The following is a 57,428-nucleotide window of genomic DNA, read 5'->3' as shown; positions in this document are numbered from 1 at the left end:
TTAAATATCGTCCGACCGATGATTTTGACGCCCGTTGGCCGCTGGTCGCCGCCCAGTTGCAGTAATCCGCACCTTATATGCAGCCACAATGGCTGCATCTCCTTTTTGATTTTTCTGTCATAAAGCCCAGGACAATTAGTTGAATTGCCAGATGTTTTCTATCTGCACTCTCTCCTAACATCCGTAAATTGTTTCTTTTCATCGGATAAGGAGAAGGCTGATGGCGACATCACGGCGGGAATTGCTCAAACTGGGAGGTCTGGCAACCGCATCATTACTGGTAAGCCAAAAAAGTTTCGCGGCCTGGGCACCATCTGCACGTTATCCCGATCCACGCATTGTGGCAGTGGATGATAGCTTTCGCCGCTATATGCTTGCCAGCGCAAAAGTCGAGCAGATTGCTACCGGTTTTCGCTGGGCGGAAGGGCCTGTGTGGTTTGGCGATACGCGCATGTTGCTCTGGAGCGATATCCCCAACAACGCCATCATGCGCTGGGATGAAGCTACTGGTGAAACCAGCGTGTTCCGTCATCCGGCAAACTACGCTAACGGCCATGCCCGCGACCGACAGGGGCGACTGATCAGCTGCGAACATGATACCCGACGCATTACCCGCACCGAATACGATGGCACCATTACCGTACTGGCGGATAGTTTTGACGGCAAGCCGCTGAACTCACCAAACGATATCGTCGTGAAGTCAGACGGCAGCATCTGGTTTACCGACCCTCCTTTCGGCATCAGCGGATTCTACGAAGGGCATAAAGCCACGCCGCAGCTACCGCAAAACGTTTATCGGCTGGATCCTGAAAGCCGCAAACTGAGCGTCGTGCTGGGTGACGTGAAAGGGCCGAACGGCCTCTGTTTTTCCGCCGATGAGAAAACGCTATACGTCGTGGAGAGTCGCGCGACGCCAAATCGGTTAATTCTCGCGTGGGATGTGGTCAATAACGAGCTGAAAAATAAAAGAGTACATATTGACTGCGGTAACGGCACTGCCGACGGTATCGCCTGCGATATGGACGGTAATCTGTGGTGTGGTTGGGGGGCGGGCAGCGAGGAGCTTGATGGCGTGCGCGTCTTTGACCCTAAGGGGAAAAACATCGGCATCATTCAGTTGCCGGAACGCTGTGCTAACCTGTGCTTCGGCGGCGAGCAGCGCAATCGCCTGTTTATGGCCTCTAGCACCTCGATTTATTCGCTCTACGTCAATGCGCAAGGGGCCAAACTGGTTTGAAACCTACCCGGCAGGCATTGACCTGCCGGGTCGATTCTTATACTCCGTACGCTTCGCGGTAGGCGCGAACCGACGCCAGATGTTCAGCCATTTCCGGCTTCTCTTCCAGATAGCTGATCAGATCTTTCAGGGTCACAATAGAAATCACTTTGCAGCCGTAATCTCGTTCGACTTCCTGAATCGCGGAGATTTCGCCGCGTCCGCGCTCCTGGCGATCCAGAGAAATCAGTACACCGGCTAACTCCGCGCCGTTGGCCTGAATAATTTCCATCGATTCACGAATCGCAGTACCTGCGGTGATGACGTCATCCACCAGCATCACGCGGCCCTGTAGAGCGCTTCCCACCAGGTTGCCGCCTTCGCCGTGAGTCTTCGCCTCTTTACGATTAAAGCAGTACGGCAGATCGCGGTCGTGGTGTTCCGCCAACGCGACAGCTGTAGTCGTGGCGATTGGAATACCTTTGTACGCAGGGCCAAACAACAGATCAAAATCAATCCCGGAATCCACCAGCGCTTCGGCGTAAAAACGGCCTAACAATGCCAGATCGCGCCCGGTATTAAACAGGCCGGCGTTGAAGAAATAGGGGCTCTTACGCCCGGATTTCAGCGTAAATTCGCCAAACTTAAGGACCTGCTTGCTAAGCGCAAACTCAATAAACTGGCGCTGATACGGCTTCATGGATTCGCTCCTCATCATACTTTTCTACAGATATAAAAAAGGCGACTTCTCAGTCGCCTTAAAAACTAGTTTTCTAACGCCGCTTTCTGCGCCGTCACAATGGATTCGATACCCCCTCGGGCCAACGCCAGGAGGGTGAGGAGTTCTTCATGGGTGAACGGCTCGCCTTCCGCCGTACCCTGCACCTCAATGATGCGACCGTCTTCGGTCATCACCACGTTCATATCGGTTTCCGCCGCGGAATCTTCGACATATTCCAGATCGCAAAGCGCTTCGCCTTTGACGATACCAACGGAGACTGCCGCCACCATGCCTTTCATCGGGTTGGTTTTCAGCTTACCGGCTGCAACCAATTTGTTCAGCGCATCAGCCAGCGCAACGCAGGCTCCGGTGATAGAGGCGGTGCGGGTTCCACCGTCGGCCTGCAGCACATCGCAGTCCAGCGTAATAGTGAATTCACCCAGCGCTTTCAGGTCAACCGCAGCGCGCAGCGCACGCGCGATCAGGCGCTGGATTTCCATTGTACGCCCGCCCTGCTTACCTTTCGCAGCTTCACGCGCGTTACGGGTATGGGTCGCGCGCGGCAGCATGCCATATTCTGCGGTGATCCAACCCTGACCCTGGCCTTTCAGAAAGCGCGGAACACCTTCATCGATAGAGGCGGTACACAATACTTTGGTGTCACCGAATTCGACCAGCACGGAGCCTTCTGCGTGTTTCGTATAATTACGGGTAAAGCTTACTGGGCGCACTTGGTTAGCGCTACGATCTGCTGGACGCATGAGGTTCTCTCCGGCTTGAAACGAATGTGGCTGCGCATTATACGGATAATGCGTGCTTATTCCTATCCTGATAAGGACTCGAAAGCTATAATCCCCCCCACTCTCCTTTAAAAACAGGAACGTCTATGATCCGCAGTATGACCGCCTACGCCCGGCGTGAAATCAAGGGTGAATGGGGTAGCGCCGCGTGGGAACTGCGCTCGGTAAACCAACGATATCTGGAAACCTATTTCCGTCTGCCGGAGCAGTTTCGTAGCCTGGAGCCTGTTGTACGCGAGCGTATTCGCTCCCGTCTGACCCGCGGTAAAGTCGAATGTACCCTGCGTTTTGAGCAGGATCCGAGCGCCCAGGGCGAGTTGATTCTCAACGAAAAACTGGCAAAGCAGCTAGTTAACGCCGCTAACTGGGTAAAAATGCAGAGCGACGAAGGCGAAATCAACCCGGTCGACATCCTGCGCTGGCCTGGCGTTATGTCTGCTCATGAGCAGGATCTGGACGCCATTGCCGCTGAAATCCTGAACGCGCTGAATGGCGCACTGGATGACTTTATCGTCGCCCGCGAAACCGAAGGTCAGGCACTGAAGGCGCTTATCGAACAGCGGCTTGATGGCGTGACCGCCGAAGTGACCAAAGTGCGCGCCCATATGCCGGAAATCCTGCAATGGCAGCGTGAGCGTCTGGTCTCCAAGCTGGAAGACGCGGAAGTGCAGTTGGAAAACAATCGCCTCGAGCAAGAGCTGGTTCTGATGGCGCAGCGCATTGACGTCGCCGAAGAGCTGGATCGCCTGGAAGCGCACGTCAAAGAGACGTGGAACATCCTGAAGAAGAAAGAAGCGGTCGGCCGCCGTCTCGACTTTATGATGCAGGAGTTCAACCGCGAATCAAACACGCTGGCGTCTAAATCCATTAATGCCGAAGTGACGAAATCTGCAATCGAGTTGAAAGTACTGATTGAGCAAATGCGCGAGCAGATCCAGAACATCGAGTAATATCGGGTTCTACCAACATTAAGGGCCAACACTCCGGCCCTTTTTTATTTTCAGCACATCTCAGAAGAAATACTTTTTATCCAGCACCCGACAGGTTAAAAATGCCCCCGCCGCACACAGCAGCATGGGAGCCAGATAGCTGTGATCCATATGGGTAAACTCCATCACCAGTACTACCGCCGTTAGCGGCATCTGCATAGATGCGGCAAGAAATGCCGCTGCGCCGACAAGAGCAAAACTGCTGTAATCCCCTCCGGGAAATATCTGCTGCCAGAGCATGCATAGCAGCAGGCTGCTCAGACCGCCGACCGCCAGCCCCGGTGTCAGTAGCCCGCCCTCCGCGCCTCCGCGCAGCACCGCCAGGATGACGACCATTTTTAACACCAACAGTATCGCCGCCCCAGGGAAACCCAACTCATCGCTGAGAGCCAGCTGCATGGGCCCTTTACCATTTCCCGGAAGCTGGGGAAAATAGAGGCTCAGGACGGCAAGCAGGGAAAATGCCAGCAGGCAGAAAACCGGCATCTGCCAGTTTGTTCGAACGTGCGAGCGAGCGGTGCTGGTTGCTTTGCGAAAAAGCCAGGCCCCGGAACCAAGAATGGGCCCCGCGATAATCGCCCACCAGAGAAATGAATAAGGAAGCGCGTCGGAGATAAAATGGTATTGCGATTCATCACCCAGCCCCAACGTTGCCGTCCATGCAGCAATAGCCGACGTGATGATAGCCGCCAGCGCTTTTTCCCAGCTAAACGACAGCAGCATCACTTCAAGGCTAAACAACGCGCCCGCCAGAGGGACGTTATACACTGCCGCCAGGCCCGCTCCGGCACCACAGGCAATCAGCGTTCGGGTTTCATCCTCATAAAGCCCCATTTTACGCGCCACTATACCGGCCCCCAGCGCCCCCATTTCCCGCGGAGCAACCTCGCGTCCCAAGGGAGATCCCAGCGCAACGGTGACTATCTGCAACAGTGCATGGAGAGTCGTCGTCCCAGTAGGCATTGGCACAGAAGGTTTAGCGACAGCCGCCGCGATAGAAATCCGCTTCTGACCATAGCGCGCAAGCAGCCACCAGCCGAATCCTGCTATCGCACCACCTGCCACTATTGCCGTGATACGACGAGGCCAGGGCGAATCCGTTACACCCTGTAAAAATGACTCCGATCCGACGATCCGTTCAAGGCTATAGCCAAAAGCCAGGTGCTGAATCGCATGTAAAATCATCGCCAGAACCATACCTGATAGACCGGCCAGCACTCCCGTTAAAACAACGGCAATCAGGCGGGTCAGATAATTTTTATTGTCAGCGGCTGTGGTCATTTTCTCAGGCCTTGAATAAGGAAAATAAAAGCATAAAGGTCGAGAGTTAAATATTAGGTATTCATAGCGTATCCAATATAGATACAGAATGACGCCTTAATCATTATTTTTTCTAATCCATATAATTTTAAAAATAACCAACAAACCCTATTTAAAAGGTAATAAAAACAACATATGCATTACTTTTTCCTGGCCAAACTCATTCACCTTAGAAAATCTCAATCGTGATCTCCCGCACAAATCGCTAACCTTTCGCCATCATTGTGGGGGAACTATGCTGCTTCATATTCTTTATTTAATTGGTATTACGGCGGAAGCGATGACCGGCGCGCTGGCTGCCGGGCGCCGCCGTATGGATACGTTCGGCGTTATTATCATCGCAACCGCGACGGCCCTGGGCGGCGGTTCAGTGCGCGATATTCTGCTCGGCCACTACCCACTGGGCTGGGTGCAACATCCTGAATACGTCATTATTGTCGCAGTCGCCGCGGTCCTGACTACCATCGCCGCACCGGTCATGCCGCATCTGCGTCGCCTGTTTTTGGTACTGGATGCTCTGGGCCTAGTAGTGTTCTCAATCATCGGCGCTCAGATCGCGCTGGATATGGGCGAGGGCCCGGTGATCGCCTCCATTGCCGCAGTGATAACCGGCGTCTTCGGCGGCGTACTGCGCGATATGTTCTGCAAGCGCATCCCACTGGTGTTTCAGAAAGAGCTGTACGCTGGGGTCTCGTTCGCCGCCGCCGTTCTTTATATTGCCCTACAGCACTACGTCAGCAGCCACGATGTGGTGGTTATTTCCACCCTGCTGTTCGGCTTTACCGCCCGCATGCTGGCACTGCGCTGGAAGCTGGGCCTCCCGGTCTTTCATTACAACCATAGCGCACATTGATTCTTTCAGAACCCCGCAATTCGTTGCCCGCTGAGCCACTTCGCCAGCGCGGCAACATCCGGGTTATGTAAAAAAGCCACTAGCTGCCGCGCCCTTTCTGCCCCAATTCCTGGTAAACGTCGCCACTGCTCTTCGTTTCGATCCCGTAACTGCTGCCAGTCGTCCTTCGCCATTTCTGAAAACGCTGTTTTTGGGATGGGTATCCCCATAGCCTGTACCCAGCGCAAAAAGGGCTGCTCACGCGCCAGATTAAACTGGTGCCACAACTGCTGCCCGCGCTGTGCAGATATTCCCGGGATCGTTTGCAGTTGCTCTGGCGTAAACGCCAGCCATGAAAAGAGATGAGCCATGCGTCGGGCATCGTGTACAGTGCGCCACAATGTCTCTCCAGCGCCGTCAATATCAAGGATCGATCGGGATGATAGCCAGACCAGCCGTGAGAGAAACTGCTCTGCGCACTCAGGAGTGGCGAAAAAACAGCTTAATGAATTGAAACGAGCCGCTGGAGGCTGGGGTTTATTACGCTGGGCGGTACGCCAGACTACCGAATCGATGCGCGGTATACCCTGACCGGCGAGGCTGATTTGTAGCTGATCGCCAATGCCGATGTCCAGATTTTGCCAGCGGGATACCGAGCCAACGCTCACCCGCTGCACGCGCTTGTCATCCAGCTGCTGCGGCGTGAGCTGCGCGACCACGGCGATTTTACCGCTGCGCCCGATGCTGAAGCTGATACCGCGAACCTCCATAACCCGTGACGCGGGCGGATATTTCCACGCAATCACCCAATCACCCTGCCCCGGCACCCAGAAACGCCCGGCTGACTCTTGCCCCTGGCGCACCACAACGCCATCAGTAGCAAAAGGCAACGGTGAAGTGAACCAACGTTGACGCCACTGCCCAACCTGCTGAGCATTAGCCACAGAATGCGAAAAAAGTGCGCTATGAAGAAAGCCGCTCTGGCGCAACAACGCATGGCGCTGATTCATATCTGCCGGGCCATCAGGCCATGCCCAGATAAACACTCCCAGTTTATCAAGCTCGGTCGCAACGTCCTGTCGCATCATCATGCCCGCGACTTTTGCCCGCGCGTTCATACCTCCCATCTGCTTTTGCACATGCCCCGCGTTATGCAGGAACAGCTCGCCCTGTAACACGCTGTTAGCGAGTTCAGTGCCAACAACCTTAGGTATGGAAGGGATCTGTAATACCCTGGCCGTCCAGTCCTCTCCCGCCAACCCGTTTCCCCGACTGATTGCCTGCGTCAAACGCCCTTGCCGATAAACCAGCGTAACCGCTACGCCATCCACTTTGGGCTGCACCCAGAGGTCGGTTTTGCCACGCATCCAGCGGGCAACGCTGGCTTCATCCGCCAGTTTACGCACGCCAGTGTGAGCAACCGGATGCCAGGTATCGCCCTTTAATGACGAAAGTTCATCGTGAGCGGGGGTTTCACTGACAAAGCAGCGTTGCCAGTAGGACAGTCGCGCCGCAAGCTGGTCGTACACCTCATCGCTGACCACGCTCTTACCTTGATGCCAGTAAGCGTTTTTCCACTCGTTCATCTGCTGACTGAGACGTTTAATTTCCTGTTCAGCCCTGGTCTGTGACCATGTTGGACAGGCTGCCTGCCCGTATCCCACCAACATCCATAACACCAGCGCCCAAATTCCCTTATGCATGGCGATGCCCTCCTGTTTTCTCGCCACGCATTGTGCCGTAGGTTTATTTTCGTCAGCGATAAGGGATTTTTAACCCTGCGAGCAGGCATCCTGGTTTTCTACGTTATTTCTGCAACGCCCAGAGAAATCAGGGAAACAGCAAGCAAAATGAAAGAAACAGCGCAAAAAGTGTGACAGAGACTGCGTCACGCAGCGGCGGCGTGTATAATAGGCTCGTATGTAAGCTTTATTTCGACCACCACATACAAAAGACACTCATGGCTCAAGGCACGCTTTATATTGTTTCCGCCCCTAGCGGCGCGGGTAAATCCAGCCTGATTCAGGCTTTATTAAAAACCCAACCGTTGTACGACTCTCAGGTTTCTGTTTCGCATACCACGCGCGCTCCGCGCCCGGGTGAAGTGCACGGTGAACACTATTTCTTTGTTAATCACGACGAATTCAGGACGATGATTGGCAGAGATGCTTTTCTTGAACATGCAGAAGTCTTTGGCAACTATTACGGCACCTCGCGCGAAACTATCGAGCAGGTACTGGCGACTGGCGTCGACGTCTTCCTCGATATCGACTGGCAGGGAGCGCAGCAAATCCGCAAAAGAATGCCTGGCGCGCGCAGTATTTTTATTCTGCCGCCGTCAAAAGATGAGCTTGACCGTCGCCTGCGTGGCCGTGGTCAGGACAGCGAAGAGGTTATCGCGAAACGTATGGCGCAGGCAGTTGCAGAAATGAGCCATTACGCGGAATATGATTACCTTATTGTGAATGATGATTTTGATACCGCCTTAAGCGATTTGAAAATCATTATTCGCGCCGAACGTCTGCGCATGAGCCGCCAAAAGCAGCGACATGGCGCTTTAATCACCAAACTGTTGGCAGACTGAACCCACATTCAGTATCATGCCCAGTCATTTCTTCACCTGTGGAGCATTTTAAGTATGGCACGCGTAACTGTTCAGGACGCTGTAGAGAAAATTGGTAACCGTTTTGACCTGGTACTGGTCGCCGCGCGTCGCGCTCGTCAGATGCAGACAGGCGGAAAGGATCCGCTGGTACCGGAAGAAAACGATAAAACTACCGTTATCGCACTGCGCGAAATCGAAGAAGGTCTGATCAACAACAAGATCCTCGACGTTCGTGAGCGCCAGGAACAGCAAGAGCAGGAAGCCGCTGAATTACAAGCCGTTACCGCTATTGCTGAAGGTCGTCGTTAATCACACAGCGGGTCGCCCTTGTATCTGTTTGAAAGCCTGAATCAGCTGATTCAAAACTACCTGCCCGAAGAGCAAATTAAGCGTCTTCGGCAGGCTTATCTCGTTGCACGTGACGCTCACGAGGGCCAAACACGTTCAAGCGGTGAACCCTACATCACGCACCCGGTTGCGGTAGCCTGTATTCTGGCCGAGATGAAACTCGACCATGAAACGCTGATGGCCGCCCTGCTGCACGACGTGATTGAAGATACCCCCGCCACCTACCAGGACATGGAGCAGCTTTTTGGTAAAAGCGTTGCTGAACTGGTAGAGGGGGTGTCGAAGCTTGATAAGCTTAAGTTTCGCGATAAGAAAGAGGCTCAGGCCGAAAACTTTCGCAAAATGATTATGGCGATGGTGCAGGACATCCGCGTCATCCTCATCAAGCTTGCTGACCGCACCCACAACATGCGTACCCTGGGCTCATTACGCCCGGACAAACGTCGCCGCATCGCCCGCGAAACGCTGGAAATCTACAGCCCACTGGCGCACCGTTTAGGTATTCATCACATCAAAACTGAGCTTGAAGAGCTGGGCTTTGAAGCGTTGTATCCTAACCGCTACCGCGTCATTAAAGAGGTCGTAAAAGCGGCGCGCGGCAACCGTAAAGAGATGATTCAAAAGATCCTCTCCGAAATCGAAGGGCGTTTGCAGGAAGCGGGAATTCCCTGTCGCGTAAGCGGTCGCGAAAAACACCTGTACTCCATCTACTGCAAGATGGTGCTCAAAGAGCAACGTTTTCACTCGATTATGGATATCTACGCCTTTCGCGTGATCGTCCATGATTCTGACACCTGCTACCGCGTGCTTGGCCAGATGCACAGCCTTTACAAGCCGCGTCCTGGGCGCGTCAAAGACTACATTGCCATTCCAAAGGCGAACGGCTATCAATCTTTGCACACCTCGATGATCGGCCCGCATGGCGTCCCGGTTGAGGTACAAATTCGTACCGAAGACATGGACCAGATGGCGGAAATGGGGGTTGCGGCGCACTGGGCTTATAAAGAGCACGGCGGCGAGAGCAGCACCACGGCGCAAATCCGCGCCCAGCGCTGGATGCAGAGCCTGCTGGAACTCCAGCAGAGCGCCGGTAGCTCATTTGAATTCATTGAGAGCGTGAAATCCGATCTGTTCCCGGATGAGATTTACGTTTTCACCCCGGAAGGTCGTATTGTCGAACTGCCCGCTGGCGCCACGCCGGTGGATTTCGCCTACGCGGTGCATACCGATATCGGCCATGCCTGCGTCGGCGCACGCGTCGACCGCCAGCCGTATCCGTTGTCGCAGTCGCTTTCCAGCGGCCAGACGGTGGAAATTATTACCGCGCCGGGCGCACGACCAAACGCCGCGTGGCTGAACTTTGTTGTCAGCTCGAAAGCGCGCGCCAAAATTCGTCAGTTGCTGAAGAACCTCAAGCGCGACGACTCCGTAAGTCTCGGACGCCGCCTGCTCAACCACGCCCTTGGCGGTAGCCGTAAACTGGCTGAAATTCCACCGGAAAGCATTCAGCGTGAGCTTGAGCGCATGAAGCTGGCAACGCTTGACGATCTGCTGGCCGAAATCGGCCTCGGTAACGCCATGAGCGTGGTGGTGGCCAAAAACCTGCAACAGGGTGATACCACCTCGGTACCCGCGCAGCTGACATCATCCGGCCACAACCATCTGCCGATTAAAGGCGCCGATGGCGTGCTGATTACGTTCGCCAAATGCTGTCGTCCGATTCCCGGCGACCCAATCATTGCGCACGTCAGCCCTGGCAAAGGCCTGGTTATCCACCATGAATCCTGTCGTAACATTCGCGGTTATCAAAAAGAGCCGGAGAAATTTATGGCGGTCGAGTGGGATAAAGAGACCGCGCAGGAATTTATCACCGAAATCAAGGTGGATATGTTTAACCACCAGGGTGCGCTGGCTAACCTGACGGCGGCGATCAACACCGCTTCATCCAATATTCAAAGTCTGAATACGGAAGAAAAAGATGGTCGTGTGTACAGCGCCTTTATCCGCCTCACCGCGCGCGATCGCGTGCATCTGGCGAATATCATGCGCAAAATTCGCGTCATGCCGGATGTGATTAAAGTCACCCGTAACCGAAATTAGTCTTATGAATGCACAGCGTTATGCGCGTATCTGCGAGATGCTCGCCAGGCGTCAACCTGACCTGACGGTCTGCATGGAGCAGGTCCACAAGCCTCATAACGTTTCTGCGGTGATTCGTACCGCAGACGCCGTTGGCGTACATGAAGTGCACGCCATCTGGCCCGGCAGCCGTATGCGCACCATGGCCTCGGCGGCGGCAGGCAGCAACAGTTGGGTACAGGTTAAAACGCACAGCACCATTGGCGATGCAGTTACGCATTTGAAAGACCAGGGGATGCAAATCCTGGCAACGCATCTCTCCAGTAAAGCCGTTGATTTTCGTGAAATCGACTATACCCGCCCCACCTGTATTCTGATGGGTCAGGAAAAAACCGGTATTACTCAGGAAGCATTAGACCTGGCGGATCAGGACATCATCATTCCCATGATTGGCATGGTGCAATCGTTGAACGTCTCTGTCGCCTCCGCACTGATTTTGTATGAAGCTCAGCGTCAGCGGCAAAATGCCGGCATGTATCAACGCGAAAACAGTATGCTGCCGGAAGAAGACCAGCAGCGACTGCTGTTTGAAGGCGGATATCCGGTGCTGGCGCGGGTCGCGAAGCGCAAAGGTCTACCTTATCCTCACGTCAACGAGCAGGGTGAAGTCGAAGCCGATGCCACATGGTGGTCCACGATGCAGGCCGCAGGATAAAATATATGCAAGGTCGCCTGTTAGATGCCATCCCCCTCAATACCCTAACCGGCGTTGGCGCGGCACAGAGCAGTCGACTGTCGAAAATCGGCCTGCATACGGTGCAGGACCTCCTCCTGCATCTGCCGCTACGCTACGAAGACCGCACCCACCTGTACCAAATCGGCGAACTGCTGCCTGGCGTGTACGCGACCGTTGAAGGCGAAGTCCTCAACTGCAACATCACTTTCGGCGGACGCCGGATGATGACCTGCCAGATTAGCGACGGCTCTGGTATCCTCACCATGCGCTTTTTCAACTTCAGCGCGGCGATGAAAAATAGCCTGACAACCGGGCGTCGCGTGCTGGCTTACGGCGAGGCGAAACGCGGTAAATACGGCGCCGAGATGATCCATCCTGAATACCGCGTGCAGGGCGATATGAGCACGCCTGATTTACAGGAAACGCTGACCCCGGTTTATCCCACCACTGAAGGCATCAAGCAGGCCACGCTGCGCAAGCTGACCGATCAGGCGCTCGAACTGCTTGAGACCTGCGCCATCACCGAACTGCTGCCACCTGAGCTGGCACAGGGGATGATGAGCCTGCCGGAAGCACTGCGCACGCTGCATCGTCCGCCGCCGTCACTGCAGCTTAGTGAGCTGGAAAGCGGCAAGCACCCGGCACAGCAGCGCTTAATTCTGGAAGAGCTGCTGGCGCATAATCTCAGCATGCTGGCGCTACGGGCGGGAGCCCAGCGTTATCACGCTCTGGCACTCAGCGCGAACGACACGCTAAAAGACAAACTACTGGCATCTCTGCCCTTTACGCCTACCGGCGCACAGGCGCGCGTGACGGCGGAAATCGAGCGCGATATGGCGCTGGACGTGCCGATGATGCGTCTGGTGCAAGGTGATGTGGGTTCTGGTAAAACCCTGGTTGCCGCACTTGCCGCGTTGCGGGCGATCGCCCACGGTAAGCAGGTCGCGCTGATGGCGCCCACCGAACTACTGGCTGAACAGCACGCCAATAACTTCCGCAACTGGTTCGAACCGCTGGGCATTGAAGTTGGCTGGCTGGCCGGGAAACAAAAAGGCAAAGCGCGTCTGGCGCAGCAAGAGGCTATCGCCAGCGGACAGGTGCAGATGATCGTCGGTACCCACGCTATCTTTCAGGAACAGGTGCAGTTTAACGGCCTCGCGCTGGTGATTATTGATGAGCAGCACCGCTTTGGCGTTCACCAACGCCTGGCGCTGTGGGAGAAAGGCCAGCAGCAGGGTTTCCATCCGCATCAACTGATTATGACAGCCACCCCCATTCCGCGTACCCTGGCGATGACCGCTTATGCCGATCTCGATACCTCGGTTATCGACGAACTGCCGCCGGGCCGTACACCGGTTACCACGGTAGCCATTCCCGATACCCGACGCAGCGATATTATCGATCGCGTGCGTAACGCTTGTACCCACGAAGGCCGTCAGGCCTATTGGGTCTGCACGCTGATTGAAGAGTCGGACCTGCTGGAAGCCCAAGCGGCGGAAGCTACCTGGGAAGAGCTGAAGCTCGCGCTGCCGGAGCTGAATATCGGCCTGGTGCACGGGCGCATGAAATCCGCCGATAAACAAGCAGTGATGAGCGCATTTAAGCAAGGTGAGCTACATCTGCTGGTCGCCACCACGGTTATCGAAGTCGGAGTGGACGTGCCCAATTCCAGCCTGATGATCATCGAAAACCCGGAACGTTTGGGGCTGGCGCAGTTACACCAGCTCAGGGGGCGCGTCGGGCGCGGCGCGGTAGCCTCCCATTGCGTACTGCTCTATAAATCGCCACTCTCGAAAACCGCTCAGAAACGATTACAGGTACTGCGCGACAGCAACGACGGTTTCGTCATTGCCCAGAAAGACCTCGAAATACGCGGTCCCGGCGAGCTGCTCGGCACCCGCCAGACCGGCACCGCTGAATTCAAAGTGGCGGATTTAATGCGCGATCAGGCCATGATCCCGGAAGTTCAGCGCATCGCGCGCCATATTCATGAACGTTACCCGCAGCAGGCCATTGCGCTTATCGAGCGCTGGATGCCGGAAACCGAACGCTATTCCAACGCGTAGCTCATTTCCCGCCCGCCAGGTCTGTCAGCACATCCTCAATCTGAATCTCAATAATATCGCGCGCATCCAGCGCATCCTGTGCGATACGCGCCGCCATGCCCTCTTCCGGCTCGCCATGCAACTTTTTAACCGCCGTCTGAACACCTGCCAGTAACAGCTCGGGGGTTAATACACCGCGGAGAAAAGCCAGGTTTTCTGCTGACCATAGTTCGCTATCGCCCAATGGGTGCCTGAGAAGCCGCCATTTTTCAGGCCACAGCGGGTTATTCTCTAGTGGATAAATCAGCTGCGCAGCGTACTGAAGCGCGCAAACCGCTTTGCCAGCCGAGTCCAGCGCCCACCATCGGGACCAGATGGCGCGAATAACAGGTTCCGCACGCCCCAGATCGTTAAAAGTTGTTAACCATGTCATGGCGGGATCGAAGCCACGCTCGCTATCCATTCGCGCCAGCATCGTGTCAATCAGGAACGTGCGAACCTGCCGACGTTGGCTGGCATCCATCATAACCTGCCACAGATAAGGCCGCCGTAGCGCTTGTAGAAACGATGCTTCAAAATGATCGCCATAGCCCCTGGTTAATATCGTCTCATGCCATTCGGCAAGACACAGGGGGAACAAATAACGAAACAGCTCCGGCTGCATGGGTTCATGGTGAACAAGATTCAGTACGTAATAGCAGCTTAATTGTCGTTCGGTAATATGCTGCCATTCTGTCGCAGCCATCGCCCGCAGCTCGGCATCCGCATAATCAAATTCAGGCTCCCACACGTGCCGCACCGGCGGCTCATTACCAAATATCTCCCGACATCTCTCGCGTACCGTTGGCTCCGCCTGTCGTCTTCTTTTTTTCATCATCATCCATAATTTAGCGCATACGCAGCGCAAGAGTGTATCAGCCGGGCTGCGGCTGCCTATGCTAAAATACGCGCAATTTTATTCAGACGAGTGAATCATGAAACGAGAACTGGCTATCGAATTTTCGCGTGTCACCGAAGCTGCCGCCCTGGCAGGCTATAAGTGGCTAGGCCGCGGTGATAAAAATACCGCCGACGGCGCTGCGGTCAACGCCATGCGCATTATGCTCAACTTGATCAATATCGATGGCACCATCGTGATTGGCGAAGGCGAAATCGACGAAGCGCCGATGCTGTACATTGGCGAGCGCGTTGGTACCGGCAAAGGCGATGCGGTAGATATCGCCGTAGACCCCATCGAAGGCACTCGCATGACGGCCATGGGCCAGGCCAACGCGCTGGCGGTGATGGCGGTAGGCGATAAGGGCTGCTTCCTGAACGCGCCGGATATGTATATGGAAAAGCTCATTGTCGGTCCGGGCGCGAAAGGTGCCATTGATATGAACCTGCCGCTGGCGGAGAACCTGCATAACGTCGCCCGCGCGCTGAATAAACCGCTGAATGAATTAACGGTCACCATCTTAGCCAAGCCACGTCACGACGACGTTATTGTTGAGCTGCAAAAGCTGGGCGTGCGCGTGTTCGCCATCCCCGACGGCGACGTCGCGGCCTCCATTCTGACCTGTATGCCGGACAGCGAAGTAGACGTCATGTACGGCATCGGCGGCGCGCCGGAAGGCGTTGTGTCTGCGGCAGTGATTCGCGCGCTGGATGGCGATATGAACGGTCGCCTGCTGGCACGTCATCACGTTAAGGGCGATAGCGAAGAAAACCGACGCATCGGCGAAAATGAGCTGGAGCGCTGCCAGGCAATGGGTATCGAAGCAGGTAAAGTGCTGCGCCTGGACGAGATGGCACGTAGCGACAACGTCGTTTTCTCCGCCACTGGCATCACCAAAGGCGACCTGCTGGACGGTATCACTCGCAAGGGCAACATGGCGACCACCGAAACGCTGCTGATCCGCGGCAAATCCCGCACCATTCGTCGCATTCAGTCGATTCATTATCTCGATCGTAAAGACCCGGATATCCAGCTGCACATCCTGTAGAAACTAATGCCGTTGACCGAACCAGGGTGGTTCGTCAGTTGGAATGTAAGGTATGTCCGTGTATTTTTTCTCTTTCTCAAGTACACGGACATATCGCTGATACTCCTGCTGTGTAAGGAACATGCCAGCAAGACCATTACCATTATCAAGCGCATAAAAACGGATATCAGAATCAGCAAGCTGTTGATTCACAATTGAGAAAATAGCCCAGGTTGCCCGCCCCCAAGAGTCAGGCTCACTAATTTGTGAGCCAAAGATGTCATAGTTTTTATCGCCAGCGAAGACGCTATAAACCATATTTTCTTGTGCAAACTTTTCTGTTATCACCAACGGATGCACAACATAATGACATAGATGCGGTAAAATATATTGCTCATAAGTCTCCCGAATCCCCGACTCCGCCAATGCCTCGGCATCCAGTGGAATCGTGCCATCCCAGGTTAACTCGGCTTCAATTGCCTGTACCGATGAGAAAAATGCAATAAGTGACAACAATAATCCCTTTTTTTTCATTTGCAGCCTCCAGCTCTATGCGACCAAATAATATACTGTCCGTTCTATCCAGCGAACAGAGATCTAAGAAGTATTTATCCTGGAGAGCTTTCCAGCCTTTTTGGGCTGGAAATCTTCTCTCGTCGCGGTGAAGATAAACTAACGAGATTGAGAGGAGAGACGCGATGGCAAACTGGGTTACAGGAAAAGTGGTAAAAGTACAAAACTGGACTGATGCACTGTTTAGCCTCACCGTTCACGCGCCGGTTGATCCGTTCACCGCAGGGCAGTTTGCCAAACTGGGCCTTGATGTTGACGGCGAACGCGTGCAGCGGGCCTATTCCTACGTCAACGCCCCCAGCAATCCCGATCTTGAGTTCTATCTGGTGACGGTGCCAGAGGGCAAACTCAGCCCACGCCTGGCCGCACTGAAGCCGGGTGATGAGGTGCAGGTTGTCAGCGAGGCCGCTGGTTTCTTCGTGCTGGAAGAGGTGCCTGATTGCGACACGCTGTGGATGTTAGCCACCGGCACGGCAATTGGCCCGTACCTGTCGATTCTGGAAGAAGGGAAAGACCTGGATCGCTTTAAAAATCTGGTGCTGGTCCACGCCGCACGTTATGCCGCCGATCTCAGCTATCTGCCGCAGATGCAGGCGCTGGAACAACGTTATGCGGGCAAGCTGCGCATCCAGTCGGTCGTCAGCCGGGAAACCGTACCGGGCATGCTAACGGGACGTATTCCTTTCCTGATCGAAACCGGCGCGCTCGAAGAGGCCGTTGGTCTGCCGATGAGCGCTGAAAGCAGCCACGTCATGCTGTGCGGTAACCCGCAGATGGTGCGCGATACTCAGCAGTTGCTCAAAGAAACCCGGCAGATGAGCAAACATCTGCGTCGCCGACCGGGCCATATGACCGCCGAGCACTACTGGTAATCAGGACTCCGCTTTCCAGCGAACGTCCAGCGTCTCTTTGCCAAACTTATTTGCCCCCTGGGTGCCGACAAACGCGCCCAGGTCGATAAGCATCATGACGATGATCAGCGTTGGTATAAACCGCCCAACGCCCCACTGCCAGACGCCGGGCAGCATCGACCAGTTTCCCGCCAGCAGCATCCACGCCAGAATCATCAATAGCGCCCACAGGCCTGATTTACCACGATCGTGTAAACGTTTAATCGTGACCGCCGCCGTAGGCCACAGCAGGCATACCAGGATAAAAGCCGCAGTCTGCAAATTGAGAAGATTACTGCCAGCCAGCGTGAACAGCGCGCTCATGGTCATAATCCAGATGGCAATCCAAATCCAGAAATCACGACGCCCGATGCGCCCTTTAATTGAGAACAGCCACTGCTGTAAGGTCATATTTTATTCCTTATCATCATCACCTGCGTAGTTTACCCTGAAGGCGTGACTTTTTGACAAGCGTGGCGGTTCCCGTTTTAATCGTCAGCAGGCAAAAAAAGGAAGGACGGGCATGAAGAAGTGGGCAACCTTGTGTTTGATTGGGCTGACAGCGCTATCTGTCGGCCAAAAGGCGCTGTCCGCTGAATCTGATTCCGCCGCTACGGCTCCCTATGTTCTCTCCGGTGCGCCGGTCTTTGACATCTCGATCAGCGAGTTTCGGGAAAAATTTAATACCGATAACCCAAAGCTACCGCTTAATGAATTCCGTGCAATCTCCTCCAACCGCGATCGGGTAAACCTGACTCGCGCAGCCAGCAAAATCAACGAGAATCTTTACGCCTCTACCGCACTTGAGCGCGGAACGCTCAAAATTAAATCGATGCAGGTCACCTGGCTACCGATCCAGGGGCCGCAGCAGAAAGCGGCGAAAGCCAAAGCGCAGGAGTATATGAGCGCGGTTATACGTGCTTTCGTGCCGACGCTTAGCCAGGCGCAAAGCCAGCTGAAGTTGCAAAAACTGCTGACTGCAGGGAAAGGAAAACGCTACTTCACGGAAACCGAAGGCGCAGTGCGCTATGTGGTGGCGGATAACGGCGAAAAGGGGCTGACCTTCGCTGTTGAACCGATTAAGCTGGCGCTATCTGATACGCTGGAAGACAACAATAAATGACAAAAAGCAAAGCCTTTCCAGTGATGAATCTCTATACTGTTTCACAGACCATGCTGCCCTCGGGGGCGGCTATATTCCTTAATTCGCTTTGAAGCGTGGAGAATTAAAATGCGACATCCTTTAGTGATGGGTAACTGGAAACTGAACGGCAGCCGCCACATGGTAAACGAGCTGGTTGCTAACCTGCGTAAAGAACTGGCTGGCGTTACCGGCTGTGCAGTTGCAATTGCTCCGCCTGAAATGTACATCGACCTGGCTAAACAAGCCGCTGCGGGCAGCCACATCCACCTGGGCGCGCAGAATGTTGACCTGAACCTGTCCGGCGCATTCACTGGTGAAACAAGTGCTGAAATGCTCAAAGACATTGGTGCCCAGTACATCATCATTGGTCACTCCGAGCGTCGTACCTACCACAAAGAGTCCGACGAACTGATCGCTAAAAAATTCGCGGTACTGAAAGAACAGGGTCTGATCCCGGTTCTGTGCATCGGTGAAACCGAAGCAGAAAACGAAGCGGGCAAAACCGAAGAAGTTTGCGCACGTCAAATTGACGCCGTTCTGAAAACTCAGGGCGCAGCCGCATTCGAAGGCGTAGTTATCGCTTACGAACCAGTATGGGCGATCGGTACCGGCAAATCTGCGACCCCTGCTCAGGCTCAGGCGGTTCACAAATTCATCCGTGACCACATCGCGAAAGCTGATGCGAAAGTCGCTGAACAAGTGATCATCCAGTACGGCGGTTCCGTTAACGCAGGCAACGCAGCTGAGCTGTTCACCCAGCCGGACATCGACGGCGCGCTGGTTGGCGGTGCATCTCTGAAAGCAGACGCTTTCGCAGTGATCGTTAAAGCAGCAGAAGCGGCTAAAAACGCGTAATAGCTTTAACAGGCACCTCCCCGGTAGCGCTTCGCAACCGGGGAGGTGCTTGGTAGCCCGGACAAGGCGCGTCAAGCGCCGCCTCCGGGTTTTCTTATCCCGCTACAGTTTTCCCAACGCTTGATACCACAAATAATCCAGCGGTAGCAGAATTAAATAGCTCACCGCCGCCAGCGCGATACACAGCAGCATTCCCGCTCGAGCAGGTACTTTCCCCAGTCCCATAGCCACTACAATCGGTGATGCCTGATACGGCAGCAACGGCGTGGAATACCCCAGCACCTGAATCATAATCACGCTCAGCAGCGGAAAGCCGGTGGCGTCGGAAAAACTCTGCGCGAAGGTGGTATACAGCGCTGGTACGCCGTTGGCAGTCATAATAAAGTTCAGCGCGCTGGTAATACCGGTCAATGCGAGAAAACTGGTAAACGGACTCTCTTTATCCAGCGGCATAATATGCAGCAGCGCATTTCCCATCACGCTACCGATACCCGTCTGGGTGACAGTGATCGCCAGCCCCAGAATCCCGGCAACGTAAATACAGGTACGAATATTTACGCCGCTGGAAAACTCTTCGCCGTTGATAAAACCAACGCGCGGCAGAAGCGTTATCACCGCCGCCGCCAGCCCCGTCCAGGCTGGCCCCACGCCGTGCCAGCTCTCCGTCACCCACAGAGTCAGTACCACCGCTAACAGCCATGCAAGGCGCTTCTCATCATGGCTCATCGGCGGCAGCGGCGTCATGTCGCGCGGCGGATGCGGTTTTCCGGGAAACAACCAACATATCAGCGCAACCAGTACCGCCCCTTTTAGCCAACCGAGCACCGGCGTGTGCAGCAATAAATAGGGTAGATAATTCAGGTGGATACCGTATGAGCCTTCCGCCGCGCCGCTCATGACCAGATTCGGAACGTTAGCAGGCAAAATGGTCGCCGACAGCTGGAAGGTGCCGAAGCCAACCGCCAGCGCCAGCCCATACCAGCCGCGCGTGCCATCCTCAATCCCCGCGCGTTTTGCCATCGCCGCCACAATCGGCATCAGCAGCGCAATGCGCCCCATATTGGACGGCATAACAAAGGCTAAGGCATAGCTGAGAAGCACCACGCTGCCGACCATCAGCGGCCAGGAATCGGTCAGCCGCGACGAGAGCGAGCGGGCCGCCCTGTCCGCCAGCCCGGTTTTGCGAATAGCGATCCCCAGCACAAAGCCGCTGAACACCAACCAGAAGGCCGATGAAGCAAAGCCGCCAAAGATAACCTCCGGCGGCGCGATTTTGGCAATCATCGCGGCGGCAAAAAACAGCAACGCGGTCATAAACTCCGGCAGTAACGAAGTCGCCCAGAGCAGAATCGTGATGCCAACGATGATGGAAGGAAGGAACAGAGGATGGGACAACCAAAGCGACATACCTGTCTCCTGACGATTTTTTCAGCAAGAATACGATGGACAGTAAAGCAGGTAAATGCCAGATATAGTGGGGTTATCGCAGGATTGGAGCAGATAGATCAGTGATAATGAATTTCGCCAAAGTATTCAGACAGCACATAATAACGGCAATATTCAAACGGGCTATCGTGTCCGGCTTGAAATGTCTGTCTGGCGACAGATAACAGCGGTTTATTCGCGGCAATTTGCAATTTTTCACACAGTTCGGCGGAAGGTAAAATCGCCTCAACTTTTTCAATCGCCGAGTCGCTAGTCACGTTCAGTAGCGAATAAAGCGACGTATGCTCCAGCGCCTGAGGCGTCAGTTCCAGTCCAGGAAAGAAGCTGAGATCGAGATAAATCTTCTCATGGTTGAACGGACGGTTATTCAGGCAACGAACACGCGAAATATAAAGATAATGATGCTGTGCGGGCAGGCTCAGGCCATCAGCCTGAGCGTCGCGCGCGCGACGCGGCGCGATTTCCAGAATACGGTTCTCAATCGCCACGCTGGCGTCCTGGAGATCGCTGGTAATACCGCGAAACGTGTGGCCATAGCTCACACCTTCCGGCACGGAGCAGACTACCGAACCGCTCCCGCGTTGGGACGAAATAATCCCCGCATTGATCAGCTCGCTCCAGGCCTGTTTCACCACAATCAGCGAGACGTTATAAGTCCTGGCAATCTCTTTTTGCGTCGGCAGCTGGCTGCCTAAAGGCAAAGACCCATTCTGGATCTGCTGACAGATGATAAAAAATAGTTGCTTATAAAGCGGAGTAAAGCTCGTTTTATCAACCTGCAAACTGCGCACCTCACGTCTTCGCCAGCAGGGGACGTGTTACCGTCCCCGGCAGGGTGAATTCGCTACCCTGCGATTTGCCTGGCCAGTTCTGCCAAATCGAAATGATTCATACGATCCAAGGTCGTTAAATAATCGGCGGGAAAAGCCTCCACGCCATGGAATGCGCCGGAAATCGCCCCAACCATGGTGGCGACGGTATCAGTATCATTGCCGATATTAACGCCGGAGATAATAGCATCTACGGCAGAATTCGGACAACACGCGAACAGGCCAAAGGCGGCGGGTACCGCTTCACTGACGTGCAGCCCGGAGCCAATAATATCAGCAATGTCCACTATCGCCGTTTCCCAATGACGATGACGTTTACCGATATCCACGGCCAGCTCAATGCGTCGGGCAACGGAAGGTCCGGCGACCATCATCGCCCCTTGTTCCTGCGCCAGCAGATAGCCTCTTTGCGCACCGTAGATACCGGCGGCAATAATGCTGTCTGCATCGGTCTGCGCTCTTAAAGCCTCGCTGGTTGCCGCCGCCATCGCCGCGGCGCCGGACATCGCCAGCACGTTGTTATGGGTAAATCGACAAATCTGCAACGCACATTGAATTGCCGCGTCGATATTACCAGGATGCAGCACCGCCGCTGGCCAAATCTTCATGGCCGCGCCGTTGGTTGCTTCCGCGTTACCTTTATTAATGATCTGTACCGACTGTTTTTCGCCTTCCAGCTCTCCCTGCAAAGAGGCGCGATTGTCGTTAAAGATCGCTTTCATCGCCGCGCGCGTCGTGGGCCCCGTAAAGTTGGCGTAGTAAGGATAATCCAGCCACTGCTGGAAGGCCTCGCGCATCGCTTCGTCGCTGACCTCACGCTGATGGCGCAGCAGCGCGTCCATAATGTACTTAGCCTGAATAAAATCATCCGTGCACATGCCCGCTTCATTGCAGCGGCCAAAAGTATCGGCTGGCGGTTTTTGAAAGGTCGTCACCCAGCCGCCAAAATAGTCTTTTATTTGCTGCTGGGTGCGCACTTCCGTCGCTGCTCCCATCGCGTCTGCGGCGGCGGCGCCAACCAGGCATCCCAGTATTTTGTTTTGATCAACGTGCATGATGACTCCTTATTTCACGGTCATGGCTTGTGCCAGCGAATGGCTGGAAAGAAAAGTATTGAGCTGCTCGGGAAACGGCAGTGCGGTCATTGCCCCTTTTGCCGTCACCGCCATTGCGCCGCAGGCATTGGCATTGCTGATGGCTTCTGCCAGCAGGGCATGATCCCAGCAATTTGCGCGGGAAAGGGTGAACAGCAGGCCGCCGACGAAAGCATCACCCGCTCCGGTGGTGTCGATGACCCCAACGTGTGGTGCTGGAAAACAGAACTCACCTTCAGGGTTAATCAACAGCGCGCCATCAGCGCCTAATGAGATGATGGTGGTGTCGCAGCCCAGATCGCGCAGGTAATAACGCGCATCCTGCCAATGGCTGGCACCGCTCAGTTGGCAAAGTTCATCTGCCGAGACTTTGCAGATAGAAGCCAGCGCGGCGGACCGGGCGATCAGTTGCGGTATTTCACCGGTATCCCGCCACATCTTGCTGCGTAGATTGACGTCAAACAGTACGTAGCCACCCGCTTCACGCATTCTTCTCGCCCCCTCAAGGCACGCCTCACGGGCGGGGCTGTCGGTGAGGCCAATTGAGCTAAAGTAAAACCATTCGTGCTGCCTGAACGGCGGCAGATCCTGCAGCGAAACGTAGGTATCGGCACCTGGATGCACCAGATAGGTAAAGCTGCGTTCCCCATCAGCCGTCAGGTTAACGATTAGCACCGCGCTGGTCAGGGCCGCATCCAGCCTTAGAAACGTGACATCCACAGCGTTATCCTGAAAAACCTGGCGCAGGAAACGACCGGCATCATCATCACCAAGGCAGCCGATAAAGCCACACTCTCCGCCCAGCCTGGCAACGCACACTCCCACGTTCGCCGATGCGCCGCCGGGGCATTTCAGGTAGCTATTCTGTTTTTCCGGCACCAGATCGACGGAGGCATCACCGATAACCCAAACCTTATTCAGAACGTTCATTCGCGCCTCCTTATGCCTGTTTCTGCGCCAGAGAAAGCTGAATATCACGATAATATTCATTGTTAATCAGATACTTTTTCATAAGCAGCCCAACCGCAAGGTGGAACAGAGCTGGAATCAGCGTCATCATCAGCGCAATACCCGTTAACGAACGTGCGCTCTGTTCAACATCGGCCTGATAACCAAAATGGCTTAGCAGGAATCCCAGCACGCCGCCCGCAACCCCCATACCAAATTTCTGGAAGAAAAGAATGCCGCCAAACGCGAGGCCGGAAACGCGCAAACCCGTTTTCTTTTCTCCGTAATCCACCGCTTCAGCGATAGAGGACCAGAACACCGGCATTTGCATGTCGCAGAAGAAATTAATGAGGAAATAGAATGTAAATGCCAGCACGAGATTTTCACGACCGACGCAGAAATACATCAGTGCGCTCAGAACAAAAGTGACGAGCTGGGTATAGCGGAACATTTTAATTTTGTCCCAGAACTTGGTTATCCAGGTGGTGGCAATCATCGCCAGAATGGAAGCGATAACGCCGGTGGTCAGGAACGGTGAAATCAGGCTGTCGCCACCATTGAGATAATACTTAGCGTAATAAGCCGCGACGGAACCGCGAATAACATAACCGCACATCAGCAGCAAAATAACAACGCCGAGAATAATCCACTGATCGTTACGTAACAGATACTTAAACTGCTTTCCTACTGATAACGACGTAATTTCCGGTTCGCTGCGTTCGCGAGTGGTGAGAAAACAGAAGATAAACAGCAGCGCACCCATTGCCCCCATTAATCCCATCGAAAACTGATAGCCCAAAGCCTTATTACCCTGCCCCAGCCAGACGGCAAGCATCGGTACCACAATAGTCACCAGGAAAGCGGCAATTTTGGTCATCACAAAGCGATAGCCGTTTGCGCTAAGCCGTTCAACGGGATCGCTGGTAATCACGCCAATCATCGAAATATAGGGGATGGTGATAGCGGTATACACCAGAGTCATAAGAATATAGGTGCCATAGGCCCATGCCAGTTTGGCCATATAAGCCATATCAGGCGTAATAAACATCAAATAAACAGCGAAGCCGAAGGGGATAGCAAACCACAGCAGCCACGGGCGATAGCGCCCCCAGCGGGTATTGAGCTTATCGGTGAGGATACCCATGGCCGGGTCAATAATGGCATCAATCATTCGGACAACCACAAACAATACGCCAACATCAGCGGCGCTCAGGCCGTAGATATCGGTATAGAAATAGGCGAGCAGCAGCTGCATGGCAATAATTACTACGTTTATTGCCATATCCCCTGCACCGAAACCGATTTTTTCCACAATAGAAAGTTTCATGTTGATATTCCTTTACGCTTAGCAGCGCAAATCTGGTGAGCAATTAATGATGTCACTACATGAAATAAAAACGTTTTTATAAATAAGCCATCCGACAAGCGCTCTGTGGTGGCTATGAGAAGAGTGTAACGACTCCTAAAAAGATATAAAGGTATACCTTTATATCTTTTGATCGATTTCACATAATTTTACGCACAGGATCTTACCCCGATTTCAAACCGGGATAAGAATCAACAAGATAATGGAAAGGAGAGTAGTGCGAAGAAAACTAGCGATCCGTCAAAATCGCGCAGTTATGATCCTGAATCTCTTCCGCCGATGCGCGATTGAGGGTCAGCAGGTTACGCTCGGTTGCTAACAGCACCAGCGAGCCATCACTCTGCTTCGCCATCGCCAGCGCAAAACGGCCCATATGCTCACGCGCTTCCGGTACTTCTTCCGCCAGCATCAGAAAAGGACTGCGCTGCGCCAGCTCCGTTTCAGTAACCCGGCGAGCCAGATATTCATGGCCCATTAACCCACCAGGCAGCGGCAACCAGCGGCTACTAATGACGGAAGCCTCTTTGTCCAGTTGAGTACGAACATCAGGCCGTAAACAGGAGATATGGATATGGAAATGATTTTGCGTGCGTCCGCTGCGCGAATTAATTGTCAATGAGACCGCATCATCCGATACGGCAGAGCCACGATGCTGGCTCATGATTTCACGCCCCTGCCAGGCCTGCCAGAAGAAATTCGGCGTCAGTGGATCAAGCAGCAGAGGGCTTTCGGTGCCGTTGATACGGTAGGTTGGCATCAGCAGATATTGCAGCGGGCCATTGCGGTCTTTGAACAGGACATAGCCGCCCTTGAGGTTGACTTCCGCACAGGGCGCGGGATTTTGATTCTGCTGTTGGTTGGGGACGCACTGTTGCAGAACAATTTTCCGCAACGCGTCAGGGTTGCCGGAATGGAGCCAGTAGTAGCCTCCGGCCACCGCCGCCAGAACCACCACCAGCAGTACCAATAAAAGGTATCGTACTCTTCGCATTATATTTTCCTGTCTCAGCCGGAACCGGAAGAGTAGCGCAGTTTAATGACTAAATGAAAACAGGAAGAGGTACGGGATCTTTTTCCCGGAGACGGCGCTTGACGCGCCTGTCCGGGCTAACAGACTACTCTGCCCCGGGTCGCGGCTTACGCCTTACCCGGGCTACAAGAGCTGTAGCCCCGCTAAGCGCTGCGCGAACGGGGAATGGAAGTGATAATTAACGCTGGCTAATCTGGTCGAAGGTGCCGCCGTTGGAGAAGTGTTCCTTCTGGGCTTTGGTCCAGCCGCCAAACTCTTCATCGATAGTGAACAGTTTCAGTTTCGGGAATTCATTGGCGTATTTTTTCGCCACATCCGGGTCACGTGGGCGATAGAAGTTCTTCGCCGCAATCTCCTGGCCTTCCGGCGAGTAGAGATACTTCAGATAAGCGTCCGCCACCTGGCGAGTGCCTTTTTTATCGACCACTTTATCGACGACCGAAACGGTCGGCTCGGCCAGAATCGATTCGCTCGGGGTCACGATTTCAAATTTATCTTTGCCCAGTTCGTTCGTTGCCAGCAGCGCTTCGTTTTCCCAGGCAATCAGCACGTCGCCGATCCCACGCTCTACGAAGGTATTGGTCGAGCCACGTGCGCCGGAATCCAGCACTTCGACGTTCTTAAACAGCGCTTTCACGAACTCCTGAGCCTTAGCCTGGTCGCCGTTGTTCTGGTGCAGCGCGTAGCCCCAGGCCGCCAGATAGTTCCAGCGCGCGCCGCCGGAGCTTTTCGGGTTCGGAGTAATCACCGATACGCCTGGTTTAATCAGGTCGTTCCAGTCATGAATTTGTTTCGGATTGCCCTTACGCACCAGGAACACGATGGTAGAGGTATACGGCGCGGAGTTATCCGGCAGGCGTTTGAGCCAGTTTTTGTCGATCCGACCGCGTTCGGCAATCGCGTCAACGTCATAAGCCAGCGCAAGGGTTACCACATCGGCCTCAAGGCCGTTGATCACCGAGGTCGCCTGCTTACCGGAGCCGCCGTGGGATTGACGAATCACCACGTTATCGCCGGTTTCCTGCTTCCAGTGCGCGCTAAACGCTTTGTTGTACTGTTCGTACAGCTCGCGCGTCGGATCATAAGAAACATTTAATAGTTGAATGTCTTTTGCCAGAACGCTGGCGGATGCCAGCAACAGAGTTAACCCTACGCCCCACTTATTCATCGCACCGCTCTCTTTATGTCGTGTTGTGATGAATTAAGCGTGCCAGAAAGCGAACCAATGATTAAAGAATAAAAAAAGATTGGCTATAACTTGTGAGTATATATGACGAGGAGAATTTGCCCCCTCCCGGACGGGAGAGGGCGAGAAGCATTATACTTCTTCCATGCGGCCCAGCAGCGCCTGCAGACGATCCTGCCAGCCCTGCTGTTGTTCTTTCAGCTGACCGTTTTCACGCTCCAGCTCTTCACGACCGTGCTGTGCGCTTTGTACTTCCTGCGCCAGCGTGTTGTTCTTTTCTTTCAGCTCTTCGATTTCCATCTGTAACAGAGTGATGGTATCAATCGCCTGCTGGACTTTAGATTCTAATTTCTCAAACACTTCTAATGACATCGTCATACCTCTCCTGAACTTGCAAGGCGTTGATAGAAACCGTCCGTTTCGTATACGCGTTGACGCCTTAACGAAAATTAGCGCACTACCGTGGTGATGTAGTCGATTGTATGAAGCCCCGCCGCCCCTGTCCAGCGACAACCCGCGTAGATTGCGGTTTGCGACACTTTTCGGCCTTTACCTGGTTCGTTCACCGTTTTTTCCCGTTACTTTTTCGTAATTGTTAATCAATGGGTTAAAAAAATGAGTGGTGAAACGCACCCGCAAATGACCGAATACGCGTTTATGGCGCGAAAACGCTCATTTTCTTGACGTAGTACACACATTTGAATTTCGATATTTCTCGTTTTTGTTCGTTAACGATAAATTAACACTATGCCTACATGGCAGCGTGGTCGCCTGCGACCTTCACACATACAATAATCATCACTACGCTTCAGGATTCGATTATGAGCCAAACATCAACACTAAAAGGCCAGTGCATCGCAGAGTTCCTCGGTACCGGGTTGTTGATCTTTTTCGGCGTTGGGTGCGTCGCTGCACTTAAGGTCGCGGGAGCCAGCTTCGGTCAATGGGAAATCAGCATCATCTGGGGTCTGGGCGTCGCTATGGCGATTTACCTGACCGCAGGGGTTTCCGGTGCGCACCTTAACCCAGCGGTCACCATCGCGCTGTGGCTGTTTGCCTGCTTCGACGGACGTAAAGTTGTTCCTTTTATCATTGCGCAATTCGCTGGCGCCTTTTGCGCTGCGGCTTTAGTTTACGGGCTTTATTACAATCTTTTCTTCGATTTCGAACATAGCCACAATATGGTGCGCGGTAGCGTCGAAAGTCTTGAGCTGGCTGGCATTTTCTCCACTTACCCGAACCCGCATATCAATTTTGTGCAGGCCTTCGCGGTAGAGATGGTGATTACCGCTATCCTGATGGGCGTCATTCTGGCGCTGACCGATGATGGCAACGGCGTGCCGCGCGGCCCGCTGGCACCGCTGCTGATTGGTCTGCTGATCGCCGTTATCGGCGCATCCATGGGCCCGCTGACCGGCTTCGCCATGAACCCGGCACGCGATCTCGGACCGAAAACCTTCGCCTGGCTTGCTGGCTGGGGTGATGTCGCCTTCACGGGTGGCAAAGATATTCCTTATTTCCTGGTGCCGCTGTGTGCGCCAATCGTCGGTGCTGCGCTAGGCGCATTCTGCTACCGCAAGCTGATTGGCCGCCACCTGCCTTGCGACACCTGCGTTGTCGAAGAGAAAGACGCCTCATCCTCCTCTACAACGCAACACAACGCTTCGCTGTAATCTGACTACGGGACTCATACTATGACCGACAAAAAATATATCGTAGCGCTCGACCAGGGCACCACCAGCTCCCGCGCCGTTGTAATGGATCACGATGCCAATATCGTCAGCGTCTCTCAGCGAGAATTTGAACAAATTTATCCGAAGCCCGGCTGGGTTGAGCACGACCCGATGGAGATCTGGGCGACCCAAAGCTCCACGTTGGTAGAAGTGCTGGCAAAAGCCGATATCAGCTCCGATGAAATCGCCGCAATCGGCATCACCAACCAACGTGAAACCGCTATCGTGTGGGAGCGCGAAACCGGTAAACCGATTTATAATGCGATTGTCTGGCAGTGCCGGCGTACCGCTGAAATCTGCGAACAGCTCAAGCGCGACGGTATGGAAGAGTACATTCGCAAGGCCACTGGCCTGGTGGTTGACCCGTACTTCTCCGGCACCAAAGTGAAATGGATCCTTGACCACGTTGAAGGCTCACGCGAACGCGCTAAGCGCGGCGAGCTGCTGTTCGGCACCGTGGACACCTGGCTTATTTGGAAAATGACCCAGGGGCGCGTGCACGTCACTGACTACACCAACGCCTCGCGTACCATGCTGTTCAACATCCACGAGCTGGACTGGGACGACAAAATGCTCGACGCGCTGGATATCCCCCGCGCCATGCTGCCGGAAGTACGCAAGTCTTCCGAAGTGTACGGCCAGACCAATATCGGCGGTAAAGGCGGCACGCGTATTCCAATCGCCGGTATCGCGGGCGACCAGCAGGCGGCGCTGTTCGGTCAGCTGTGCGTTAAAGAAGGGATGGCGAAAAATACCTACGGCACTGGCTGCTTTATGCTGATGAACACCGGCGAGAAAGCGGTGAAATCTGAAAACGGCCTGCTGACGACGATCGCCTGCGGCCCGCGCGGCGAAGTGAACTATGCGCTGGAAGGTGCGGTGTTTATGGCAGGAGCCTCTATTCAGTGGCTGCGCGATGAGATGAAGCTGATCAGCGACGCGTTCGATTCCGAATATTTCGCCACCAAAGTGAAAGATACCAACGGCGTATACGTGGTCCCGGCATTTACCGGCCTCGGCGCACCGTACTGGGACCCGTACGCCCGCGGCGCAATCTTCGGCCTGACCCGCGGCGTGAACTCTAACCATATTATTCGCGCCACCCTGGAATCTATCGCCTATCAGACCCGCGACGTGCTGGAAGCGATGCAGGCTGACTCAGGGATCCGTCTGCACGCTCTGCGCGTCGACGGCGGCGCGGTGGCCAACAACTTCCTGATGCAGTTCCAGTCCGATATTCTAGGCACCCGCGTAGAACGCCCTGAAGTGCGCGAAGTCACCGCACTGGGTGCTGCCTATCTGGCCGGTCTGGCGGTGGGTTTCTGGCAGAATCTGGATGAGTTGCAGGAGAAAGCAGTTATCGAACGTGAATTCCGCCCGGGGATTGAAACTACCGAGCGTAACGTTCGCTACAGCGGCTGGAAGAAAGCGGTAAAACGCGCGTTAGCGTGGGAAGAGCACGACGAGGGGTAAGAGCTGGGGGTATTCCCGGCTTGCGGCGTAAACGCCTTAGCCGGGCTACAAAACCCCAAACAGCACGATCTTGTAGCCCGGACAGGTGCGCAGCACCGCCTCCGGGTTTTTTATCAGCCAAACATCGGCAACAGCAGATACAGCTTAATGACCAGCGCGTTAACGATATCAATAAAGAACGCACCCACCATCGGCACCACCAGAAACGCCATGTGTGATGGGCCAAAACGGTCGGTAATCGCCTGCATATTGGCAATCGCCGTCGGTGTCGCGCCGAGGCCAAAGCCGCAGTGCCCGGCGGCCAGAACGGCGGCATCGTAGTTTTTCCCCATCATTCGATAGGTCACAAACACCGCATACAGCGCCATTGCCACCGTCTGCACCGCCAGAATGGCAATCATCGGCAGCGCCAGCGACGCCAACTCCCACAGCTTCAGGCTCATCAGAGCCATCGCCAGGAACAACGACAGGCTGACGTTACCCAATACCGACACCGCGCGATCAAACACGCGATACAGCCCCAACGCCGACAAACTGTTGCTGAGGATCACGCCGATAAACAGCACGCAAACAAAGGTCGGCAGCTCGAATACGGTTCCCGCCAGCAGTTGCGCAACGAACTTACCTACCGTCAAACAAATGGCAATTAACGCGATGCTCTCAATCAGCACCAGCGAGGTAATCATGCGCCCCATTTCCGGCTTTTCAAACGCGGTCGGTGCAACCTGATCGTCCGGCGTGCCGTCCGGTGAGGAAGAGTGCTTAACCAAATAGCGCGCCACCGGGCCGCCGATCAGGCCGCCAAGCACGAGGCCAAACGTTGCACAGGCCATCGCCACTTCGGTAGCGTTGGCGAAACCATAGCGCTCGACAAACAATTTACTCCACGCCGCGCCGGTGCCGTGACCGCCGGAAAGGGTAATGGAACCCGCCAGCAGCCCCATCAGCGGGTCGAGGCCCAGCAGCTTCGCCATGCCGATACCGAGGGCGTTTTGCAGCAGCAGCAGTCCCACGACAACGATCAGGAACGTCCCCACCACTTTGCCGCCAGCCCGCAAGCTGGCGAGGTTGGCGTTCAGGCCGATGGTGGCGAAGAACGCCAGCATCAGCGGATCTTTCAGGCTCATATCGAAATCAATTTCGATATCCATGCTTTTCTTCAGCGCCAGTAAGGCCAATGCCACCAGCAGGCCACCCGCAACGGGTTCAGGAATGGTATATGTCTTCAGGAAAGGGACGGTTTGAACGAGTTTTCTACCCAGTAGCAACACTAATGTTGCGGCAACGAGCGTCGATAAGGTATCGAGATGAAACATAAAAAGAGCTCCTTATAGGCGCATGATCCATTCACACGCGACGGTATTCCCGGTGTCGATTGCTTCTCATCATGAGTAATCGGGAGGGGATTTTAAGCAGAAGTACGGAAAAAATGACAGAAAAAGATATTTTGTAGGGATATTGATGCGATCAAGCATACAAAATGTTAATAATTTTTCTAAGCCTATTCCCTGTATAAATATTTATCGCTAAAGAGTGGCAAACGTTTGCTTTTGGTCTACAGTCCGATAAAATCCCCGCTTTGCCACCTTTGGGATTGTTGTGATGTCCGTTAACACCGCAGAGTCAGAAAATGCGCAACCGGTTGCGCATAAGCAAGTCAGCGAATTAATCTACCGCCTTGAAGACCGCCCACCGCTACCGCAAACTCTGTTCGCCGCTTTCCAGCACCTGCTGGCGATGTTTGTCGCAGTCATCACCCCGGCGCTGTTAATTTGCCAGGCTCTGGGCCTCCCGGCTCAGGATACGCAACACATCATCAGCATGTCTCTGTTCGCCTCCGGTGTCGCATCCATTATTCAAATTAAAGCCTGGGGGCCGGTTGGCTCAGGGCTGCTCTCAATCCAGGGCACCAGCTTTAACTTCGTCGCGCCGCTGATTATGGGCGGTACCGCGCTGAAAACCGGCGGCGCCGATGTCCCAACCATGATGGCTGCGCTGTTCGGTACCCTGATGCTGGCCAGCTGCACGGAAATGGTCATCTCCCGCGTCCTGCACCTCGCGCGGCGCATCATTACCCCGCTGGTCTCCGGCGTGGTGGTGATGATTATCGGTCTGTCGCTGATTCAGGTTGGCCTCACTTCTATCGGCGGCGGCTACGCGGCCATGGCTGATAATACCTTCGGCGCGCCGAAAAACCTGCTGCTGGCGGGTATCGTGCTGGCGCTGATTATTATCCTTAACCGCCAGCGCAACCCCTATTTGCGCATCGCCTCGCTGGTGATCGCCATGGCAGCGGGTTATCTGGCAGCCTGGTTCCTCGATATGCTGCCAACCAATACCGCGCCAACCGACAGCAGCCTGATTATGGTACCCACGCCGCTTTACTACGGCCTGGGCATCGACTGGAATCTGCTGCTGCCGCTAATGCTGGTCTTTATGATTACCTCACTGGAAACTATCGGCGATATCACCGCCACCTCCGACGTCTCCGAGCAGCCAGTTTCCGGCCCGCTATATATGAAGCGTCTGAAGGGCGGCGTGTTGGCTAACGGCCTGAACTCGTTCGTCTCGGCAGTATTTAATACCTTCCCGAACTCCTGTTTCGGGCAGAACAACGGCGTGATTCAGTTGACCGGCGTCGCCAGCCGCTACGTCGGCTTTGTGGTCGCGCTGATGCTGATCGTGCTCGGCCTGTTCCCGGCGGTAAGCGGCTTCGTGCAACATATCCCTGAGCCAGTACTCGGCGGCGCAACGTTAGTGATGTTCGGCACCATCGCCGCCTCCGGCGTGCGCATCGTCTCCCGCGAACCGCTGAACCGCCGCGCGATCCTGATTATCGCCCTGTCGTTGGCCGTCGGCCTTGGCGTTTCCCAGCAGCCGCTGATTCTGCAGTTCGCCCCTGACTGGCTGAAGAACCTGCTCTCCTCAGGTATCGCTGCCGGTGGTATCACGGCAATCGTGCTGAACCTGGTTTTCCCGCCAGAGAAAAACTAATCCTGCCTGATGCCCTGGCCGCGTGATGCTGGCCAGGGCATGTACATCATCCACCTCACATCATCTCATTACACAATTCCTGTCTTGAGGATTGCGCATAATTCGGGCATAACAGCCTTATGTGCCTCGCTCAGGATCGAAGATCATGAAATTTCTCGGAAAGCTGATTCTCTGGCTGTTGATTGCCCTGCTGGTGGTGATCATTGCGGTTTATTTCCTGCTGCAAACCCAGTGGGGCGCACGCCAGGCCAGTGCCTGGCTAAGCGACGGTACCGGCTGGAAGGTCTCTTTCAACAAAATGGACCACAATTTCTCCTCGCCAATGCACCTGCAACTGCAAAACGTCACCCTTGGTCGTGACGGCAAACCGGCGACGCTGGTGGCTAAAACGGTGGATATCGGCTTTAGCAGCCGCCAGTTTAGCGACCCACTGCATGCCGACGAGATTGTCCTCAGCGATGGCACCCTGAACTTCTCGCCTTCATCAGCAGCCTTACCGTTCGCCGCCGACCGCCTACAGTTGCGCAACATGGCGTTTAACAGTCCGGAAAGCGACTGGGATCTCAGCGCTCAGCGCGTCACCGGCGGCGTCAGCCCATGGGCACCGGAAGCGGGCAACGTCCTCGGTAAAAAAACGCAGATTCAAATGAGCGCAGGGTCGATGACGCTGAACGGCATCGAAGCCAGCAATGTGCTGATTCAGGGGAGTATCGATAACGGTGAAGTAGCGCTCTCGACCATCGGTGCTGATGTTGCCCGCGGCACGATGACCGGGACGGCGAAACGCAACGCCAACGGCGGCTGGCAGGTCGATAATTTACGCCTCAGCGAGATCCGCCTGCAAAGCGATAAATCGCTCGCCGACTTTTTCACGCCGCTCACCACGCTGCCTTCACTACAGGTTGGCCGTCTCGATATGACCGATGCCAGCCTGCAAGGGCCTGACTGGGCGGTAAGCAGCCTCGATCTTAACCTGCGTAATCTCACTCTCAGCCATGGCGACTGGCAAAGCCAGGATGGCACCCTGTCAATGAATGCCAACGAGTTTATTTACGGCTCGCTGCATTTCCTCGACCCTATCCTGAATGCCGGATTTTCGCCGCAGGGTATCGCGCTGCGTCAGTTCACCTCACGCTGGGAAGGCGGGATGGTGCGCACTTCCGGCAACTGGCTGCGTGCCGGACATGCTCTGGTGCTGGATGACGCCGCGTTCGCCGGTCTGGAATATACGCTGCCGGCCAACTGGAAACAGCTGTGGATGGAGCAACTGCCGGAATGGTTACAGAGCCTGACCCTGAAGAAGTTCAGCGCCAGCCGCAATCTGGTCATTGATATTGAACCTGAATTCCCGTGGCAGATCACCGCCCTCGACGGCTACGGCGGCGAGCTACAGCTGGTGAAGGACCGCAGTTGGGGTATATGGAACGGCAGCGCAACGCTGAACGCCGCTGCCGCCACCTTTAACCGCATTGACGTTCGCCGCCCATCGTTGAAGCTCAGCGCCAACGCCTCGACGGTGAACGTTAACGAGCTTAGCGCCTTTACCGAGCGCGGTATCCTGCAAGCCACCGCGGCGGTATCGCAGCTTCCGCAGCGCCTGGTCAACCTGAGCCTGAACGGCCGCGGCGTGCCGCTGAATATTTTGCAAGCCTGGGGCTGGCCAGCGCTGCCGGTTTCCGGCGATGGTAACGTGCAGCTGACCGCCACCGGCAGCGTGCTGGCGGATGCGCCGCTAAAGCCAACCGTCAATGGTCAACTCAGCGCAATCAATATGGAGAAGCAGCAGGTTGCGCAGGTGATGCGCAACGGTGAAGTCACCAGTGCCCAGGCTCCTGCTGCTCCGGCAATTTCCACACCCTAGTTTCCCCTCACCCTAACCCTCTCCCCGCCGGGGAGAGGGGCCGCTTAGTGGGGTTTCGGTGCTCCCACGTTATTTCACGTTCAGCGAATAGACCGCTGGCACCGCGCCAGCCGATTTCACCAGCTCAAGGGTGATTTTTGACACCGTCAGCGGCGCTTTCAGTGTATGTTGGCACAGCGAGTGATGATTGTCGTTCGCTTCAGCAATCAGTACATCGTCCGCCCACAGACGGTAGTGGGTGGCGCAGTGCGGCGTCACCGACTCCATGTGTCCCATTTGCACGGTTTCCATCGCATTATCAACATCGTTATCCAGCATCAGCGTCAGCGACTGTACGGTTTGCGGCGCGTCCCACTCCCAGATCAGTCGCGGCGCGGCATCGTCCAGCGCCGGGGCCCAGCCGTTAATCTGCTGTTCTGGACGCAGGCGACCGTTGAGCAGGTTCTGCACATCATAACAGCGCAGCGGCGTGGCAAAGCGCACGGCAGGCATCACCTGATGCGGACGGCGGCGCGGTACCCAGAAATCAAACGCCTCTACGCCAAAGTCGCCATCAACCACCTGGCGTGGATGCTTCGCCACGCGGGCGTTCTGGCTGTTAAATACCGTCATAATGCCCGGCAGCGCCAAATCACTCAGCGCCATTTCAACCTCGCTGTTGTGCTCGAAGGCGATAAACAGGTAGCGATCGGCGTCACTCTGCCAGCCAAACTCCACGCTGTATTCACCCGCTTCCTGTACCGTCAGCGTTTGTTCGTCGAGCAGGATGTCGGCGCAGTAATTCGCGGTCTTCTGACTGCTTAACAGGCTGACTTTTACCGGCTGAGCGGTCTCGGCGCGCAGGATAAAACGCAGGGCTGGCAGCGTTTCTCCGGCCTTCACCGGCAGCAGCAGCGCCATCCGTTCGTCCAGCGTCATCCAGCGGCCGCTGGCCGGCAGAGCGCTCAGCACCAGTTCACTGCTGGCGGAAACTCGCGCGCCGCGCGCGGGGTCAAGCAGGCGCTGGCGCGGAATGTAGCAGCCGGTCTGCTGCAAATGTTGCTGAAGCTTGCCGATATGCTGAGCTTCCGCCAGTTGCGGTGCGCTGAGTTGATGCTGTTGGCACAGGACCGCCGCACGACCAACCACTTCGCCAAGCAGCCCACAGGTACACATCACGCGAGCGCTGCCGAAGGCCACGTGAGAGGCGGAAATCAGACGGCCGGTGAGAAACAGATTATCCAGCGAGCGGCTGTAGAGGCTGCGGTACGGAATGGTATAGGTGCCTTTACTGTGGAACTGGCGACAGCCGTCATGCTTGCTGTAGACGCCGTCCGCCGGATGCAGGTCGATGGACCAGCCGCCGTAGCCAACCGCATCGTAGTGATCACGCTGCTCGATGATATCCTGCTGGCACAGCAGATGGTCGCCGATAAAACGACGGCTCTCGCGCTTACCGGGGATGGAGCCAACCCATTCGATGGTCAGGTTCTCGGCTTCCGGGAATTCGCCGGAGTTTTTAATGTAGTTCCACACCCCCCAGACGATTTTCCACAGCTCCCATTTAATCTGTTCGCTGTCATGCACGGTGTCGAGACGACCGCCCCACTCCAGCCACCACAGATCGCAGCCGTTTAGCGTCGAGGTCAGACGCTTATAACGCGGAATGGCTTCAATATCCTGTAGGGCAAAAGAAGGTGGCACGAACTTCACCGGCCCGCTGCTTTTGCGGGTGTAGAAATAGATAGAGTGGCCGAGCTTGTGGCCGAAGTTGTCGCCGGGGGCCATTTTTTCGCCCAGTTCTTCGGCATCTTCCGCGCCGACGCGATACTCAGCCCCCGCCAGATGCCCCAGCACGCCGTCGCCGGTGGCGTCGCAGAACTGCGTGGCTTGAATATGGTAGAAGGTTTCGTTGACCGCGTTAAAGCCGGTGGCTTCGGCAATGCGCTGACCTTCACGCTTGACCGCGTAGATGGCGGTGTTCAGCAGCAGGGTGAGGTTCTTCTCGCGCTGCGCCAGATCCAGCAGCAGCAGGTCAAACATCATCGGGTTACCTTCTTTGTTGCGCCACAGGTTCTCCTCAAGGATTTCACCCATAATGCCGCCTTCGCGTGACCAGCGGTTGTTGTTGCCCATATGCGAGGTGGCGCCGTTGGCCCACAGCCGTACTTCGCTGGAGGCGTTGCCGCCAAGCACCGGGCGATCCTGCGCCAGCACGACCTGCAAACCGTCTCGGGCAGCGGCGAGCGCGGCGCATAGCCCGGCCAGGCCACCGCCGGCGACGAATAGATCGGTACGCAGGGTCTGGTGGGGGAAATCACGTTCATGGGTGTGCTGGAAAATTTGCATAAATTGTAATTCCTGCCTTTCTGGCGATAAAATAACAGTCTTTAAAAAATGGGATCTCGCTATGTCGTCTCAACCTAATCAAAGCCTTATCGACGGTATTCGCTGTCTGCAATATCTGGTCTCCAGCGATCGGGCTATCGGTTGTCGCGAGCTGGCACGCCTGATGGACATTAACCCCACCCGCGTCAACCGGTTGCTGATGACCATGGCGGCAATCGGTCTGACCACGCAGGACGAACAGCGTCGCTATCTGCCCGGTCCCGGTATTCACGCGCTGGCCGCCCAAGCGATTCGCGGTTCAACGCTGTTCTCAAAGGCCCTCCCGTTGCTGGAAGCCTACGCCCCGAAAGATATCGTGGTGGCGATGGGCGTCCTGTGGGAGGACCAGGTTATCTACATCTTCCACTCTCGCCCCGGCAGCCATATCAGCCAGGCGCTGGCGGGTTTTCATATGATGTCGGCCAGCCAATCGGTCATCGGTCTTGCGCTATTGGCAGCCGAGGACGACGAAGCGCTATCCCAGCGTTTCAGCGCCGAGGAGATGGTGGGCATCGCGCCGTATCTCCAGCAGCAGCGTCAGCAGGGCCACGTGGTCTGGCCGCACGATGATGGCGAGCTCTCCATTTCTCAGCCGATTCAGTTCGGTTCGCACAAGGCGGCGCTGGCTTTTGCCGGGATGTATGGCTACACCCCAGAGCAGACGGCCGAGCGGCTAGCCGAACTCATTACGCTTTGCGATCGGCTGACGGCATAGCTTTGTCGCCGTCGAGGTCAATCTTGCCGACCACGAACAGATAAGAGCAGATCCCCAGGCAGGCCAGTACGGCGATGAAGCCGAGCGCTGGGGCGAAGCTGTGTCCGTCGATCAGCGCACCGATGGCGATCGGCACCACAATGGAGGAAAGCGCGCCGGTAAAGTTGAATACCCCGCCTGCCAGACCAATCAAATGACGTGGCGCCAGCGCGGTCACGAATACCCAGGTAATCGTCGCCAGGCCGTTGCCGAAGAAGGCGATGGACATAAACAGGATGATCAGCGTCGGGTTATCAGTGTAGTTGGCGCCGAGGATGAACAGGGTCAGCGCCATGCCGAGGATCACCGGCGCTTTACGGGCAAAGCTGGTGGAGACGCCGCGGCGGATCAGGCGGTCGGAGACAAATCCGGCCAGCAGCACGCCGACGAAGGCGGCCAGATATGGGACCGAGGCGACATAGCCAGACTTAATAAAGTCCATGTGGCGGTACTGCACCAGATAGGTCGGGAACCAGGTCAGGAAGAACCAGAAGGTGGCCGAGATGGTGAACTGGCCGAAATAGATGCCAATCAGCTTACGACTTTTGAACATCAGCCCCAGATCCTGCCAGCTGAACGGGCGTTTGGCTGCGTTTTCACGGCTTTCCAGCACCGCCCCGCCTTCGCGCAGATAATCCAACTCGGCTTTCGATACCGTCTTATGATCCAGCGGATCGCGGTACACGCAGTACCACAGCACGCCCCAGATCATCCCTACCACACCGGTAATCAGAAACAGCCCGCGCCAGCCGAACAGATCCTGAACATGGAACAGAATGGGCGTCATCAGCGCCATACCCACAAACTGTGCGGAAGAGTAAATACCAATGGCCGTGGCGCGCTCTTGTTCCGGGAACCAGCTGGAGATCACTCGGTTATTTGACGGCATCACCGGGGCTTCGAAAGCGCCAACGCCAAGGCGCAGGCCAACCAGAGCGCCAAAGCTGTTCGCCACGGCGTGCAGCGCGGTAATCAATGACCAGATAAACAGCCCAACGCCGTACACCAGGCGGGAGCCAAGGCGGTCGATCAGAAAGCCGCCGGGGATTTGCAGGGCTGCGTAGATCCAGCCAAATGCCGAGAAGATCAGCCCCATTTGTAACGGGGTAAACTGCAGCTCGCCGGACATCTGCGTCGCCGCTACCGAGAGGTTAGTTCTGTCCATGTAGTTGATAATAATATTAATAAACACCAGGCCTAGCACAAAGAAGCGTACCCGTCCGGTCGAACGGGCGGTTGATCCTATTATCGGTTGTTCTGACATAGAGGTGTTCTCATAGTTTTAAGGTTTTAAAAGGTACGAGGCGTCATATCATTGCTGTTGTTGTTTCTTTTATAGAAACAATTGGCGAGATGCAAAGTGGGATGCGGAGAAGTGTGATCTCCCTTAAATTTGTACAGAAATAAAACCGGTTTCAGGCGCTGGAGAGGAAGAGATAAACATTGGCTCGGAGTATGCCCCCTCACCCTAACCCTCTCCCCAAAGGGGTGAGGGGACCGCTGGGTGCGGTCTTTCGGTATCGTGCGCGAGTGTGGCTTTCTCCCTCTCCCTTCGGGCTGTCACTTGATCGGACCTTCTGATCAACAGACTTCGCCAGTCTGTATCCTTCAACCATATCCTGTAACTTGAACCAGCCTTCCTACAGCAGCTTCTATTCCACCGGACTCGAGACAGATTCCTGGGAGAGGGATGGGATGAGGGTAATATTCCCGCAGATGAAACCTGTTGCCATTTTGCGGCTATTTGTACCTATTTCCCGCAACCTGTTCCTTTCAAATAGCGGACTTGCTATAACAAAAATACTGGAAGTCAAAAAAATAATTAAAGTCCCTGAACCTACAAAAATAAAGGAACAACCATGTCTGTAATACGCCAACGTATTATGGAGAATATGCAAAAATTCTCCAGGGCAATGATCGGCGCAGTATTGTTCTTGCCGGTCATTGGCCTAATTCTGGCACTCAGTTCTGTCTTAACCAACCCGACATTAATTTCGGAGACCAGCTTTTTACACCAGCTCGGGCAGCTTCTTGGTGACACCTTCTGGCCATTATTTGGCAACCTCGGTTTATTATTTTGCGTTGGCATCAGTTACGGCCTGGCGAAAGATAAAAAAACCGAAGTGGCGCTGGTTGCGGTCATGTGCTTTATCATGTTTCTCGGTGCCAACCATTCGTGGCTGGAGCACACCAACGGCCTCGCAGAAAAAATTAACGGCGAATATTACGGTACCGGACAAACTCAGCTACTGGGCTTTGTGGTCGTCGATATGGGGATCTTTCTCGGGATTATCCTCGGCTGCACCATCGCCTGGGTGCATAACAAAGTATCGACCATCGAACTGCCCGGCGCACTCTCCATGTACGGTGGCGCGAAGTTAACGCTGGTGGCGATGACGCCGGTCGTCATCTTCTATGCTATCGCCTTTACCTGGTTCTGGCCGTTTATGACCCACGGTATCGCGGCGCTGACCGGGTTTATGAAAAACGCCGGCGTGGCGGGGGTCTTCGTCTATGGCTTCTTCGAAAAATTCCTTATTCCTACCGGCCTGCACCACTTCGTCTGGTCGCCGTTCCAGCTCACGCAAATCGGCGGTTCGCTGAGCGTCGACGGGCAGGTAGTTTCCGGTACTCAGGCCATTTTCCTCGCCTATATGCGCCACCCAGATCTCACTCCGGTGATGAACGAAGCTTTGCGCTTCTCGCAGCAGGGAATGACCACCATCTTCGGCCTCGCCGGTGCGTCGCTGGCGTTCTACCACACGGCGAAACCGGAGAAAAAAATGATGGCCAAAGCAATCCTGCTGCCCGCCATTATTACCTCGATGCTGACCGGTATCACCGAACCCATTGAGTTTACCTTCCTGTTTGTGTCACCGCTGCTGTGGGTGATTCACGCCACCTTAACCGCGGCCTCACAGGCAATTTGCGACATCTTTACCGTTCGTCCCTGGGGCGCATCCGGGCTGATTGAATTCCTGATTTACAACCTGCCGCTACCGGCTTCCTTAACACGCTGGCCAGGCTATGTACTTATCGGTATCGGTCAGTTTGCCGTCTACTACGTTATCTTCCGCACTCTGGTGGTTAAGCTAAATCTCAAAACACCGGGTCGTGAAGACGATGAAAACGTGAAGCTATATAGCAAAGCGGATTATCGTAAAAAAATGGGCGAACCGCAGACGGTGACTAATGAAATTATCAATGGCTTAGGTGGTAAAGAAAATATTATTTCCGTCGACAACTGTTTCACCCGCCTGCGCGTCGCAGTTCATAATATGGAACTGGTTGACGATGCCATATTAAAAAGCACCGGCGCAAATGGCGTAGTACGAAATCGTAATGAAGTTCAGGTTATTTACGGCGTCAAAGTGGGACAGGTTCGTTCCCGGGTTGATAGCTGGCTAGCAGAAAATTAATTGGGAGTTATTTATGAAATTAACCGTATTAGGCGGGGGCGGCGTTCGCTCTGCATTCCTGGCAAAGTCTCTGGCATATAACGCGCACCGCATTGGTTTAAAGGAAGTGGTATTTCTCGACAGCTCTGCCGATAACCTGGCCGTATTTGGCGAAATCGCCCGCTATGTGTTTAATACCATTCGCCCGGATATTCACTTTAGCATTACCAGCGACCCGGTATCAGCGCTGAAAAAAAGCCACTATGTGATAACCACCTTGCGCGTAGGCGGCGATGAGAGCCGCATCCGCGACGAGCGGATCGCGCTGGAAAATAACACCCTTGGCCAGGAGACCACTGGCGCAGGCGGCTTTGCTATGGCAATGCGCTCGATTCCGGCGATTCTTAACTACTGCCGCCTGATTGAAGAGCACGCCGCTGAAGACGCCATTTTATTTAACTTCACCAATCCGTCGGGGTTGGTGACCGAGGCGATTATCAAATCCGGCTTTAAGCGCCGGGTGTACGGCATCTGCGATGCACCATCGGAGCTTATCCGTGAGCTGCCGGATATCCTCGGCTGCGACGAGAACGACCTCGGCGTCGAGTGCTATGGGCTGAACCACTTCTCCTGGTTTACCCATTTCACCGTGCGCGGCGAAGATGTCACCGAGCGGCTGATCGCCAGCCCGGATTTATACCGCAAAACGGCGATGCAGTACTTTTCGCCGGAGCTGGTCCAGCTGTGTGATAAGCAGTTGCTCAACGAATATCTCTATTATTACTACTATCGTGAAGTGGCGTTAAAAGCGATTCAGAACGCGCCGGAAACCCGTGGCGAGCAGATTGCCCGCATCAATCACGATATGCGCGAAGAGCTGCGAACCATCGACGTAAAAGCCAACCCGGAAGCGGCGTTTACCATCTGGATGAAGCACTATTTACGCAGAGAAAACAGCTACATGCAGAACGAGTCGCAGCAGGAGAAATTCCACACCCGCGAACCGTTGACCTTAAAGCAGTTTATCGAGGAGCCGGATACCGGCGGCTATGCGGGCGTGGCGCTGGATATTCTGGAAGCCGTCAACAGCACTACCACCAAGCGCATCGTGGTGTCGATGCCCAACAACGGTACTCTGGATTTCCTGCGTGCGGACGATGTGATTGAGATTAGCTGCGACCTGAGCAAAGACGGCCTGAAGCCGGTGACGCCGAAACATGTGCCAACGGCGCAGAAAAACATGATCGCCAACGTGAAAGAGTATGAGCGGCTGGCGGTGGCGGCCATTTTGCAGCGGGATAAATCCCTGGCGGTCCGGGCGCTGATGGCGCATCCGCTGGTTGGCTCTTATTCACTGGCGAAAACGTTGGTTGAAGCCTATCTCGATGATAAGCAGTTCGCCGACTGGCAATAAACGCCCGGCTAAATTCCCCGGATGGCGGCTAACGCCTTATCCGGGCTACCGGATCGCAGACGACGGTAAATTTGTAGCCCGGGTAAGGCGTTTACGCCGCAACCCGGGAATGGTTTTGTAGCCCGGGCAGGTGCGTCAAGCGCCGCCTCCGGGGATACCCGTTTGCATAAACCACATCTTCAGCAGCCGCTCAAAGCCGAGTATGCAATAACCGAAAAACGGGTTACTCCAGTAAATATCGTCATCGAACTTCTGCGGGTCGTGAATGATAAACGCCGTATCCGCTGCCTGCGCCAGCGGGCTTTGATAATCGCCGGTAAAGCAGACCAGATTAATCTCTTTCCCCTCCAGCGCCTTCACCCAGTTCAGCGCCGAACTACTGCGCCCGGATTTGGAAATAATCCAGATCGAATCAAATTTGGCGGCATTCTTCTGCTCGAGGATCTCGTAATCCGGCCACAGCGCCAGGCTGGCATTCACCCCGGTCACCAAAAATTTATTATAAATATACTGGGCGATCAGCTGCGAAAAGCCGCTGCCATGAATCAAAATGCGGTGATGTTGCAGGCTTTCCAGCAACGGCGTTATGCGCTCCACCGGCTGAATGCTCATATAGTCAATATCATTGGTCACATCGAGCTTGGGCATGGTGATATTGAATTTAATAAAATAGACCAGCTCCAACCAGCCGCTGAATTTCAGCTTTTTCGCCAGCCGCACCAGCGAAGAGGGATTGCTATAACAGTGCTCCGCAACGGCGCGGACCCCCTCGCGAACGCATTGCTCAGGATCGTTCTGGATAAAGCGCAGCACGGTCATCTCGGTTTTGCTTAGCTTTACGTCACGAAAGATATTTTCTAAATCCATTCCGGGCTCCTCTCAGCGGCAAACTACGCTATCACCTGGCGGCAATAGTGTCTGTGGGATGAATCACCAGAATGAAATGAACGTTACTTTTTTCGACAAAATGGAATAAAAAATCCTAACAGGGAGGAGGGTTCAGATTGCTGACAAAGTTCGTTCTTGTGGAATTGCCCGGTGGCGGCTAGCGCCTTACCGGGCCTACGGGAAGTGCATAGCTTGATGATATTACTGGTTTTGTAGGTCGGGTAAGGCGTCAGCCGCCACCCGACAAGAATACGGCACCTTATCTAAATCAAGTTTGTCATCAGTCTCAACCCTCCAGGGAGGAGGGTTGTATTATCAGTCATCATGGCCGCTTTTCAACGCCCATACTCACTGCACAATAACCATTTCATCGGTTCATCTTCCTGAATGATTGGGAAGCGACCGCTGACTTCCAGAAATCGGTTATCGCGCTTATCATCGTTGACCATCGATATTTCCCAACCCATCACCAACGCGTTTTCGGCCCAAAAACGGTGATAGAGCATGGGTGGCAAACAGACACCCTGCCCGGGTTTTAGCACCAGGGTATCGCCCGGTTTCAGCGTGCGCTGACAGCCATCAACCGCGACGCTCACGCTGCGCTGAGCATCCAGTTGCTCCTCCTCCGTCGCCCATGCCAGCTGCATGCAGAGGTGGCCGCCGCCGCGATTCAGAATGTCTTCCATCTTGTGATAGTGAAAATGCCATGGCGTTTGTTGATCCTGCTGAATCTGCAACATTTTCTCGGCATACGGTTTGGGGTAGCGCGCATCGGATAACGCGCCGTTGCGCAGGGTCAGCAGCGTCAGGCCGGTTTCATTAAAACAGCCGCTACCAAAATCGGTAATATCCCAGCCAAGCTGTAAATCACGCACTTCCTGCCACTCTTCCGCCCGCTTTTGTGACCAGAAATCGGCAGTAAACCCAGCGAACTCGGGCAAGCAGATGCGAAAGGTTTCGGCGATGGCATGGGCTTTATCAATCGCATAATTAATCTGTGAACGTTTCATTGTCGACTCCGCTTCAGCCGCAGAATGTGAATGTCGAGGCGGGTTACCCCGCCTCGTTGGGGTATTAATAGAGGCTGGCCTTGCCGGTTGAACCAAAGAGCTTCATTTTGTGGCGAATCACTTCCCGTGCAGCATTAATCGGTTCCGGGTAAATCACGTTCGGATCCCACCAGGTTTCTTTCGCCAGAATTTCGCGCGCTTTCAGGAAATAGGCATATTTCATGTCGCTGGAGATATTAATTTTGCCGACGCCAAGGGTCACGGACTCGGCAATTTCCGCATCCGGGTTAGCCGAGCCGCCGTGCAGCACCAGCGGAATCGACAGACGTCCGGCGATATCGCGCAGGATGTTCATTTGCAGTTCCGGCTGCATCCCTTTCGGGTAGATGCCGTGCGCGGTACCAATCGCCACCGCCAGCGTATCCACGCCGGTACGGGCGACGAAATCTTCCGCCTGGGCCGGGTCGGTATACGTGACCTTCGACACACCGCCTTCGACGGAAGTACCGGTCTGGCCGATAGTCCCCAGCTCCCCTTCAACCGACACACCCACCGCATGCGCCAACCGCACTACTTCGGTGGTCAGAGCCACGTTTTCTTCGTAAGGCAGCAACGAGCCATCGATCATCACCGACGTAAAGCCGCACTGAATAGCGCGCAGGACATGCTCGACCGATGCGCCATGATCCAGATGCAGAGTGAACGGCACGCGGCTGCGCATAGTGATATCCCGTACGTAGCTAAAAAACGCGTCGCCAACAAAATCATGCTCGCTGGGATGGATAGAAATAATCGCTGGGGTATTTGTTGCTTCCGCCTCTTCCACCACAGCGCGAATAAAACAGCTATCCGCCACGTTAAATGCGCCAATCGCAAAGCCATGTTCACGGGTCGGTTTAAGTAATTCTTTCATTGAAACTAACATCGTTATTCTCCAGTTTCAGGGTGTAGTAAGCCCTGCCAGGGCAGATATGCGCTGGCATAGAAGGCATTACTGAAATTTAATCAGGCTTTATTGATTGAGCCGGATGCATGTAAATAGGGGACGATGGCGTCTGCACTGGCCTGCTCCATCACCGATAGCGCGTCGGCCAGCTCAATGGAGCTGTCGTGGCACAGGGTATGCAGCAGTGCCGCTTTTCCGGCTTCAAACACCGCCGCCCCAACGTTGATTTTCGCGACGCCCAACTCCGGGCAACGTTGCAGTTGATCGAACGGCGTGCCGCTCCCGCCGTGTAGCGCCAGCGGGACGGACGACACCCGCTGTAGCTGCGCCAGACGGTCGAAATCGAGCGCTGGCTTCACACCGGGGGCATACATGCCGTGCGCCGTCCCCACGGAGACCGCCAGCAGGTCGATCCCGGTCTGTTCGATAAAGGGAGTCACATCCTCCGGCTGGGTCATTAAATCGGCATTGGTGGCCTGGTCGTAGCGCGGCGCATCCGCCAGATGTCCCAGCTCGCCTTCCACGCACAGCCCAACGCTGGCGGCCAGCTCGGTCACCGCGCGGGTTTGACGGATGTTCTCCTCCAGCGCGAACGCTGAAGCATCAATCATCAGCCCGCTAAATCCGGCGCGGAAAGCCTGGCGAATCTTGATCGGGTCCTTACCGTGGTCAAGGCTTAACGTGACGGGAACGCTCGCCTCTTCCGCCAGCACCCTGACTACCGCCGCTGCGCTAGAGGCCGGAAAGTGCGACAGGTGCCCCTGATACAGGTTGAGAATAATCGGCGCACGATATTTTTCCGCTACGCGCACCGCCGCACGGGCGCTTTCCAGGTTCATGCAGTTAATCGCCAGCAGGGCATACCGTTCGCGCCAGGCTTTGGTCACCATACTTTTCATGTCGGCAAACATAGGGCCTCCTTTATTCGAGGGTAAAGGTGATCTCTTCGTCTTTGACTTTCTGGTCGCTCAGCTCATCGAACTCTTCATCACGCTCGGTCACCGGCTTTTTCCACAGCGACAGCATTACGCCGCAAATCACCGTGCCGATCCCAAGGGAGAGACAGAACAGCAGAGGATGGGTGAATAGCGGTACGACGAACATTCCACCGTGCGGCACCGGGCTCTCGACGCCCCAGGTCATGATCAGCCCACCGGCTACCGCCGACGCCACCACGCAGGATCCCACGACGCGCAGCAGATCGCGGGCGGCAATCGGGATCACCCCTTCGGTGATCATGCAGATCCCCATTGGGAAGGCGGCCTTCAGAGCTTCACGTTCGGCGCGGGTATATTTGTGCCGGGTCAGCAGGAACGAGAGGGTGATGCCGAACGGCGGGATTATCGAACCGACAAACTTCACCGCTTCCGGGCCGTAGACGCCGCTGACCAGCAGACCATCGGCAAACAGCGACATGGTTTTATTCACCGGGCCGCCGAAGTCAAAGGTCGCCATGGCGCCAAGAATGGCTCCCAGCAGGAAGCGCGAGCCGCCCTGCATCGACTCCAGCATGTGGATTAATGCTTCCTGAAGCCAGGCGATCGGCTTGCCAATCAGGGTCATCATCAGCAAACCGCTGATCACCGTGCTTAACACCGGCAGCACCATGATCGGCATCAGCCCCTGCATCGACTTCGGCAGCCGGATATAGTGCTTCAGCGCCAGCACCGTGTAGCCGACCAGGAAGCCGCCGAGCATACCGCCAATAAACCCGGTGTGAATTTGCCCGCAGACAAAACCGACAATCAAACCCGGCGCAAATCCAGGGCGGTCAGCAATGGAGTAAGCGATGGCAGCGCAGATCAAAGGCACAATCAGCCCCATGCCCCAGCCGCCAATTTGGTTTAACATCCACGGAATGGTGCCGGTTTTCTCACCAACGTTCGTCCCGCCAAGCACTTGCCCAAGCGCGATACAGATCCCAGCGGCGACGATCAGCGGTATCATCCATGAAATACCGGTTAATAAATGCTTCTTAATTTCCTGTGAGACGGGAATTTTATTCTCACTCATGGTAGATCCCTCCAGATTAAGGATCAGGCATTAGCCAGGGATTTTTCGACCTTTTCGATAAACTGAATCGGCGACTTAATAACCACTTCGGTTTTCACTCTGACAATCCGTTTATTTTTAAAACGTTCCTCACCTTTTATTTTCACGTCAATGGCAAGAATCACCACATCTGCGGCGTCAATATCTTCCGCCGCAAGTTCATTCTCGGTACCAATAGTCCCCTGCGTTTCGACTTTGACATTGTGACCCAACGCTTTCGCGCCTTTAATCAGCTTCTCACGTGCAATATAAGTATGAGCAATCCCCGCGGTACAGGCGGCAACACAGACAATATTCATCTCGGACTCCGATAGTTATTGTTAGTAAGCATCCGATTCGGCATATTGACTAAACAAGTCAATAATCCTCTGCGGACTGGTTTCTTCGAGCAGTTGTTCAATAATGTCATCATCCGCCAGCGCCCCGGCGACCTGGGACAGCAGGCGAATATGGGTGGTATTTTGATCTTCAAGACGCACGGCGAATAAAATAATGCAGCGAACCTGGCTACCGTCCAGCGTTTCCCAGGCAATATCCTGCTGGGTGCGGCCAATAGCGAGGGTGGTATTAATAACAGCAGACGATTTTCCATGAGGGATCGCGATATGATTTTCAAACCCCGTTGAGCCTTCTGACTCACGCTGCCAGACATCCTGAATAAAGGTTTCACGGCAGCTTATCGCACCATCTTTTTGCAATAAATCGGTTAATTCCTCGATAGCTTCCGCTTTATTCGTGGCCTGCATATTTAACAAAACGCGTTTGGTGTTTAAAATCCTGGTTATGTCCATATTCTTTACCTCATGGATATAAAATTTCATTATCTACAGCAGAGATTGCCGCTTGATGTAATTTATCGGTGACGATTTTTTCCGTAACCCGCCGGATATCGGCATCATTAAAAAATGCGCTGACATAAACCACCGGCAGATTGATTTCCGGCAGATTTATTGTCGAAATAACCAGTTCAATATTATCCTGCGGTTGAAGGGTATGCAGGTTCCCTGCCGATACCACGCCGACAATAGTCCAGTCGGGGAATGCTCTTAGCACCCGGCTTTTCAACAGGTGTGATGTGCCAATTCCCGTCGAACAGACCAGCAGAACGCGTTTGCTGGCGACCTGTCTTTCCATCGCGGCCTGGAAATGAACGGTTAAATAGCCAATCTCGTCGTCGGAAACCGCGCATTCTCCCCAGCCGCTGAAGACCTGATTCACCGCGCGCTGGGTCAGCGGCCAGACATCCATTAGCTCACCTTTAATATCCTCAAGCAGAGGGTTGCGAATATAAATGCGAAAATTAAGGCGGTTAATCAGCGGTTTTATATGAATAAGCAGGCCATCGTATAATGCGCTGTCGGCGGTTAAATCGATGTCAATCATGGCTGAAAAAGCGTTAATCAGACGGCTGGTCACCAGCCGGGCCTCGTCGCTCGAGTGCATGTAACGCGCCATACTGACATCATCACGCTCTTCAACCACCACGCCGGATGAGATGATGTATTGATAAATAAACCAGACCTCATCTTCCGGTAGCGAATGGACGATCCGCGCTTCAATTTTTTGCAGCATATTCTGCGCCACGCTGAAAACAGTCTCATCAAAGAGCTGATTTCCCTGTTCCCGGCGCGGTAAGGCATTCCCGCGAGTAATGCGATACATCATGATCAGGATATGGGTGAAGATATTGACATAATACGGTTCACCTAACGACCAGCACAGCCTGCGCTCCATTTCCTGTAATAATGACTGAACAAATAAAACGTCTTCCTCGCCAAAATAATGGACCAGCGCTTTATAGCTTCCTGAATCCAGGCGGGAATGGATAATACAGCCGGGTTCGTTGTGATTAATTACGCCGTTAATTAACGACGCCATCGCCTGGCGAACGCGGGTTTCACTGCCTTCGATATGCGTGCCGCTCTGGCTGCGGATCAACGCTAAACCTAGCGGGGTGATCCATGACTCGATAATTTTCAGATCATTAACGATAGAGGCACTGCTAATAAAATAGCGCTCCGACAGTTTATTAATTGAGGTTTCCAGCGGTGTTTCGCTTAATAACTGCGAGGCGATTTTCACTCGCCGGGAGTTATTCATCATCACATCGCTATCTTCGCCCTCATTACTGAGTAATTGGTCTAATTGCAGCAGGTCGGTGACATTATCAGCGATTAACATCACGCCAGTACCTGAGCGCTTATCGATAATAATTTTCCACTCAGAGAGCCACTGCTGTAAAAAACGTAAATCGCGCTGAACCGTTTTTTCTGAAACATTTAAATATTCAGCGATTTTCATTAACGTAACGTATTCTCTCCGGGGCAGGAGAAATTTCAATAATCTGTTCTGTCGTGAGGTAATCATTTGCATTATTTACCCTTTTTGCATAGCAGATTAATGCCAGGCAGACATCGCGATACGACGCGAGCTCTACATAAATCATTGAGGATAAATATAAGGAGGCAGGGAGTAAACAACAATACTAAATCGTGTCCGGACATCCGGACAGAAATAAAACGAGAAGAGGCATTAAGGAATAATTATAATTCAGATCACATTTCAGAAAGAAATATACGTGATAGCGATCTCAATTTACCGCAAGAATATACCAAGGGATATTTAATCGCCTTTAGCTTTAGTGCATCCCCGGAGGCGGCGCTTCACAAGCCTGTCCGGGCTACCAGCCCGCAGACGGCTGTGAACCCGTAGCCCGGTCAGCGCAGCGCCACCGGGAAGGATAAACTGAAACGGCTACGGGTCCGCAGATGGCTGCGAACCCGTGCTTCGGGATAGAAAAACCTTACAGCGTAATCGTCAGCGCGTTGCCCTGCGCGGTGACAACTGCGCCCAGCTCGCTGCCCGCCTGAGCGCCACCCTGCACGCCCGCAACCTGCGGGATATTGCGCAGACACAGCGTCCAGCCGCTGGCATCGCCTTCACCGCTAACGGTAATGGTGTTGCCCTGGCGTTTCGCCTTCAGCGTGAAGACCACCGAACCGTCCGCTGCCGGAACCTGGCAGACGGCTTCGCGGCCATCGTCGAGGTTGAACAGCTGGAAAGCGGTGCCTTCGTTCCACGCGTAGTCCGGCTTCTGGTCGTTGTTGCCCAGCGCCAGCAGGGTGTTGTCGCGCACGTAAACTGGCAGGCTCAGCACATCGTGATTCTGCTTATGCCAGCGGCTACCCTGCGCTTCGTCGTTACGCCACAAGTGCGTCCAGCGGCCTTCCGGCAGGTAGAATTGCACATCGCCCGCTTCGCTAAACACCGGTGCGACCAGCACGGAATCACCCAGCATGTACTGACGATCCAGATAGTCGCAGGCCGGGTCATGCGGGAACTCCAGCATCATAGAGCGCAGCATCGGCGTACCGAACTCATTGGCCAGCGCCGCCTGACGATACAGATACGGCATCATGCGGCATTTCAGCTGCGTGAAGTGACGTACCACGTCGCAGGACTCGTCATCATAAGCCCACGGCACACGATAGGATTTGCTGCCGTGCAGACGGCTGTGGCTCGATAGCAGGCCGAAGGCACACCAGCGTTTGTAGACGTGGGCAGGCGCGGTATTTTCGAAGCCGCCGATATCGTGGCTCCAGAAACCAAAGCCGGACATGCCGATCGACAGGCCGCCGCGCAGGCTTTCCGCCATGGATTCATAGTTGGCGTAGCAGTCGCCGCCCCAGTGCACCGGGAACTGTTGCGCGCCCACCGAGGCAGAACGAGCAAACAGCACCGCCTCTTTCTCGCCAACGGTCTCTTTCAGCACGTTCCACACCAGCTCGTTATAGATGAAGGCGTAGTGGTTGTGCATTTTCTGCGGGTCGGAGCCGTCAAACCACTGCACGTCGGTCGGAATGCGCTCGCCGAAGTCGGTCTTGAAGCAGTCAACACCGATATCCACCAGGCCTTTCAGCTTGTTGGCATACCACTCGCAGGCTTCCGGATTAGTGAAGTCATAAATCGCCAGACCCGGCTGCCATTTATCCCACTGCCACAGCGAACCGTCCGGACGTTTCAGCAGGTAGCCTTTCTCGTGCAGCTCTTTAAATACCGGCGAACGCTGGCCGATATACGGGTTGATCCACACGCAGACTTTCAGACCTTTATCTTTCAGACGCTTAATCATGCCTTCCGGGTCAGGGAACGTGACCGGATCCCACTCAAAATCGCACCACTGGAAGGCTTTCATCCAGAAGCAGTCGAAGTGGAACACGTGCAGCGGCAGATCGCGCTCCGCCATACCGTCAATAAAGCTGTTAACCGTCGCTTCGTCGTAGTTGGTGGTGAACGAGGTGGTCAGCCACAGACCGAAAGACCAGGCTGGCGGCAGCGCCGGACGTCCGGTGAACTGGGTATAGCGGTTCAGCACCTCTTTCGGGGTCGGGCCGTCGATCACGAAGTATTCCAGATGCTCGCCTTCGACGCTGAACTGCACCTTAGAGACTTTCTCGGAGCCGATTTCGAAAGAGACGCGCTCAGGATGATTAACCAGCACGCCGTAGCCGCGGTTAGTCAGATAGAACGGGATATTTTTGTACGACTGTTCGGTACTGGTACCGCCATCTTCGTTCCAGGTATCGACCGTCTGACCGTTGCGCACCAGTGCGGTAAAGCGCTCGCCGAGGCCGTAAACCGTGTCGCCGACGCCAAGATCCAGGCGCTCGAACATGTAGTTGCGATTAGTGTTCGTATCCTGCACATAGCCGTCGTTTTTCAGCTGGCTGCCGGTGATACGCACGCCGTCACGCAGGAAATCCAGCGACCAGAAGTCACCTTTGGTCACGCGGGCAGTCAGGTTACCGCTCTTCAGCTCGGCAACTTCAGCGCCGTTCTGAATCTCTACCTTCACGTCTTTCAGGACGTTCAGCGGATAGTGCGGGCCGTTGTTCAGCGCACCCTGGAAGTGCTCCATGCGCACGCCAATCACCCCTTCCTGCGGGGAGAAGAAGCGCACGGTAAACAGCGGGGTATCCAGTTGAGCGGCACGCTCACGGACCTCGCGCGACGCGACATAGACCACCATTTCGTTACCCTGCTGCTCAACCTCGTACACCTGCACGGGTTGGATCAGATTGAGCCCTGGTTGGATAAGCCAGTTTCCATCACTGATTTTCATCAATAGCTTCCTCTTAGTTTTGCAATTCTTTGCCTGTCGGCGCTGAAGTGAAGTCGTGTTCGTTGCGACGCGCGCCCTGAGCCAGTTCCGCCATCATCTTTTTCAGGAACGGCGTTTTCAGGGTGTAGTAGCGTTTAGCGATAACCGCGCTCAGCAGGTAACAAGCCGCCGGAGCGAGGGTAAACAATGAGATGATGATGGTGATGGTGGCGCTGTTCTGGGTTTTGGCTGCGGCGTCGTAACCGCCACCGGCCAGCATCCAGCCAATCAGCGCGCCGCCCAGCGCCAGGCCCAGCTTGAGCACGAACAGGGTGCCCGCGAAGCTGATGCCGGTCAGGCGTTTGCCGTTGCACCATTCGCCGTAGTCAACGGTGTCGGACATCATCACCCACTGAATCGGCGTCACCAGTTGGTGCAGCACGCCAATCACGAAGATAAAGGCGAACATGGTGATTTCGGCGTCCATCGGTACGAAGAACATCGCCACGCTCAGCACTGCCAGGATGGCGTTGGTCCACCAAAAGACGCTGACTTTGCATTTCCAGTCGGTGAGCGGCTTCGCCAGCGCCGAGCCGATCAGGTTGCCGACGCAGTAGGTGGTCAGGAACACAGTAAACAGCGCAGCGGACCCCATGATCCAGGTGGTGTAATACATCATCGCGCCGCCGCGAACGCAGACCGCGAGAATGTTCAGAATGGTCAGCAAGCCAACCACGCGCCACTGATCGTTGCGCCAGATATCGCGCAGGTCTTCACGCATTGAGGTGGAGCTTGGCGGCGCTTCGACGCGTTCTTTGGTGGTGAAGAAGCAGAAGGCAAGCATCAGAAAAGCAATCACCGAGAGCACTGCGATGCCGCCCTGAAAGCCAAACGCCTTGTCTTCGCCGCCGATAAAGTTCACCAACGGCATCATCAGGACGGTCGAGAGCATGCCGCCCGCCGTCGCCAGCACAAAGCGCCAGGACTGCAGGGAGATGCGCTGCGTCGGGTTGTCGGTAATGACGCCGCCCAGAGCGCAGTACGGAATATTGACCACGGTATAGAGCAGGGTCAGCAGGGTGTAGGTAACCGCGGCGTAAATCAGCTTGCCGTTATGACTCAGGTCCGGCGTGCTGTAGGCCAGCACGCAGACGAGGCCGAACGGGATCGCGCCAAACAGTATCCACGGGCGGAATTTCCCCCAGCGGCTGCGGGTGCGGTCGGCCAGCAATCCCATGCACGGGTCGGATATCGCATCCAGCGCGCGGGCCAGCAGGAACATGGTGCCGACGTAGCCGGCAGGAATACCAAAAATATCGGTATAAAAAAACATCATATACAACATGACGTTATCAAAAATGATGTGGCTGGCGGCATCGCCCATGCCGTAGCCAATCTTCTCTTTGACGGACAAAATATGATTTTTCATAACAACACACTCATCTCTCAGCGATACCGCTTGTTGGTACCGGTTACAGAATTTGTAAACTATCTGCGCAGTAAGATGAATTGCGATATCTCATAATCAAATTACGTTTCTTGTTTTATGTGATCTCGGTAGCCTGAAAGAGTGTATAAAAGTGTAAGCCACGGATTTTGCAAGGATTTGTTTAAGAAGGTTCTGTAAAGTCCAGTTTTAACAGTAAAAAAGTGCGTTGGGGTATGTGGTTAATGCAGGAAAGTAGCTATAATGCGCCCCGCCTCCATGTAGCAATCGAGGCGCGGAAGATCGTCATCTCCGGTGAGGTGGCTGGACTTCAAATCCAGTTGGGGCCGCCAGCGGTCCCGGGCAGGTTCAACTCCTGTGATCTTCCGCCAAAATTATTTTTCTGCGAGACTCTTCAGCGAAGTGGTTAATTCTAATAACCCTTTATTAAAATCTTTTCTAAAATCAGCATATCTTTTCGTTTTTAACAACTCAGGAACTTCACAATCTTCTAATAAGATGGGTAGTACATGTATTCTTCCCTTTGCAATTTCAGTCCAATATTTTGTTTGCCATTCTGTCTCAACCCACCTAGAATTCACAGAATGACTAGATAATATCACAATAATAAATTCCGCCTCTTTTATTCCTATTGATATTTTCTCAGGAATACTTTCACCTACCATAATATTCCATTCATCCAACCATGGAATAAATCCATTATCTTCTAAATCCATGCAAAGCGACCTTGCAAAAGGTTTATCTACAGATGAGTGTGAAATAAAAACTTTTATCCCTTCGGGTCTATTCTCATATCTATTATCCATAATTTTCTCCAATAATGTCGTCTCTACAAGATGAAGCTCTGCAAGGTTAAAGTTTAAGGAGTCTAAATCAATTTCTTTTCGATTGATATTGAATGGAGAACATTTCAAATAGAGTTCGTCCTTTCTTTTCATTAAATCATTTATTGAAACATAAGAAAGATCTTCATGAGATATAAGGTGGATTTTCTGAACAATTAAAAACCCTCCGAAATAAACAACCGCCATATGATTATCATCATCATCCCACTCATCATTATCATAATAGACAATACAATCTTTATTCGGACCATTTTCTATTTTGACTATTCCATAGGCACCTGGCTCTACTGACATATAATCCCCGTATGATTGGTTTAAATTTATCCTTTAGGTTCTATCCCTTGCTTTCGTAGAGCCTCCCTCGCCAGCTCCTTCAACCAGCTTGCAAGACTCACCCCTTCTTCTGCAGCCACAGCATCAAGCTGTTCCTTTAATGCCGGATCAATGCGCATTTTAAACTGCGGTGACTGACCACCACCCTTTGGTTTTTTTTCGCGCGATATGATTGACATGAGGCCACCTATCCATTTAATCTCAACATATAAGAGGCCACCTAAAAGCCTCTTGTACTAGCAACACTCTGGTGTGCTCGAACACACCAGAGCGTCTAACCACACCAACTATCAAGGAGTTGATTATGGCTGATTCGCATTCTACCCCAGACGTTACCGTTTCCGGAACAGAGCGTCACCTAATTGTGGGATATCGCCCGCAAGGTCGGGACACCAGTACACCAAGTCTCACCCTTTCCGGCAAGTGGTTACGCGCAGCTGGGTTCGATACCGGAAAGCACTTCACGGTTAAGGTAATGGATGGTTGCATTGTTCTGCTACCGCAGAGCGATAAGGAAGAGATGCTTAGAGCGGAATTACTGCAAATTCAGCAATCCTTTAAAAGCGTTAACAGTACGCTTCAACTCGTCTGACGCCCGGAAATCTTCACTTTCTGGATGGCTGCTCCCAAATGACTCCGGGTTAATCGTCCGTCTAATGAAATTTGTGCTCTTCTGACATACTATGCGAGCCAAAGCAGGTTAACCCGGAGGCTATATGGCAAATGAACACTTAACGTCATCCCCAGCAGGTGAGTTCGTTATATTTGCCAGTGGTGATGGGAAAGTACGAGTTGAATGCCGCTTCGAGTCGGACACAATCTGGTTATCCCAAGCATCAATGGCTGATCTGTACGCTAAAGATGTGCGGACAATTAATGAGCATTTAATCAACATTTTTTCTGAAGGTGAGCTTGCTCAAAACTCAACCATCCGGAAATTCCGGATGGTTCGCCAGGAAGGAAAGCGCCAGGTTTCCAGGGAGATAGAGCACTATAATCTCGAAGCAATACTCGCCGTTGGCTATCGCGTTCGTTCCCCTCGCGGCACGCAGTTCCGTCAGTGGGCCACCCAGACGCTCCAGGAATATCTGATCAAAGGTTTTGTGATGGACGATGAGCGGCTGAAAAATCCGTCCGTTGGTTCATCGGCTGTACCCGATTACTTTGATGAGATGCTCGAACGCATCCGCGATATTCGCGCCAGCGAGCGTCGGGTTTATTTGCGGGTGCGAGAGATATTTGCATTAGCGGCTGACTATCAACCGTCGCTAAAAGAAACCACGCAGTTTTTTCAAACCATCCAGAACAAGTTGCATTTTGCCTGTACCGGACATACCGCTGCTGAGATCATCCATCAACGTGCTGACGCTAACCAACTGCATATGGGGCTGACCAGCTATAAAGGTGAAGAGATCCGTAAGGGTGACGTGACGGTGGCAAAAAATTATCTCACTCAGGATGAGGTCAGCGAACTTAATCGCGTGGTTAACATGTGGCTGGATTTTGCCGAGGATCAGGCCCGTCGTCGTCAGCAGGTTTTTTTACGCGACTGGCAGGATAAGCTGGATCAGTTTCTGCAATTTAACGACCGCGAGGTTCTGCAAGGCGCAGGTAAAGTCAGTAAGCAAATGGCGGATGAAAAAGCACAGGCGGAATATAGCCAGTATTCTGAGCAGCAACGGCGCTTAAAAGAAGCCGAAGGTGAGAAGGATATCGCTGCTTTGCTACGGTGGAAAACAGAGCCTAAAAAGTAGCACTGCGGATCCCAATCCTCACGAAAAAAATTATTTGGCTA

At 54.2% G+C, this 57,428-nt stretch carries 52 protein-coding genes and 1 tRNA gene (1 of these 53 cut by a window edge); 23 read left to right on the top strand and 30 right to left on the bottom strand.

Annotated elements, in window-relative coordinates:
• Both slmA and ACMYSL_RS00800 read left to right on the top strand, forming a co-directional pair.
• A protein-coding gene (gene slmA, locus ACMYSL_RS00805) for a nucleoid occlusion factor SlmA (RefSeq protein WP_304254203.1) crosses the window boundary here: on the top strand, positions 1-65 show its 3' portion. The gene continues 532 nt to the left of window position 1, outside the view; the window shows 65 of its 597 coding nt (coding positions 533-597); its start codon lies off the left edge, out of view; the stop codon is at positions 63-65.
• A 155-nt stretch (positions 66-220) separates the two neighbouring features.
• Positions 221-1,237 (top strand): SMP-30/gluconolactonase/LRE family protein, encoded by a 1,017-nt coding sequence (locus ACMYSL_RS00800; RefSeq protein ID WP_434661124.1) that lies wholly within the window; start codon positions 221-223, stop codon positions 1,235-1,237.
• Positions 1,238-1,274: 37 nt separating this feature from the next.
• On the opposite strand, the gene pyrE is transcribed toward ACMYSL_RS00800, so the two are convergent.
• A complete protein-coding gene (pyrE, locus tag ACMYSL_RS00795) occupies positions 1,275-1,916 on the bottom strand; it encodes an orotate phosphoribosyltransferase (protein WP_110276958.1) in 642 nt (213 codons plus the stop codon).
• Between the two features lie 65 nt (positions 1,917-1,981).
• Positions 1,982-2,698: a ribonuclease PH gene (gene rph / locus ACMYSL_RS00790; RefSeq protein ID WP_110276957.1), complete on the bottom strand. Its 717-nt coding sequence runs from the start codon at positions 2,696-2,698 to the stop codon at positions 1,982-1,984.
• A 125-nt stretch (positions 2,699-2,823) separates the two neighbouring features.
• On the opposite strand from rph, the gene ACMYSL_RS00785 reads away from it, so the two are divergent.
• Positions 2,824-3,687 (top strand): YicC/YloC family endoribonuclease, encoded by an 864-nt coding sequence (locus ACMYSL_RS00785; protein ID WP_110276956.1) that lies wholly within the window; start codon positions 2,824-2,826, stop codon positions 3,685-3,687.
• A 60-nt stretch (positions 3,688-3,747) separates the two neighbouring features.
• Here the strand turns inward: ACMYSL_RS00785 and ACMYSL_RS00780 are convergent, their stop codons facing one another.
• Entirely contained in the window at positions 3,748-5,007 is a 1,260-nt protein-coding gene (locus tag ACMYSL_RS00780) for a chloride channel protein (protein WP_434661122.1), read from the bottom strand.
• Between the two features lie 274 nt (positions 5,008-5,281).
• Between ACMYSL_RS00780 and ACMYSL_RS00775 the strand changes: the two genes are divergently transcribed.
• A complete protein-coding gene (locus tag ACMYSL_RS00775; RefSeq protein ID WP_110276954.1) occupies positions 5,282-5,899 on the top strand; it encodes a trimeric intracellular cation channel family protein in 618 nt (205 codons plus the stop codon).
• Between the two features lie 5 nt (positions 5,900-5,904).
• Here the strand turns inward: ACMYSL_RS00775 and ligB are convergent, their stop codons facing one another.
• Entirely contained in the window at positions 5,905-7,581 is a 1,677-nt protein-coding gene (gene ligB, locus ACMYSL_RS00770; RefSeq protein WP_434661121.1) for an NAD-dependent DNA ligase LigB, read from the bottom strand.
• 257 nt (positions 7,582-7,838) lie between these two features.
• On the opposite strand from ligB, the gene gmk reads away from it, so the two are divergent.
• The 5 genes from gmk to recG are packed head-to-tail and all read left to right on the top strand — an operon-like array spanning position 7,839 to position 13,712.
• Positions 7,839-8,462, top strand: a complete 624-nt coding sequence (gmk, locus tag ACMYSL_RS00765) for a guanylate kinase (protein WP_110276951.1) — start codon at positions 7,839-7,841, stop codon at positions 8,460-8,462.
• A 54-nt stretch (positions 8,463-8,516) separates the two neighbouring features.
• Positions 8,517-8,792: a DNA-directed RNA polymerase subunit omega gene (gene rpoZ, locus ACMYSL_RS00760; RefSeq protein ID WP_110276950.1), complete on the top strand. Its 276-nt coding sequence runs from the start codon at positions 8,517-8,519 to the stop codon at positions 8,790-8,792.
• Positions 8,793-8,810: 18 nt separating this feature from the next.
• Positions 8,811-10,931 (top strand): bifunctional GTP diphosphokinase/guanosine-3',5'-bis pyrophosphate 3'-pyrophosphohydrolase, encoded by a 2,121-nt coding sequence (gene spoT / locus ACMYSL_RS00755; RefSeq protein WP_182235318.1) that lies wholly within the window; start codon positions 8,811-8,813, stop codon positions 10,929-10,931.
• A gap of 4 nt (positions 10,932-10,935) precedes the next feature.
• Positions 10,936-11,625, top strand: a complete 690-nt coding sequence (gene trmH / locus ACMYSL_RS00750) for a tRNA (guanosine(18)-2'-O)-methyltransferase TrmH (RefSeq protein ID WP_181484430.1) — start codon at positions 10,936-10,938, stop codon at positions 11,623-11,625.
• Between the two features lie 5 nt (positions 11,626-11,630).
• The gene (recG, locus tag ACMYSL_RS00745) at positions 11,631-13,712 is read left to right on the top strand and encodes an ATP-dependent DNA helicase RecG (RefSeq protein ID WP_304254220.1); all 2,082 of its coding nucleotides are present in this window, start codon (positions 11,631-11,633) and stop codon (positions 13,710-13,712) included.
• Position 13,713: 1 nt separating this feature from the next.
• Here recG and ACMYSL_RS00740 read toward each other — a convergent pair whose 3' ends face one another.
• Positions 13,714-14,565, bottom strand: a complete 852-nt coding sequence (locus ACMYSL_RS00740; protein ID WP_434661119.1) for a hypothetical protein — start codon at positions 14,563-14,565, stop codon at positions 13,714-13,716.
• A 100-nt stretch (positions 14,566-14,665) separates the two neighbouring features.
• On the opposite strand from ACMYSL_RS00740, the gene glpX reads away from it, so the two are divergent.
• Entirely contained in the window at positions 14,666-15,676 is a 1,011-nt protein-coding gene (gene glpX, locus ACMYSL_RS00735) for a class II fructose-bisphosphatase (protein ID WP_434661117.1), read from the top strand.
• Positions 15,677-15,679: 3 nt separating this feature from the next.
• On the opposite strand, the gene ACMYSL_RS00730 is transcribed toward glpX, so the two are convergent.
• A complete protein-coding gene (locus ACMYSL_RS00730; protein ID WP_434661116.1) occupies positions 15,680-16,189 on the bottom strand; it encodes a hypothetical protein in 510 nt (169 codons plus the stop codon).
• A gap of 164 nt (positions 16,190-16,353) precedes the next feature.
• Here ACMYSL_RS00730 and fpr point away from each other — a divergent pair, with 164 nt between their 5' ends.
• Complete coding sequence (fpr, locus tag ACMYSL_RS00725) at positions 16,354-17,100, top strand: ferredoxin--NADP(+) reductase (RefSeq protein WP_110276945.1); 747 nt, start codon at positions 16,354-16,356, stop codon at positions 17,098-17,100.
• Here the strand turns inward: fpr and ACMYSL_RS00720 are convergent, their stop codons facing one another.
• Entirely contained in the window at positions 17,101-17,529 is a 429-nt protein-coding gene (locus ACMYSL_RS00720; protein ID WP_004126694.1) for a DUF805 domain-containing protein, read from the bottom strand.
• Between the two features lie 112 nt (positions 17,530-17,641).
• Between ACMYSL_RS00720 and ACMYSL_RS00715 the strand changes: the two genes are divergently transcribed.
• On the top strand, positions 17,642-18,241 hold the full coding sequence (locus ACMYSL_RS00715; RefSeq protein ID WP_181484426.1) for a DUF1454 family protein: 600 nt from the start codon (positions 17,642-17,644) through the stop codon (positions 18,239-18,241).
• A 108-nt stretch (positions 18,242-18,349) separates the two neighbouring features.
• A complete protein-coding gene (gene tpiA, locus ACMYSL_RS00710; protein WP_181484425.1) occupies positions 18,350-19,117 on the top strand; it encodes a triose-phosphate isomerase in 768 nt (255 codons plus the stop codon).
• A 102-nt stretch (positions 19,118-19,219) separates the two neighbouring features.
• Here tpiA and ACMYSL_RS00705 read toward each other — a convergent pair whose 3' ends face one another.
• The 8 genes from ACMYSL_RS00705 to zapB all read right to left on the bottom strand — a co-directional run bounded on the left by ACMYSL_RS00705 (position 19,220) and on the right by zapB (position 27,395).
• A complete protein-coding gene (locus ACMYSL_RS00705; RefSeq protein ID WP_182235323.1) occupies positions 19,220-20,524 on the bottom strand; it encodes an SLC13 family permease in 1,305 nt (434 codons plus the stop codon).
• Positions 20,525-20,622: 98 nt separating this feature from the next.
• On the bottom strand, positions 20,623-21,345 hold the full coding sequence (locus tag ACMYSL_RS00700) for a GntR family transcriptional regulator (RefSeq protein ID WP_181484423.1): 723 nt from the start codon (positions 21,343-21,345) through the stop codon (positions 20,623-20,625).
• Between the two features lie 62 nt (positions 21,346-21,407).
• Positions 21,408-22,448 (bottom strand): ADP-ribosylglycohydrolase family protein, encoded by a 1,041-nt coding sequence (locus tag ACMYSL_RS00695; protein ID WP_112216047.1) that lies wholly within the window; start codon positions 22,446-22,448, stop codon positions 21,408-21,410.
• Between the two features lie 9 nt (positions 22,449-22,457).
• Positions 22,458-23,417, bottom strand: coding sequence for an aminoimidazole riboside kinase (locus ACMYSL_RS00690; protein WP_434661114.1), 960 nt, complete (start codon positions 23,415-23,417; stop codon positions 22,458-22,460).
• A 10-nt stretch (positions 23,418-23,427) separates the two neighbouring features.
• Positions 23,428-24,762: an MFS transporter gene (locus ACMYSL_RS00685; protein WP_182235327.1), complete on the bottom strand. Its 1,335-nt coding sequence runs from the start codon at positions 24,760-24,762 to the stop codon at positions 23,428-23,430.
• A gap of 268 nt (positions 24,763-25,030) precedes the next feature.
• Positions 25,031-25,792, bottom strand: coding sequence for a CDP-diacylglycerol diphosphatase (locus ACMYSL_RS00680; protein WP_182235328.1), 762 nt, complete (start codon positions 25,790-25,792; stop codon positions 25,031-25,033).
• Positions 25,793-26,009: 217 nt separating this feature from the next.
• Entirely contained in the window at positions 26,010-26,999 is a 990-nt protein-coding gene (locus ACMYSL_RS00675; RefSeq protein ID WP_112216051.1) for a sulfate ABC transporter substrate-binding protein, read from the bottom strand.
• A 150-nt stretch (positions 27,000-27,149) separates the two neighbouring features.
• Positions 27,150-27,395 carry a septal ring assembly protein ZapB gene (gene zapB, locus ACMYSL_RS00670; RefSeq protein WP_110276935.1) on the bottom strand — a complete coding sequence of 82 codons (246 nt, stop codon included), beginning with the start codon at positions 27,393-27,395 and terminating at the stop codon, positions 27,150-27,152.
• Positions 27,396-27,838: 443 nt separating this feature from the next.
• On the opposite strand from zapB, the gene ACMYSL_RS00665 reads away from it, so the two are divergent.
• Positions 27,839-28,690, top strand: coding sequence for an MIP/aquaporin family protein (locus tag ACMYSL_RS00665; protein WP_434661113.1), 852 nt, complete (start codon positions 27,839-27,841; stop codon positions 28,688-28,690).
• A 21-nt stretch (positions 28,691-28,711) separates the two neighbouring features.
• Entirely contained in the window at positions 28,712-30,223 is a 1,512-nt protein-coding gene (glpK, locus tag ACMYSL_RS00660; RefSeq protein WP_182235329.1) for a glycerol kinase GlpK, read from the top strand.
• 113 nt (positions 30,224-30,336) lie between these two features.
• Here the strand turns inward: glpK and gltS are convergent, their stop codons facing one another.
• A complete protein-coding gene (gene gltS / locus ACMYSL_RS00655; protein WP_182235330.1) occupies positions 30,337-31,539 on the bottom strand; it encodes a sodium/glutamate symporter in 1,203 nt (400 codons plus the stop codon).
• A 286-nt stretch (positions 31,540-31,825) separates the two neighbouring features.
• On the opposite strand from gltS, the gene xanP reads away from it, so the two are divergent.
• Together xanP and ACMYSL_RS00645 are read left to right on the top strand one after the other, a co-directional pair.
• Complete coding sequence (gene xanP / locus ACMYSL_RS00650) at positions 31,826-33,217, top strand: xanthine/proton symporter XanP (protein WP_110276931.1); 1,392 nt, start codon at positions 31,826-31,828, stop codon at positions 33,215-33,217.
• Positions 33,218-33,362: 145 nt separating this feature from the next.
• Entirely contained in the window at positions 33,363-35,078 is a 1,716-nt protein-coding gene (locus ACMYSL_RS00645) for an AsmA family protein (protein ID WP_434661112.1), read from the top strand.
• A 69-nt stretch (positions 35,079-35,147) separates the two neighbouring features.
• Here ACMYSL_RS00645 and ACMYSL_RS00640 read toward each other — a convergent pair whose 3' ends face one another.
• Entirely contained in the window at positions 35,148-37,406 is a 2,259-nt protein-coding gene (locus ACMYSL_RS00640) for an FAD-dependent oxidoreductase (protein ID WP_434661111.1), read from the bottom strand.
• A gap of 61 nt (positions 37,407-37,467) precedes the next feature.
• On the opposite strand from ACMYSL_RS00640, the gene ACMYSL_RS00635 reads away from it, so the two are divergent.
• Positions 37,468-38,160, top strand: coding sequence for an IclR family transcriptional regulator (locus ACMYSL_RS00635; protein ID WP_434661109.1), 693 nt, complete (start codon positions 37,468-37,470; stop codon positions 38,158-38,160).
• Here the strand turns inward: ACMYSL_RS00635 and ACMYSL_RS00630 are convergent.
• A complete protein-coding gene (locus ACMYSL_RS00630) occupies positions 38,132-39,463 on the bottom strand; it encodes an MFS transporter (RefSeq protein ID WP_434661107.1) in 1,332 nt (443 codons plus the stop codon). The two genes, ACMYSL_RS00635 and ACMYSL_RS00630, sit on opposite strands and share 29 nt — an antisense overlap.
• A 595-nt stretch (positions 39,464-40,058) precedes the next feature.
• On the opposite strand from ACMYSL_RS00630, the gene ACMYSL_RS00625 reads away from it, so the two are divergent.
• Together ACMYSL_RS00625 and ACMYSL_RS00620 are read left to right on the top strand one after the other, a co-directional pair.
• Complete coding sequence (locus ACMYSL_RS00625) at positions 40,059-41,618, top strand: PTS transporter subunit EIIC (protein WP_182235332.1); 1,560 nt, start codon at positions 40,059-40,061, stop codon at positions 41,616-41,618.
• 13 nt (positions 41,619-41,631) lie between these two features.
• Positions 41,632-43,011: a glycoside hydrolase gene (locus ACMYSL_RS00620; protein ID WP_434661105.1), complete on the top strand. Its 1,380-nt coding sequence runs from the start codon at positions 41,632-41,634 to the stop codon at positions 43,009-43,011.
• A 135-nt stretch (positions 43,012-43,146) separates the two neighbouring features.
• Here ACMYSL_RS00620 and ACMYSL_RS00615 read toward each other — a convergent pair whose 3' ends face one another.
• The 10 genes from ACMYSL_RS00615 to ACMYSL_RS00570 all read right to left on the bottom strand — a co-directional run bounded on the left by ACMYSL_RS00615 (position 43,147) and on the right by ACMYSL_RS00570 (position 54,437).
• On the bottom strand, positions 43,147-43,878 hold the full coding sequence (locus ACMYSL_RS00615; RefSeq protein WP_181484412.1) for a MurR/RpiR family transcriptional regulator: 732 nt from the start codon (positions 43,876-43,878) through the stop codon (positions 43,147-43,149).
• A gap of 356 nt (positions 43,879-44,234) precedes the next feature.
• Complete coding sequence (locus ACMYSL_RS00610) at positions 44,235-44,909, bottom strand: D-lyxose/D-mannose family sugar isomerase (RefSeq protein WP_434661104.1); 675 nt, start codon at positions 44,907-44,909, stop codon at positions 44,235-44,237.
• Between the two features lie 64 nt (positions 44,910-44,973).
• A complete protein-coding gene (locus ACMYSL_RS00605) occupies positions 44,974-45,834 on the bottom strand; it encodes a ketose-bisphosphate aldolase (RefSeq protein ID WP_181484410.1) in 861 nt (286 codons plus the stop codon).
• Between the two features lie 80 nt (positions 45,835-45,914).
• Positions 45,915-46,766: a class II fructose-bisphosphate aldolase gene (locus tag ACMYSL_RS00600; protein ID WP_304254261.1), complete on the bottom strand. Its 852-nt coding sequence runs from the start codon at positions 46,764-46,766 to the stop codon at positions 45,915-45,917.
• Between the two features lie 10 nt (positions 46,767-46,776).
• The gene (locus tag ACMYSL_RS00595; RefSeq protein WP_182235338.1) at positions 46,777-47,868 is read right to left on the bottom strand and encodes a PTS fructose transporter subunit IIC; all 1,092 of its coding nucleotides are present in this window, start codon (positions 47,866-47,868) and stop codon (positions 46,777-46,779) included.
• Between the two features lie 23 nt (positions 47,869-47,891).
• Positions 47,892-48,206, bottom strand: a complete 315-nt coding sequence (locus ACMYSL_RS00590; protein ID WP_004126741.1) for a PTS fructose transporter subunit IIB — start codon at positions 48,204-48,206, stop codon at positions 47,892-47,894.
• Between the two features lie 21 nt (positions 48,207-48,227).
• Positions 48,228-48,698, bottom strand: a complete 471-nt coding sequence (locus tag ACMYSL_RS00585) for a PTS sugar transporter subunit IIA (protein WP_434661101.1) — start codon at positions 48,696-48,698, stop codon at positions 48,228-48,230.
• A 10-nt stretch (positions 48,699-48,708) separates the two neighbouring features.
• A complete protein-coding gene (locus tag ACMYSL_RS00580) occupies positions 48,709-50,280 on the bottom strand; it encodes a BglG family transcription antiterminator (protein ID WP_434661099.1) in 1,572 nt (523 codons plus the stop codon).
• A 430-nt stretch (positions 50,281-50,710) separates the two neighbouring features.
• Entirely contained in the window at positions 50,711-53,029 is a 2,319-nt protein-coding gene (gene yicI / locus ACMYSL_RS00575; RefSeq protein ID WP_434661097.1) for an alpha-xylosidase, read from the bottom strand.
• Between the two features lie 13 nt (positions 53,030-53,042).
• Positions 53,043-54,437, bottom strand: a complete 1,395-nt coding sequence (locus ACMYSL_RS00570; protein ID WP_434661096.1) for a glycoside-pentoside-hexuronide family transporter — start codon at positions 54,435-54,437, stop codon at positions 53,043-53,045.
• Positions 54,438-54,731: 294 nt separating this feature from the next.
• Here ACMYSL_RS00570 and ACMYSL_RS00565 point away from each other — a divergent pair.
• Positions 54,732-54,826, top strand: a tRNA-Sec gene (locus ACMYSL_RS00565).
• A 3-nt stretch (positions 54,827-54,829) separates the two neighbouring features.
• Here ACMYSL_RS00565 and ACMYSL_RS00560 read toward each other — a convergent pair.
• On the bottom strand, positions 54,830-55,594 hold the full coding sequence (locus tag ACMYSL_RS00560; RefSeq protein WP_434661095.1) for a toll/interleukin-1 receptor domain-containing protein: 765 nt from the start codon (positions 55,592-55,594) through the stop codon (positions 54,830-54,832).
• Positions 55,595-55,620: 26 nt separating this feature from the next.
• On the bottom strand, positions 55,621-55,812 hold the full coding sequence (locus ACMYSL_RS00555) for a toxin-antitoxin system HicB family antitoxin (RefSeq protein WP_434661094.1): 192 nt from the start codon (positions 55,810-55,812) through the stop codon (positions 55,621-55,623).
• A gap of 125 nt (positions 55,813-55,937) precedes the next feature.
• Here ACMYSL_RS00555 and ACMYSL_RS00550 point away from each other — a divergent pair, with 125 nt between their 5' ends.
• Together ACMYSL_RS00550 and ACMYSL_RS00545 are read left to right on the top strand one after the other, a co-directional pair.
• Entirely contained in the window at positions 55,938-56,225 is a 288-nt protein-coding gene (locus ACMYSL_RS00550) for a SymE family type I addiction module toxin (RefSeq protein ID WP_434661093.1), read from the top strand.
• Between the two features lie 124 nt (positions 56,226-56,349).
• On the top strand, positions 56,350-57,387 hold the full coding sequence (locus ACMYSL_RS00545) for a virulence RhuM family protein (protein ID WP_434661092.1): 1,038 nt from the start codon (positions 56,350-56,352) through the stop codon (positions 57,385-57,387).
• The last annotated feature ends 41 nt before the right edge of the window (positions 57,388-57,428 follow it).

The sequence above is a fragment of the Klebsiella sp. MISC125 genome, assembly GCF_051131775.1.
Lineage (GTDB): Bacteria > Pseudomonadota > Gammaproteobacteria > Enterobacterales > Enterobacteriaceae > Klebsiella.
The sequence above is the reverse complement of the archived record's forward strand: the minus strand, read 5'-3'. Positions and strand labels throughout refer to the sequence as shown.

Coding starts and splice junctions, on each gene's coding strand:
- ACMYSL_RS00645 (WP_434661112.1), top strand. CDS start 33,363: ATGAAATTTCTCGGAAAGCTGATTCTCTGGCTGTTGATTGCCCTGCTG.
- ACMYSL_RS00785 (WP_110276956.1), top strand. CDS start 2,824: ATGATCCGCAGTATGACCGCCTACGCCCGGCGTGAAATCAAGGGTGAA.
- rpoZ (WP_110276950.1), top strand. CDS start 8,517: ATGGCACGCGTAACTGTTCAGGACGCTGTAGAGAAAATTGGTAACCGT.
- glpK (WP_182235329.1), top strand. CDS start 28,712: ATGACCGACAAAAAATATATCGTAGCGCTCGACCAGGGCACCACCAGC.
- glpX (WP_434661117.1), top strand. CDS start 14,666: ATGAAACGAGAACTGGCTATCGAATTTTCGCGTGTCACCGAAGCTGCC.
- pyrE (WP_110276958.1), bottom strand. CDS start 1,916: ATGAAGCCGTATCAGCGCCAGTTTATTGAGTTTGCGCTTAGCAAGCAG.
- ACMYSL_RS00695 (WP_112216047.1), bottom strand. CDS start 22,448: ATGCACGTTGATCAAAACAAAATACTGGGATGCCTGGTTGGCGCCGCC.
- ACMYSL_RS00665 (WP_434661113.1), top strand. CDS start 27,839: ATGAGCCAAACATCAACACTAAAAGGCCAGTGCATCGCAGAGTTCCTC.
- ligB (WP_434661121.1), bottom strand. CDS start 7,581: ATGCATAAGGGAATTTGGGCGCTGGTGTTATGGATGTTGGTGGGATAC.
- gmk (WP_110276951.1), top strand. CDS start 7,839: ATGGCTCAAGGCACGCTTTATATTGTTTCCGCCCCTAGCGGCGCGGGT.
- ACMYSL_RS00800 (WP_434661124.1), top strand. CDS start 221: ATGGCGACATCACGGCGGGAATTGCTCAAACTGGGAGGTCTGGCAACC.
- rph (WP_110276957.1), bottom strand. CDS start 2,698: ATGCGTCCAGCAGATCGTAGCGCTAACCAAGTGCGCCCAGTAAGCTTT.
- tpiA (WP_181484425.1), top strand. CDS start 18,350: ATGCGACATCCTTTAGTGATGGGTAACTGGAAACTGAACGGCAGCCGC.
- fpr (WP_110276945.1), top strand. CDS start 16,354: ATGGCAAACTGGGTTACAGGAAAAGTGGTAAAAGTACAAAACTGGACT.
- recG (WP_304254220.1), top strand. CDS start 11,631: ATGCAAGGTCGCCTGTTAGATGCCATCCCCCTCAATACCCTAACCGGC.
- ACMYSL_RS00585 (WP_434661101.1), bottom strand. CDS start 48,698: ATGGACATAACCAGGATTTTAAACACCAAACGCGTTTTGTTAAATATG.
- trmH (WP_181484430.1), top strand. CDS start 10,936: ATGAATGCACAGCGTTATGCGCGTATCTGCGAGATGCTCGCCAGGCGT.
- ACMYSL_RS00685 (WP_182235327.1), bottom strand. CDS start 24,762: ATGAAACTTTCTATTGTGGAAAAAATCGGTTTCGGTGCAGGGGATATG.
- ACMYSL_RS00720 (WP_004126694.1), bottom strand. CDS start 17,529: ATGACCTTACAGCAGTGGCTGTTCTCAATTAAAGGGCGCATCGGGCGT.
- ACMYSL_RS00675 (WP_112216051.1), bottom strand. CDS start 26,999: ATGAATAAGTGGGGCGTAGGGTTAACTCTGTTGCTGGCATCCGCCAGC.
- gltS (WP_182235330.1), bottom strand. CDS start 31,539: ATGTTTCATCTCGATACCTTATCGACGCTCGTTGCCGCAACATTAGTG.
- ACMYSL_RS00620 (WP_434661105.1), top strand. CDS start 41,632: ATGAAATTAACCGTATTAGGCGGGGGCGGCGTTCGCTCTGCATTCCTG.
- ACMYSL_RS00705 (WP_182235323.1), bottom strand. CDS start 20,524: ATGTCGCTTTGGTTGTCCCATCCTCTGTTCCTTCCTTCCATCATCGTT.
- ACMYSL_RS00555 (WP_434661094.1), bottom strand. CDS start 55,812: ATGTCAATCATATCGCGCGAAAAAAAACCAAAGGGTGGTGGTCAGTCA.
- ACMYSL_RS00780 (WP_434661122.1), bottom strand. CDS start 5,007: ATGACCACAGCCGCTGACAATAAAAATTATCTGACCCGCCTGATTGCC.
- ACMYSL_RS00580 (WP_434661099.1), bottom strand. CDS start 50,280: ATGCAAATGATTACCTCACGACAGAACAGATTATTGAAATTTCTCCTG.
- ACMYSL_RS00595 (WP_182235338.1), bottom strand. CDS start 47,868: ATGAGTGAGAATAAAATTCCCGTCTCACAGGAAATTAAGAAGCATTTA.
- ACMYSL_RS00690 (WP_434661114.1), bottom strand. CDS start 23,417: ATGAACGTTCTGAATAAGGTTTGGGTTATCGGTGATGCCTCCGTCGAT.
- ACMYSL_RS00600 (WP_304254261.1), bottom strand. CDS start 46,766: ATGTTTGCCGACATGAAAAGTATGGTGACCAAAGCCTGGCGCGAACGG.
- ACMYSL_RS00680 (WP_182235328.1), bottom strand. CDS start 25,792: ATGCGAAGAGTACGATACCTTTTATTGGTACTGCTGGTGGTGGTTCTG.
- zapB (WP_110276935.1), bottom strand. CDS start 27,395: ATGACGATGTCATTAGAAGTGTTTGAGAAATTAGAATCTAAAGTCCAG.
- ACMYSL_RS00570 (WP_434661096.1), bottom strand. CDS start 54,437: ATGAAAAATCATATTTTGTCCGTCAAAGAGAAGATTGGCTACGGCATG.
- ACMYSL_RS00775 (WP_110276954.1), top strand. CDS start 5,282: ATGCTGCTTCATATTCTTTATTTAATTGGTATTACGGCGGAAGCGATG.
- yicI (WP_434661097.1), bottom strand. CDS start 53,029: ATGAAAATCAGTGATGGAAACTGGCTTATCCAACCAGGGCTCAATCTG.
- ACMYSL_RS00615 (WP_181484412.1), bottom strand. CDS start 43,878: ATGGATTTAGAAAATATCTTTCGTGACGTAAAGCTAAGCAAAACCGAG.
- ACMYSL_RS00740 (WP_434661119.1), bottom strand. CDS start 14,565: ATGAAAAAAAGAAGACGACAGGCGGAGCCAACGGTACGCGAGAGATGT.
- ACMYSL_RS00560 (WP_434661095.1), bottom strand. CDS start 55,594: ATGTCAGTAGAGCCAGGTGCCTATGGAATAGTCAAAATAGAAAATGGT.
- ACMYSL_RS00545 (WP_434661092.1), top strand. CDS start 56,350: ATGGCAAATGAACACTTAACGTCATCCCCAGCAGGTGAGTTCGTTATA.
- ACMYSL_RS00640 (WP_434661111.1), bottom strand. CDS start 37,406: ATGCAAATTTTCCAGCACACCCATGAACGTGATTTCCCCCACCAGACC.
- ACMYSL_RS00550 (WP_434661093.1), top strand. CDS start 55,938: ATGGCTGATTCGCATTCTACCCCAGACGTTACCGTTTCCGGAACAGAG.
- ACMYSL_RS00730 (WP_434661116.1), bottom strand. CDS start 16,189: ATGAAAAAAAAGGGATTATTGTTGTCACTTATTGCATTTTTCTCATCG.
- ACMYSL_RS00715 (WP_181484426.1), top strand. CDS start 17,642: ATGAAGAAGTGGGCAACCTTGTGTTTGATTGGGCTGACAGCGCTATCT.
- ACMYSL_RS00590 (WP_004126741.1), bottom strand. CDS start 48,206: ATGAATATTGTCTGTGTTGCCGCCTGTACCGCGGGGATTGCTCATACT.
- ACMYSL_RS00605 (WP_181484410.1), bottom strand. CDS start 45,834: ATGTTAGTTTCAATGAAAGAATTACTTAAACCGACCCGTGAACATGGC.
- ACMYSL_RS00625 (WP_182235332.1), top strand. CDS start 40,059: ATGTCTGTAATACGCCAACGTATTATGGAGAATATGCAAAAATTCTCC.
- xanP (WP_110276931.1), top strand. CDS start 31,826: ATGTCCGTTAACACCGCAGAGTCAGAAAATGCGCAACCGGTTGCGCAT.
- ACMYSL_RS00635 (WP_434661109.1), top strand. CDS start 37,468: ATGTCGTCTCAACCTAATCAAAGCCTTATCGACGGTATTCGCTGTCTG.
- ACMYSL_RS00610 (WP_434661104.1), bottom strand. CDS start 44,909: ATGAAACGTTCACAGATTAATTATGCGATTGATAAAGCCCATGCCATC.
- ACMYSL_RS00630 (WP_434661107.1), bottom strand. CDS start 39,463: ATGTCAGAACAACCGATAATAGGATCAACCGCCCGTTCGACCGGACGG.